Origin of the sequence: Flavobacterium sp. ZT3R18, assembly GCF_007097385.1 — a bacterium.
In the GTDB taxonomy this organism is placed as follows: Bacteria; Bacteroidota; Bacteroidia; order Flavobacteriales; family Flavobacteriaceae; genus Flavobacterium.
The window spans coordinates 42965-100635 of the sequence record NZ_VJZS01000010.1 but is presented as its reverse complement, the minus strand read 5'-3'; the positions used below and the strand labels follow the sequence as shown (position 1 = coordinate 100635).

General features: G+C 33.2%; 51 protein-coding genes, 2 tRNA genes and 2 pseudogenes (1 of these 55 cut by a window edge). 12 read left to right on the top strand and 43 right to left on the bottom strand.

Annotation, left to right across the window (positions count from 1 at the left end):
• Both FNW52_RS12165 and aroC read right to left on the bottom strand, forming a co-directional pair.
• On the bottom strand, window positions 1–1031 hold the 5' portion of the coding sequence (locus tag FNW52_RS12165; RefSeq protein ID WP_143377743.1) for a dicarboxylate/amino acid:cation symporter. Its footprint begins 250 nt before the window's first position; the window shows 1031 of its 1281 coding nt (coding positions 1–1031); its start codon is at window positions 1029–1031; the stop codon falls past the left edge of the window.
• Between the two features lie 63 nt (window positions 1032–1094).
• The gene (aroC, locus tag FNW52_RS12160) at window positions 1095–2156 is read right to left on the bottom strand and encodes a chorismate synthase (RefSeq protein WP_143377742.1); all 1062 of its coding nucleotides are present in this window, start codon (window positions 2154–2156) and stop codon (window positions 1095–1097) included.
• A gap of 305 nt (window positions 2157–2461) precedes the next feature.
• Between aroC and FNW52_RS12155 the strand changes: the two genes are divergently transcribed.
• A complete protein-coding gene (locus tag FNW52_RS12155; protein ID WP_143377741.1) occupies window positions 2462–2962 on the top strand; it encodes a hypothetical protein in 501 nt (166 codons plus the stop codon).
• Window positions 2963–3042: 80 nt separating this feature from the next.
• Here FNW52_RS12155 and bshA read toward each other — a convergent pair whose 3' ends face one another.
• The 24 genes and pseudogenes from bshA to FNW52_RS12040 all read right to left on the bottom strand — a co-directional run bounded on the left by bshA (window position 3043) and on the right by FNW52_RS12040 (window position 28782).
• Window positions 3043–4185: an N-acetyl-alpha-D-glucosaminyl L-malate synthase BshA gene (gene bshA, locus FNW52_RS12150; RefSeq protein ID WP_143377740.1), complete on the bottom strand. Its 1143-nt coding sequence runs from the start codon at window positions 4183–4185 to the stop codon at window positions 3043–3045.
• Between the two features lie 79 nt (window positions 4186–4264).
• On the bottom strand, window positions 4265–5470 hold the full coding sequence (locus tag FNW52_RS12145) for an efflux RND transporter periplasmic adaptor subunit (RefSeq protein ID WP_143377739.1): 1206 nt from the start codon (window positions 5468–5470) through the stop codon (window positions 4265–4267).
• Between the two features lie 2 nt (window positions 5471–5472).
• Window positions 5473–6720: an efflux RND transporter periplasmic adaptor subunit gene (locus tag FNW52_RS12140; RefSeq protein ID WP_143377738.1), complete on the bottom strand. Its 1248-nt coding sequence runs from the start codon at window positions 6718–6720 to the stop codon at window positions 5473–5475.
• A 2-nt stretch (window positions 6721–6722) separates the two neighbouring features.
• A complete protein-coding gene (locus tag FNW52_RS12135) occupies window positions 6723–7973 on the bottom strand; it encodes a TolC family protein (RefSeq protein ID WP_143377737.1) in 1251 nt (416 codons plus the stop codon).
• Complete coding sequence (locus tag FNW52_RS12130; protein WP_143377736.1) at window positions 7960–9897, bottom strand: efflux RND transporter permease subunit; 1938 nt, start codon at window positions 9895–9897, stop codon at window positions 7960–7962. Before FNW52_RS12130 ends, FNW52_RS12135 begins: the two co-directional genes overlap by 14 nt.
• Window position 9898: 1 nt before the next feature.
• Window positions 9899–11188 carry an efflux RND transporter permease subunit gene (locus tag FNW52_RS12125; RefSeq protein ID WP_143377735.1) on the bottom strand — a complete coding sequence of 430 codons (1290 nt, stop codon included), beginning with the start codon at window positions 11186–11188 and terminating at the stop codon, window positions 9899–9901.
• Window positions 11189–11202: 14 nt separating this feature from the next.
• Window positions 11203–11403, bottom strand: coding sequence for a GDCCVxC domain-containing (seleno)protein (locus FNW52_RS21135; RefSeq protein WP_255515590.1), 201 nt, complete (start codon window positions 11401–11403; stop codon window positions 11203–11205).
• A 69-nt stretch (window positions 11404–11472) separates the two neighbouring features.
• A pseudogene (locus FNW52_RS21130) lies at window positions 11473–11802 on the bottom strand (MerC domain-containing protein); the annotation flags it as partial.
• Between the two features lie 39 nt (window positions 11803–11841).
• A complete protein-coding gene (locus FNW52_RS12115) occupies window positions 11842–12300 on the bottom strand; it encodes a heme-binding domain-containing protein (protein WP_143377733.1) in 459 nt (152 codons plus the stop codon).
• A gap of 1 nt (window position 12301) precedes the next feature.
• Window positions 12302–12868: a DUF3347 domain-containing protein gene (locus tag FNW52_RS12110; RefSeq protein WP_143377732.1), complete on the bottom strand. Its 567-nt coding sequence runs from the start codon at window positions 12866–12868 to the stop codon at window positions 12302–12304.
• A gap of 190 nt (window positions 12869–13058) precedes the next feature.
• Complete coding sequence (locus FNW52_RS12105; RefSeq protein WP_143377731.1) at window positions 13059–13643, bottom strand: heavy metal-binding domain-containing protein; 585 nt, start codon at window positions 13641–13643, stop codon at window positions 13059–13061.
• 371 nt (window positions 13644–14014) lie between these two features.
• Window positions 14015–14383: a hypothetical protein gene (locus FNW52_RS12100; RefSeq protein ID WP_143377730.1), complete on the bottom strand. Its 369-nt coding sequence runs from the start codon at window positions 14381–14383 to the stop codon at window positions 14015–14017.
• A gap of 128 nt (window positions 14384–14511) precedes the next feature.
• A pseudogene (locus tag FNW52_RS21305) lies at window positions 14512–14631 on the bottom strand (cadmium transporter); the annotation flags it as partial.
• Window positions 14632–14934, bottom strand: a complete 303-nt coding sequence (locus FNW52_RS12090; RefSeq protein ID WP_143377729.1) for a hypothetical protein — start codon at window positions 14932–14934, stop codon at window positions 14632–14634.
• Between the two features lie 14 nt (window positions 14935–14948).
• Window positions 14949–16940, bottom strand: coding sequence for a heavy metal translocating P-type ATPase (locus FNW52_RS12085; protein WP_143377728.1), 1992 nt, complete (start codon window positions 16938–16940; stop codon window positions 14949–14951).
• 63 nt (window positions 16941–17003) lie between these two features.
• Window positions 17004–18158, bottom strand: a complete 1155-nt coding sequence (locus tag FNW52_RS12080; RefSeq protein ID WP_143377727.1) for an efflux RND transporter periplasmic adaptor subunit — start codon at window positions 18156–18158, stop codon at window positions 17004–17006.
• A 9-nt stretch (window positions 18159–18167) separates the two neighbouring features.
• Complete coding sequence (locus tag FNW52_RS12075) at window positions 18168–22469, bottom strand: CusA/CzcA family heavy metal efflux RND transporter (RefSeq protein ID WP_143377726.1); 4302 nt, start codon at window positions 22467–22469, stop codon at window positions 18168–18170.
• A gap of 107 nt (window positions 22470–22576) precedes the next feature.
• Window positions 22577–22891: a DUF6660 family protein gene (locus FNW52_RS21300; RefSeq protein WP_370511570.1), complete on the bottom strand. Its 315-nt coding sequence runs from the start codon at window positions 22889–22891 to the stop codon at window positions 22577–22579.
• 86 nt (window positions 22892–22977) lie between these two features.
• Window positions 22978–23514, bottom strand: a complete 537-nt coding sequence (locus FNW52_RS12065; RefSeq protein WP_185965968.1) for a phosphatase PAP2 family protein — start codon at window positions 23512–23514, stop codon at window positions 22978–22980.
• 97 nt (window positions 23515–23611) lie between these two features.
• Window positions 23612–24094, bottom strand: coding sequence for an ABC transporter ATPase (locus tag FNW52_RS12060; protein ID WP_143377724.1), 483 nt, complete (start codon window positions 24092–24094; stop codon window positions 23612–23614).
• Between the two features lie 110 nt (window positions 24095–24204).
• Window positions 24205–24996 (bottom strand): (Fe-S)-binding protein, encoded by a 792-nt coding sequence (locus FNW52_RS12055; RefSeq protein WP_143377723.1) that lies wholly within the window; start codon window positions 24994–24996, stop codon window positions 24205–24207.
• Between the two features lie 87 nt (window positions 24997–25083).
• Window positions 25084–26418 carry a (Fe-S)-binding protein gene (locus tag FNW52_RS12050; RefSeq protein WP_143377722.1) on the bottom strand — a complete coding sequence of 445 codons (1335 nt, stop codon included), beginning with the start codon at window positions 26416–26418 and terminating at the stop codon, window positions 25084–25086.
• Between the two features lie 11 nt (window positions 26419–26429).
• Window positions 26430–27380 carry an MlaD family protein gene (locus FNW52_RS12045; RefSeq protein WP_143377721.1) on the bottom strand — a complete coding sequence of 317 codons (951 nt, stop codon included), beginning with the start codon at window positions 27378–27380 and terminating at the stop codon, window positions 26430–26432.
• 259 nt (window positions 27381–27639) lie between these two features.
• Window positions 27640–28782, bottom strand: coding sequence for an N-acetylmuramoyl-L-alanine amidase (locus tag FNW52_RS12040; RefSeq protein ID WP_143377720.1), 1143 nt, complete (start codon window positions 28780–28782; stop codon window positions 27640–27642).
• A gap of 133 nt (window positions 28783–28915) precedes the next feature.
• On the opposite strand from FNW52_RS12040, the gene FNW52_RS12035 reads away from it, so the two are divergent.
• Entirely contained in the window at window positions 28916–31579 is a 2664-nt protein-coding gene (locus FNW52_RS12035) for a putative LPS assembly protein LptD (protein WP_370511569.1), read from the top strand.
• 381 nt (window positions 31580–31960) lie between these two features.
• Complete coding sequence (locus FNW52_RS12030; protein ID WP_143377718.1) at window positions 31961–32341, top strand: RidA family protein; 381 nt, start codon at window positions 31961–31963, stop codon at window positions 32339–32341.
• Between the two features lie 73 nt (window positions 32342–32414).
• On the opposite strand, the gene FNW52_RS12025 is transcribed toward FNW52_RS12030, so the two are convergent.
• The 4 genes from FNW52_RS12025 to FNW52_RS12010 all read right to left on the bottom strand — a co-directional run bounded on the left by FNW52_RS12025 (window position 32415) and on the right by FNW52_RS12010 (window position 40563).
• Window positions 32415–33266 carry an N-acetylglucosamine kinase gene (locus FNW52_RS12025; RefSeq protein ID WP_143377717.1) on the bottom strand — a complete coding sequence of 284 codons (852 nt, stop codon included), beginning with the start codon at window positions 33264–33266 and terminating at the stop codon, window positions 32415–32417.
• Between the two features lie 258 nt (window positions 33267–33524).
• Complete coding sequence (gene gap, locus FNW52_RS12020; protein WP_143377716.1) at window positions 33525–34529, bottom strand: type I glyceraldehyde-3-phosphate dehydrogenase; 1005 nt, start codon at window positions 34527–34529, stop codon at window positions 33525–33527.
• Window positions 34530–34717: 188 nt separating this feature from the next.
• On the bottom strand, window positions 34718–35704 hold the full coding sequence (pfkA, locus tag FNW52_RS12015) for a 6-phosphofructokinase (RefSeq protein WP_143377715.1): 987 nt from the start codon (window positions 35702–35704) through the stop codon (window positions 34718–34720).
• Between the two features lie 467 nt (window positions 35705–36171).
• Window positions 36172–40563 (bottom strand): translocation/assembly module TamB domain-containing protein, encoded by a 4392-nt coding sequence (locus FNW52_RS12010; protein ID WP_255515586.1) that lies wholly within the window; start codon window positions 40561–40563, stop codon window positions 36172–36174.
• 254 nt (window positions 40564–40817) lie between these two features.
• Here FNW52_RS12010 and tsaD point away from each other — a divergent pair, with 254 nt between their 5' ends.
• The 9 genes from tsaD (at window position 40818) to FNW52_RS11965 (ending at window position 50018) form a co-directional block, all read left to right on the top strand.
• Window positions 40818–41840, top strand: coding sequence for a tRNA (adenosine(37)-N6)-threonylcarbamoyltransferase complex transferase subunit TsaD (gene tsaD, locus FNW52_RS12005; protein WP_143377713.1), 1023 nt, complete (start codon window positions 40818–40820; stop codon window positions 41838–41840).
• Between the two features lie 3 nt (window positions 41841–41843).
• Entirely contained in the window at window positions 41844–42551 is a 708-nt protein-coding gene (locus FNW52_RS12000) for a 16S rRNA (uracil(1498)-N(3))-methyltransferase (protein WP_143377712.1), read from the top strand.
• A gap of 78 nt (window positions 42552–42629) precedes the next feature.
• Entirely contained in the window at window positions 42630–43268 is a 639-nt protein-coding gene (locus FNW52_RS11995; RefSeq protein ID WP_143377711.1) for a DUF4159 domain-containing protein, read from the top strand.
• Between the two features lie 320 nt (window positions 43269–43588).
• Complete coding sequence (locus FNW52_RS11990; protein ID WP_143377710.1) at window positions 43589–44539, top strand: zinc metalloprotease; 951 nt, start codon at window positions 43589–43591, stop codon at window positions 44537–44539.
• Window positions 44540–44991: 452 nt separating this feature from the next.
• A complete protein-coding gene (locus FNW52_RS11985) occupies window positions 44992–45942 on the top strand; it encodes a zinc metalloprotease (RefSeq protein ID WP_143377709.1) in 951 nt (316 codons plus the stop codon).
• 203 nt (window positions 45943–46145) lie between these two features.
• Complete coding sequence (locus FNW52_RS11980) at window positions 46146–47099, top strand: zinc metalloprotease (RefSeq protein WP_143377708.1); 954 nt, start codon at window positions 46146–46148, stop codon at window positions 47097–47099.
• A gap of 75 nt (window positions 47100–47174) precedes the next feature.
• A complete protein-coding gene (locus tag FNW52_RS11975) occupies window positions 47175–48266 on the top strand; it encodes an AI-2E family transporter (protein ID WP_143377707.1) in 1092 nt (363 codons plus the stop codon).
• A 1-nt stretch (window position 48267) separates the two neighbouring features.
• Window positions 48268–49449 (top strand): class I SAM-dependent methyltransferase, encoded by a 1182-nt coding sequence (locus FNW52_RS11970; protein ID WP_143377706.1) that lies wholly within the window; start codon window positions 48268–48270, stop codon window positions 49447–49449.
• Between the two features lie 2 nt (window positions 49450–49451).
• Window positions 49452–50018, top strand: coding sequence for a hypothetical protein (locus FNW52_RS11965; RefSeq protein ID WP_143377705.1), 567 nt, complete (start codon window positions 49452–49454; stop codon window positions 50016–50018).
• A 67-nt stretch (window positions 50019–50085) separates the two neighbouring features.
• Here the strand turns inward: FNW52_RS11965 and FNW52_RS11960 are convergent, their stop codons facing one another.
• The 13 genes from FNW52_RS11960 to FNW52_RS11900 all read right to left on the bottom strand — a co-directional run bounded on the left by FNW52_RS11960 (window position 50086) and on the right by FNW52_RS11900 (window position 57669).
• Window positions 50086–50265 carry a hypothetical protein gene (locus tag FNW52_RS11960; protein ID WP_143377704.1) on the bottom strand — a complete coding sequence of 60 codons (180 nt, stop codon included), beginning with the start codon at window positions 50263–50265 and terminating at the stop codon, window positions 50086–50088.
• Between the two features lie 462 nt (window positions 50266–50727).
• Window positions 50728–51381 (bottom strand): M15 family metallopeptidase, encoded by a 654-nt coding sequence (locus FNW52_RS11955; protein ID WP_143377703.1) that lies wholly within the window; start codon window positions 51379–51381, stop codon window positions 50728–50730.
• 380 nt (window positions 51382–51761) lie between these two features.
• Window positions 51762–52421, bottom strand: coding sequence for a formylmethanofuran dehydrogenase subunit E family protein (locus tag FNW52_RS11950; protein WP_143377702.1), 660 nt, complete (start codon window positions 52419–52421; stop codon window positions 51762–51764).
• Entirely contained in the window at window positions 52418–53128 is a 711-nt protein-coding gene (locus tag FNW52_RS11945; protein WP_143377701.1) for an aromatic aminobenezylarsenical efflux permease ArsG family transporter, read from the bottom strand. Before FNW52_RS11945 ends, FNW52_RS11950 begins: the two co-directional genes overlap by 4 nt.
• Window positions 53129–53130: 2 nt before the next feature.
• Window positions 53131–53535 carry a nitrophenyl compound nitroreductase subunit ArsF family protein gene (locus FNW52_RS11940; RefSeq protein WP_221933395.1) on the bottom strand — a complete coding sequence of 135 codons (405 nt, stop codon included), beginning with the start codon at window positions 53533–53535 and terminating at the stop codon, window positions 53131–53133.
• A gap of 62 nt (window positions 53536–53597) precedes the next feature.
• Window positions 53598–54068 carry a rhodanese-like domain-containing protein gene (locus FNW52_RS11935; protein ID WP_143377700.1) on the bottom strand — a complete coding sequence of 157 codons (471 nt, stop codon included), beginning with the start codon at window positions 54066–54068 and terminating at the stop codon, window positions 53598–53600.
• Between the two features lie 15 nt (window positions 54069–54083).
• Window positions 54084–54548 (bottom strand): DinB family protein, encoded by a 465-nt coding sequence (locus tag FNW52_RS11930; RefSeq protein WP_255515585.1) that lies wholly within the window; start codon window positions 54546–54548, stop codon window positions 54084–54086.
• On the bottom strand, window positions 54545–55519 hold the full coding sequence (locus FNW52_RS11925; protein WP_143377699.1) for a permease: 975 nt from the start codon (window positions 55517–55519) through the stop codon (window positions 54545–54547). Before FNW52_RS11925 ends, FNW52_RS11930 begins: the two co-directional genes overlap by 4 nt.
• 61 nt (window positions 55520–55580) lie before the next feature.
• Window positions 55581–55982, bottom strand: coding sequence for a rhodanese-like domain-containing protein (locus FNW52_RS11920; protein WP_143377698.1), 402 nt, complete (start codon window positions 55980–55982; stop codon window positions 55581–55583).
• A gap of 7 nt (window positions 55983–55989) precedes the next feature.
• Window positions 55990–56226 (bottom strand): thioredoxin family protein, encoded by a 237-nt coding sequence (locus FNW52_RS11915; protein WP_143377697.1) that lies wholly within the window; start codon window positions 56224–56226, stop codon window positions 55990–55992.
• 105 nt (window positions 56227–56331) lie between these two features.
• Window positions 56332–56634, bottom strand: a complete 303-nt coding sequence (locus FNW52_RS11910) for a helix-turn-helix transcriptional regulator (protein WP_143377696.1) — start codon at window positions 56632–56634, stop codon at window positions 56332–56334.
• A gap of 754 nt (window positions 56635–57388) precedes the next feature.
• A tRNA-Arg gene (locus FNW52_RS11905) sits at window positions 57389–57462 on the bottom strand.
• Window positions 57463–57595: 133 nt separating this feature from the next.
• Window positions 57596–57669 (bottom strand) — tRNA-Arg (locus FNW52_RS11900).
• Window positions 57670–57671: the final 2 nt, after the last annotated feature.

Below are 57671 nucleotides of genomic sequence, written 5' to 3'. Positions count from 1 at the left end.
GTAGGATAATCTAAATGTATTCCATAAGCTTGAGCGATAAAAATACCTGCAAAAGTCATATACATCATACTTCCGTCAAGATTGAAAGAATACCCTAATGGCAACATAAAAGAAACAATCTTATCTTTTACTCCAAAACGTTCTAGTTCTTCGGTAAGTTTTGGGAAAACGGCCTCAGAACTGGTTGTTCCAAAAGCAATAATCAACGGGCTTACGATATGTTGCAATAACACTTTTATTCTTTTTCCTAGAAAAAGGTATCCAACAAGAATTAAAACCACCCAAAGCGTACTAATCCCAACTAAAAAGGAACCAAAGAATTTAAAATACGTTATTGCCAGTTCTTGGAAATCTCTTACTGCAAAAACTCCTGCAATGGCTCCAAACACACCTATTGGGGCAAATTTCATTACAAAATTCACCATTTTTAAAACAATATGGGATGTTTTATCTAAAAAACTAATTACCGGTTTTACATGATCTCCTATTGAAGCTGCTGCTAAACCGAAGAATATAGAAAAGATAACAATTTGCAAAATTTCATTAGTGGCCATCGCTTCAAAAATACTTTTGGGTACAATGTGCTCTATAAAATTTTCAAAAGATAAACTTTGTGTTTTCGCTGTTACATCCGAAGCAGTAGCCAAATCTACATTTGACAAATTTAACCCAACTCCCGGTTCTAATAAATTTACATAAAACATTCCGATCAATAGTGAAATGAAAGAAGCAGTAAAAAACCAACCTAAAGCTTTTCCACCAATTCTACCAACCGCTTTTATATCTCCTAATTTTGCAATTCCAACTACCAAAGTGGTAAATACTAAGGGCGAAATAATCATTTGAACTAATCGAATGAAAATAGTCGCCAGCATTTTTATTTTGGAACTAAATTCTAAAGCTCCTTCTGCAGAAACAGTATTGTGAATAGTTACACCTAATACTGCTCCCAAGAGCATGGCAATTAAAATCTGACCTGTAAGGCCTTTAAAAAAGGATGGTTTTGTGGTTGTGGTCGTAGTTGCAGTCATTAAATTAATTTAAAGATTAAGTCTCAATATTTAGCTCGTCAAAATATTGTGTATGGGGTTCAACTATAGATACGTTTTGTTCAAAAGATAAAAATCTGCCAAAACAATAGCAGCCATTGCCTCAACAATGGGAACTGCACGAGGTACAACGCATGGATCATGGCGACCTTTTCCTGTCATTTCAGTAATATTTCCTTTATTGTCTAATGATTCTTGCTTTTGCATGATAGTTGCAACTGGTTTAAAAGCTACTCGAAAGTAGATATCCATTCCGTTGCTTATTCCGCCTTGTATCCCACCGGAAAGATTGGTTTTAGTAGTTCCGTCAGGATTGTATAAATCATTGTGCTCGCTACCTTTCATTTTTACACCTTCAAAACCGCTTCCAAATTCAAAACCTTTTACGGCGTTGATCGATAGCATCGCTTTTCCTAATTCGGCATGTAGTTTATCAAACACAGGTTCTCCTAAACCAATTGGTACGTTTTGAATCACACAGCTAACTGTACCCCCTACCGTATCCCCTTGTTTACGGATTTCGCGAATGTACTCTTCCATAATCACTGCTGATTCCTCGTCTGGACAACGAACAGGATTGTTCTCTGTTTTTGAAAAATCTAGTTCTTGGTATGGTTTTTCTAAAAATATTGGGCCAACCGAAGAAACGTAGGCGTTTATTTTAATTTCCGGTAACATTTGTTTCGCTATCGCGCCTGCCACAACTCTACTGGCGGTTTCACGTGCCGAGCTTCGTCCTCCTCCGCGGTAATCGCGCACACCATATTTTTTTTCATAGACATAATCGGCATGACTCGGTCTATAATTATCTTTTATATGGGAATAATCGTCTGATTTTTGATTGGTGTTTGGAATGATAAAACCTATTGGTGTTCCTGTGGTTTTACCTTCAAAGATTCCAGATAAAAATTGAACATCATCTGGTTCTTTTCTTTGGGTTACTATTGCAGATTGACCCGGCTTTCTTCTAGACATTTCGAATTGAATTGCATCCAAATCCAGTTGAATTCCAGAGGGACAACCATCAATAATTCCGCCTAACGCTTCTCCATGTGATTCTCCAAAAGTGGTTATTCTATATAGTGTTCCGTAGCTATTTCCTGCCATTGCTTTTAATTTTAGGCAAATGTAAGTTTTAAGAAGTAAACAAAAAATAATAAATTAGTAATATTTCACATTAATTATACACAATTTCGTTATAAAACCTAAGCTTTTTGAATTAACTGAATGATAAACTCTTAAAATACAATTGATGTTTTTTAGTAAAAATCCATAATTACTTATTAATACTAGAAAGTAAGCATTGATTCATCATTTCTTAAACAGAATATAAACAACTGACTTACAGATTATAAATAATATTTTCGTATTTTTATAGACCTGATTTTTTTATACCCAAATAAACAAGCCAAATGAAAAAAAACCATTACTGTTTATATCTACTATTAGTAATCACGATATCTAGCCAATCTCAAGAAAGTATTTCAAAAAATGCTATGGGATTACGATTTGGTAATGATTATGGTTTAGAGGTTGAGATAACCTATCAAAAAATGTTATCATCAAAAAATCGTCTCGAAATTGATGGCGGTTGGAGTAGCGATAACAATACCGAAGCTTTTAGATTAATTGGAATTTATCAATGGTACTGGAAACTTGACAAAGATTTATTTTGGTATACGGGTGGCGGTGGCGGATTAGGTTCTTGGAAAACAGATGACAATTATAATAATGGATATGGCGATGACAACGGAATTTTCATGACCTTCAATGGAGACATCGGAATTGAATATCATTTTGAAGACGTTCCCCTTCAACTCTCGATTGATGGAAGACCCGGATTTGTTTTTAATAATTACGAAAAAAAAGATTTCAGTTTTAATGCAGGTCTAGGAGTACGATACAAATTCTAAAAAATAATCCATCTCGATATTTACAATTGAGATGGATTAATTTAGATGTTGATTATTTCATTTTTCCTCGAAAATAATTCTCATACAAATGTTTTATATTTATTAATGGCTTTAAGATACAACGCTTCATATATTGGCAGAATGTTTTTTATATCAAAACTTTCGGCTACGTGTAAAGCATTCTTTTTAAATTCGGCAAGAACACTATCCTCTTTTAATATTTTCAATGCATTTTTTGCCATTTCATTAATCTCTCCCACATCACTCAAATAACCAGACACTCCATCAAGATTTACTTCAGGTAATCCACCCGAATTACTTGATATCACGGGAACTCCGCATGCCATTGCTTCAAGTGCTGCCAATCCAAAACTTTCGGTTTCTGATGGTAATAAAAATAAATCCGTAAGACATAAGATTCGGTCTATTTCATTACTGTTTCCAAAAAATATCACTTTGTCCTGAATGCCAAATTTTCGACACATCTTTTCAGCTTTTTCTTTTTCGGGTCCATCCCCTACCATCATTAATTTGGCAGGAATTTCTTTTTGAATTTTGTAAAATATTTTAATGATATCTGGAATTCGCTTTACTTTTCTAAAATTACTGATGTGGGTAATTATCCTTTCGTTATCATTGGCCATGACAGAACGTCGACAAGGAATCGTTGGATCGTTCTTGCTTTTATCCAATTCGATAAAATTGGGTATTACCTGAATTTCATTTTTTATACTGAATAATTTCAACGTATCGTCTTTCAGACTTTGAGAAACCGAAGTCACATAATCTGATTTATTAATACTAAATGTCACTGCTGGTTTATAAAAAGGATGATTCCCAACTAGTGTGATATCGGTTCCGTGAAGTGTTGTTACCATCGGAATATCAATCCCTTCATCTTTCAGCATTTGCTTGGCCATATAACCAGCATAAGCGTGAGGAATCGCATAATGCACATGCAATACTTCAATCTTATGTAATTTGACCATATCCACCAACTTACTGGACAAAGCCAATTCATAGGGCTGAAAATGAAAAAGCGGATATTCTGGAACAATTACTTCGTGATAATGCACATTTGGATTTAATAATGCCAATCGTACAGGCTGACTGTAGGTTATAAAATGTATTTCGTGACCTCGTCTTGCCAATTCTAAACCTAATTCTGTAGCAACTACGCCACTTCCCCCAAATGTTGGATAACAAACTATCGCTATTTTCATGTATGAATTTTAAGTGAAACGAAATTAAGGAGATCGATGTGGATTATTATAAAAAAAAAGTTAAAATTTAACTATTCAATTACATTTTCATCCCCTCCATTGGGTCACTTCCTTTTCGGAATTTATACTCACTATTTATGGCATACGCTCCAGTAATAACCACTTTTTTTGAGCTATCTATTTCGGATTTGATTTCAATCATCCCATTTATTTCCATTCCAGTTTCGACCATTAGGTTTTCAAAGACTCCTGTTCTTTTTTCAATCCATATATAAGAAGCATTTTCTTCTCTAATAACTGCATCAGTGGGTATGAATACCCCTTTGACATTGGATTGTTTTAATTTCGCTACAGCTTGCATTCCAGGCTTAAGTTGCAAATTTAGATTTGGGACATCGAAACGAATCAAAAGTAGTCTGGTATCTGGATTGATTTCAGGATTGATAAAAGCTACTTTTGCGTTACTCATTTTATTGGGGAAATCCGGAAAAAAAATTGTTGCATTTTGTCCTATGTTTATATTTTTTACAGAAGTAACATTAACTTGTGTTTCTAGCCAAAGATTACTTAAATCTGCTAATTTGATTACGCCTGCTCCTTCCATGACATAACTACCCTCGGTTACCATTACATCAGTAATATATCCATTTGCTGTGCTATAAAAAGTGGTGTATGCTGAAATCTCTGTATTTGCTTTAATGTTTTCAATTTGGGTATTTGATAAACCATAAAACTGCAATTTTTGTTTGGCTGCAATGAGTATATTTCGAGCGTTTTTTCCAAAATCGCCAGGCATTGTAAGCTGTTTATAAGCAGAGAGATAATCTTGCTTAGCAATTGCAATATCTTCACTATACAAGGAATATAACGGTCTGTTTTTTGCAACATATTCGCCAATAGTTTTGAAATATAGTTTTTCAATTCGCCCCATCGCTCTTGATGAAGCAGTATTAATGGTCTCTTGATTAATGGTTAAAACCCCAGTATAACTTTGCTCTAAACTACTTTGAGTTGCTGTGATCGTTTGTGTAGTGATGTTTCCCAGTTGTATTTGCTGTTTACTTAAACTTATTTCGTTGGTTTGAGTGTCATCACTTTTTATAGGGGTTAAGTCCATGTGACAAATTGGACATTTACCAGGTTTATCTACCTTTACTTGGGGATCCATTGCACAAGTATAAAAAGTAGTTTTTTTACTTTTATGTTCGCTATGGTCTTCCTTGTTTTTTGAATTGCAAGCTATAAATAGTACTAGAAGAATACCTATAATAGTTATCTTTTTCATGATTACTCGGTTTTAATGAAGCTTTCGCTATCAATTAGATATTGTGCATTTTTAGCAATAGTGTCCTTAATGGAAATCCCGCCGATAATTTGAACAAAACCATCCATTTCAATCCCGGTTTTTATTTCTATTGCTTTAAATCCATTATTCATTTTTATAAAAGCTATCTTTTTTGATCCAATACTTACCAAGGCTTGTTTTTCTAGCCAAATTGCTTTTATTGGATTTGTTTTCACAATGCCTTGCAATCGCAAGCCAATTGGTAACTTTAGTTTATCATTGTTCAAATACACTCGAATTTTATTGGATTTATCCGTGGCATTAAGTTGTGTTTCTATAAAACTTATTTGTGCATCAAAAGTTTCATTTTCGTCTAATTCGGTCGAAATTTTAATAGATTGATTTCTTTTTATTTCACTACCAAAGCCTTGGATAACATTAAATAGACCCCAAACTTTATCGGTATTCAACAATTTGAAGATGATTTCTCCCTTTTTTATATAATTGCCTTCTTTTACGTTCAGTATTTCGGTGTTATTACTAATACTTTGCATAGAAGGATTACTACTATTATTCATATTTTCGGTTCCAACAATAATTCCTGAAGCGGGACTATAAATAGTTATTTGAGGATTTACTTTTTTGGATGACGACAACGAGTTTATTTGACTGTTAGCCATTCCATAAAGCAATAATTTTTGTTTTGATGCTTTGATAATCGACAGATTTTCGGCATCATTAGAGATTAAATAAATAAAGTTTTGTTGTTCTGTCAATAATTCAGGACTATATAAATCAAATAGTTTTTGTCCTTCGTTTACCTTTTGATACTTATAATTTACATACATTCGCTCAATTCTTCCGCTTATTCGAGCTGCAATATTTACAGATGAATTTGGGTCGTATGCCACAATGCCGGGCAAATTCATTTCACTATTTAAAGTAGTGTCTTTTGCAGTTGTAGTTTGATAATTCCCTACTACAAAATTGTCGGTAGGTTTCAAAAGATTATCAATAGAATGATTATTTACAGTATGACTTTCGGTTGTTTTTTTTACTAATGCCATTCCGCAAATAGGACAATTTCCTGGTTTGTCTCTTATGATTTGAGAGTGCATAGAACAAGTATAAACCTCGTTTTGACGTTCCATTTCCGAATGATTGTCTGATTTTACAGCAAAGAAATAGACTGCAAGTCCGATAAAAACAACAACCAAAAACAGTATCCCATATTTTAAATATCTATTCATAATTATTCGGTTTCAAGTTGTTTTTCGATTTCTACTTGTGTTGTTAAAATCGATTTTAATTTATCTAAACCATCGATTTGAGTCATATTCATAGCTTCCCAAGCTTCTAATGCCACGAATAAATCTCCTGTGTTGTTTTGCCAAGCTAAAATTGCGGTATCATAGTTTCGTTTTAAAGCTGGAATAATATTGTCTTGAGTAATCTGATATTGTTTTTTCAGATTCAGAAATTCAGCATTCATTCCTTTTATAACGCCGTTAGCTTCATTAGCAATCATTTGCTTTTGCCATTCCAAACTTTCGTTTTTAATGCGATAGCTTTCCATATTTGCTTTATTCATTTTGGTTGACCAAAACATAGGAATCGTAATCATTCCCATTAATGAAAATTGCTGTGGCTGATTCCCAAAAGCAAACATATGGTCGTATTTCACACCAAATTCGGGTCTAAATGCCGCTCTTTCGACCTCAACTTTCAATGTATTGATGGCTTTGGTTTTATCGATGGCTTTGATATCACTACGGTTGTTGATATAAGAAGATAAATCCGTTTCAAAGAGATTAAAATCTTTTATTTCATAATTGGAATCTATTTCTAAATCTTCTTTTTTATCACGTGCCATTAAAGTATTGAGCATGTATTTACGCTGAGATACATCATTTTCTAACATAACAATCATACTTTGTAGTGTAGCATATTGAGATTTGGCTTTATAATACGATGGTAATTTATCCATATTGTACTGATAGCGTATTTCCATACTTTTAATCATATAATCTAAAAGTAAGAGATTATCTTGGGCTATTTTTATTTTTTTATTAATGATAATCCATTCATAATAATAGGTTTTGGCTAACGAATTTAATTGATTCAGTGTGAAGTTTTTATTTTCATTTTCGACCGATGACATGGCTTTCATCAAATTTTCATTTGCATTTAGCTTAGAAGCATTGGGTATCATTTGAGTAACACCCAACATATAATTCCCCATTCCTGACCCCATTTCATCGGCTTTCCACAATTTACTGTTGTAAGGAGTCATAAAAAAACCTGTTTCTACTTGTGGTGCCATCCAACTTCTCGCTCCTTTGGCTATGGCATCCATACTTTGAATATCGGCATCATACATTTTTAATTGTGGATTATTTGTTTTGATTGTATTCAAAACGACATCCAACGAAAGTGTTTGAGCAACTATAGTAGTACTTAAAATCAAACAACTTGCAACGAAATAATATTTAATGTTTTGCATCGATAAGATCTATTTTACCTTTTGTTCTCAATTCACGAAGTTTTGACATTTCGAAAACAACCGGTGTTACTAATAATACATAAATAGTCGAAGTGATTGTACCTCCAATGAGAGGAACCGTTATAGGAAGCATCACATCGGCACCTGCGCCTGTTGCCCAAAGAATAGGAATCAATCCAAATAGTGAAACGGAAACCGTCATCAGTTTTGGACGTAATCTCTTGGCGGAACCATCAATAATATATTCTCTTAAAATTTCTTCTGTGATTGCTTCCTTACTGTTACCGTGTTTTGCGACCATTTTATTCATCGCTTCATTCAAATAAATGGTAATTAACATTGCTGTTTCGACGGCTAAACCAAATAAGGCAATAAAACCCACAGCTACAGCAACCGACAAATTAATTCCATAAAAATATACCATAAAAACACCTCCAATTAATGCGAACGGAACTGTTATCATCGTAATCAATGCTTCTTTCATAGAACCATAGGTAAAGTATAGAATAAGGAAAATAATCACAACAACAATTGGCAATATCAAACTCAATGTTTTGTTGGCTCTGATTTGGTTTTCCCATTGACCGCTCCATTCTACATAATACCCTTTAGGCATTTTGGACATCATCGCATTTAGTTTTTTCTGTGCTTCTTTGACTGTACTTCCCAAATCACGATCCCGAACATTAAACAATACGCTCCCCCGAAGCATTGCATTTTCACTGTTTATCATAGGCGGTCCATCACTTATTTTTACATCGGCAACAGTTTCTAATGGAATTGGTCCAAATTCCATCGTTTGAACTTGTAGTTTTTTCAAGGCCTCAATACTATTACGATATTCTTGTGCATATCTCGCGTTTACCGAAAAACGTTGTCTCCCCTCAATGGTTGTGGTAAGTTTCATTCCTCCAATAGAAGCTTCAACTACGTTGTTTATATCATCGATGCTTAGTCCGTATCTGCCAATCACTTCTCGTTTGGCTTCTATGTCAATATATTTTCCACCCGTAATAGGTTCGGCATACAAATCTTTTACTCCTGAAGTTCCTTCTAATGCTTTTTTTATTTTTTGTGATAAAACATTAATAGTATCTAAACTTGCTCCATAGATTTTTATCCCAACATCGGTTCTGATACCCGTAGAAAGCATATTGATCCGATTGATAATAGGTTGAGTAAATCCATTTGTTACCCCCGGTATTTGCAGTTTATTGTTTATTTCATTTATAATATCAGCTTTCGATTTACCTTCTCTCCATTCTTGGTGGGGCTTTAGTAAAACAATTGTTTCAATCATACTCACTGGGCTGTTATCTGTTGCCGTGTTAGCTCTTCCTGCTTTTCCTAAAACGTGAGCCACTTCCGGAATTGATTTTATCAATTTATCCTGAACCTGTAAAATTCTTTTCACTTCAGAATTCGAAACATCGGGCAATGTTACAGGCATGAACAAAATGGATCCTTCGTCTAACGGAGGCATAAATTCTGACCCTAAACGAGTAAACATCAACACTCCAATTAACAGCGCCATAATATTGACTGCCAATACTGTTTTACGCCATTTTAAACATAGGGTTAAAATGGGAGTATAAATGCTTTCTAATTTTCTGTTTATTGGGTTTTTGTTTTCTGTACGAAGTTTGCCTTTGAGCAAAAAGCTAATCAGTACAGGGGTAAGTGTAATGGCAAAAAAAGCATCCACAATTAGTATAAACGATTTTGTCCAAGCTAATGGGCTGAACAATTTACCTTCCATACCCGTAAGTAAGAATACTGGTAAAAATGACGCAATTACTATTATTGTTGAATAAAACACCCCCGGTCCAACTAATTTTGAAGAGGCTTCAATTAGTTTTAACTTCTCATCAGAAGATAAAGGGTCATTTTCTTTTTTGAATATATTTTTAAGTTTATCTTTCATTTTAAGTAGGGTGTTGGTTATTATCCATTTCTTCCTGTTTCTCCGAAATTGTCCTATAAGCATTCTCTACCATTACAATTCCGTCATCAACCAGAACTCCAATTGCCAAAGCAATTCCCGTAAGAGACATAATGTTTGAAGATATTCCAAAAGCTTGCAGAAAGATAAATGCAACTGCAACAGATAGTGGTATTTGTATTAGGATAATTAAAGCACTTCGCCAATGGAAAAGAAAAAACAACACCACTATTGAAACGGCGATCATTTCTTCGATTAGCGTTCCTTTTACTGATGCTATTGCTTTTTCTATCAAGTCACTTCTGTCATAAGATGTTTTGAAAGTCACACCCTCGGGTAATCCTTTCTCGACTTCTTTCATTTTTTCTTTTACCGCTGTGATTACTTTATCAGCATTTTCGCCATAACGCATCACTACAATTCCGCCTACCACTTCGCCAGTACCGTTTTCATCAAAAATCCCTAAACGTAAATCTCCTCCCATTTGTATCGAACCAATGTCTTTTACCCGTACTGGAATAGAATTGTAATTTTTAATGGGAATCCCTTCAACGTCTTTTATGTTTTTTATGTAGCCTAATCCTCTTATGATGTATGACATATCACTCATTTCGAATTTTCTCCCGCCAACATCATTATTATTTGCTTTGACAGCGTTCATCACTTCCATCATGCTGACCTTGTAATACTGCATTTTCAAAGGGTCTAAGACTAATTGATATTGTTTTTCAAAACCTCCAAATGAAGCTACTTCAGCAACTCCGGGAACAGTTTGCAAGGCAAATTTCACGTACCAATCTTGCAAGGCTCTTTGCTCTCCCAAGTCCATACCATTCGCATTTAAATGATACCAAAAAACGTGACCCACACCTGTACCATCTGGTCCTAATGTTGGAACTACATTTTGTGGCAATAATCGTTGTGCATAATTTAGTCTTTCTAAAACCCGAGTTCTTGCCCAATATATATCGACATCATCCTCAAAAACAATATACACGAAGCTCATCCCAAACATTGATGCACCTCGAATGTTTTTCACTTTAGGAATGCCTTGAAGATTAGAAACCAAAGGATAGGTTACCTGTGCTTCGATAACTTGTGGACTTCTTCCCATCCACTCTGTAAATACAATTACTTGATTTTCGGATAAATCTGGAATGGCGTCAATAGGATTCTGTTGCACGCTATAGATTCCCCAAGCAAATAGGCAAGCTGAAATAAGCAAGACAATTGCTCGATTTCGTAGTGAGAATGATATTAATTTTTCTACCATAATATTTTAATTTTTTAACAACATTTATCTCCTACTTGTATAGGAGGACATTTTACAGTTCCATAGCTACAAAAAACACAACAATCTCCTTGTTTGGGTCTTAAAACTGTTTTGCACTTTTCACATTCATAAAAAAATTGGCAGGCATCCGTTGGCATCATTTCATCCTTTTTGTGTCCGCAGTTTGGACAAGTTAAAGTTGATTTTAGCTCCACTGATTTACCGTTATATATGGTGCAGGTTTCACAATTACCTTCCAACTTGTTAAAGTAATAATTAACTCCTGTCGCAATTAGTAACCCAAACATACCGATGTAAATAGGGTAAAAATCACTGCTGAAATAATATCCATATAAAATGACTATTCCACTTGGAATAGCTAGCAATAAGGGAAAAAGGCTGTGATGCTTACTATAAGAAATAATCAAGCCTGTAATTGAGATTAAAATCATTATCTGAAATATCCACATTGTCCAGCCACCAAACAATTCGAAACTACCCAATCCGAAAGCTGAAGCTGCAAATGCAAAAAGGGGAAAACAGCAAGGGGAGAATAACGCCGTGAAGAAAAGTCCAAGTGTGCCTAATTTATCTATATTATTGTTTAATTTCATTTTTATCTTTTAATAATTATAAGAATAATTTGTGTTAGGTTATTCGTTATTTTTAATTGTATTTATCCAAGTGATTACTTCCTGTTTTTGACTACTAGAAAGTATTGCGCTTTTATGAATCAAAGTGTAAGAATCCAAAGGCATTTCATTTGACTTAATTTGTTTACTTATAGCATCTAATTTGCTATACTGTTTGCGTTTTGAATAATTTCCCCATTCATTAAAATTTAAATCTTTATTTCCTTTCTTTATGTGACTTTCCATTAACATTCGCGCTGGTTGAATGTAGGAATACCAAGGATAATTGGTATTGTTGCTATGACAGTCATAACAAGAGGTACGCAAAATGGTTTCTACATTTTTGGGTACATCATACACTTTTGTGAAATTTGCGGTTACATCCTGCTCATAACCTAAATTACGAGCAGGTTGATATAACTGCATCAGCAAAAAAAGAATCAAACCTATGATGAATGTTTTCTTGATGATTTTTTTCATTCTACAATTCTTTTTTCATAGAACCACACGTAAGCATTTTTTTTCCGTAATATGGATTTTTGATGTCTTTTACTTCGCTTATCCAAATAGCGCCTTTGCCTTCATCAGCCATTGGACAAAAATCCTGATACAGTTTTTGTTCCGCTCCAAAAGTTTTTATCAAATCGTTGATATCTTTACTCAATAAAACAAAATGTTCTCTTTGGTGCGCTATATTACCCGCATTATCTCCAATATGCTCCGCGTGCTCTTTAGCATCGTCAGCAATATCCATATAGCTTTTCATCTGTTTACCAGTCAATTTTTTCATGTCAATTTTTGCCATTGTCTCCACTAATGCTTTCCCTGCATCAGCAGCACCGTTTGAATCATCTTTGGTCAAAGCATTTTTTAAAGACAAATAATTAGCTACAATTTCTTTAATTGAAAAAGAGTTTGGATTAACTGTTACAGTTGTAGTTTCAGGTTTATTTGTTACTGAATTTGTTGTTTCATCTTGCTTACTTTTTTGGTTACAAGAAACCAATACGAATGACATTACTACAACTGAAAGAATTATATTTTTCATTTTTATTACATTTTAAATTATTGAACATTGTACTGCTATTGGCAGTATTTTTTTTAAAAAAAATCTATTTTTATTAAACCTATTCCTTTTTCTATTTAACATTAAAATTACAAACAAGCACATTGCTAATAACAGTTTACAATGTGCTAATAATTGAAATAGAAAGATATTGAAATTTCATAAGTTGCGGTTAGCGTTTATGACCCTCTTCTTTATTCATTTCCATCCCACATTTGGGACATTTCCCTGGTTTGTCAGAAATGGCACCATCCATTGTGCAAACATATTTTGTAACAACAACACTACTTGCTTGACTACCTTTTACAGCGTGATTGTATTTTCGTTCCGTGGTTTTTACCATTTTCATTCCGCATTTGCTACATCCACCTTCTATTAGACTCACTTCATCAGGATGCATAGGACAGGTGTAAGTAGTTTTTTGAACTTCTTGTGGTACCATACCCATACCACATTTAGGACAATTTCCTGGTTTATCAGAAATGGCACCATCCATTGTGCATACATATTTTGTAACAAGCTCACTACTTGCTTGACTACCTTTTACAGCGTGATTGTATTTTCGTTCCGTGGTTTTTACCATTTTCATCCCACATTTACTACAACCTCCCTCTATCAGGCTAACTTCTTCTGCATGCATCGGGCAACTGTAAGTTGTTTTTTGAGCTTCTTTTTTTATAGATTCAGTATCTGTTTGAGCTATTACTGTTGTACTAAATGCAAAAAATGCAGTTAATACGATAATTACTGTTTTCATTTTTTTAGTATTTTAATTGTTTCTACTAGGTGTTTTATTGTTTTCAACTGTTTTTGCGTAACTCAATATTCATGAGCCATGCTAGGGTTTTAATTTGTGTTTTTTTTGCTTAACCAATTGGTATATTACATCGGACAGTATTGATAATAAACTGCTACCGATAGTTTTGGAGCTTTTATCAATTCACAACTGTTTAAGACAATGATTAAAAAAATATCTTTGATCCAAACCGTAATATTAAACTATCTAAACAATAACAAAATGATAGCATAACAAGCTATATTTTTGAAATTAGATTGGTCAGAAAAGAAATGATTTTAAAGCAAAAAATACTTGTTATTTGACGCAATTATGGCTGTCAAAATTTGAAACTAACCTATTTTTGGTATAAGCCATAAGGAATTGAAACCAGAAGAAATGGAGGTTTCAAAATTGTGAAATTTTTGTTTTACTGAAGAGAAATTAAAAAGATTAATATTGATGTTCCATTCAGTAATCGAAATAGATGTATTGCAAGAAGAAGCACAACCGCATTTCGAATGATCGCATTTACCACCACAACCTTCGTGGTTTTTGTTTTTTGAATGACTGTCCTTTTTACAACAATCGTCATTACACGTTTTAGAAGAAATCTCTTTTCTGGAAGAATGTTTTGTTGAGTTTTTTTCACAAGCAAAAACACCATCTGGCATCAGCAAGAAGCCAAATAGTAGGATTACTAAAATGTGAAATTTATTCATTTTTACTTTTTCTTATTTCAATCCAAAATTAATCAATTTATATTGATTGATTGCTAACAACGTGTTAAAAACCTAATACAAATAAATCAAAAAGGATGTTTATTTGTTACAAACATCCTCTTTTTAATCTACTCTAAAAACTTCATTCTCTGAATCCGTACTGCATTTAAAATAGCCAACAAAGCTACCCCAACATCTGCAAAAACTGCTTCCCACATTGTGGCTAAACCTCCTGCTCCAAGAATTAGCTATTCTTTCCATTTCCATCCTCTTAATTTGTAATATTTTTTTCTTGGCGTAGCTAAGAACGGATCAATTCCATTTTTTTTGCAAATTCTGAAATGTACAATTGAGCCTATTGCAATCATTATTACTGGAAACAGAATTGCATAATGGTTTATTAAATAGTATAAACCAATGGTAACAGCATCAATAGTCAGCCATTTGAATACTTTTTTTAGGACAGATGTTTCTATTTCAAATTTTGCAAAAAACGAACTACCAATTGTCTGTATAATCAATAGTATTATTAATTCTAATTCTATTCCCATAAACTTTATTTTATCTAAAACTTCATCCTCTGAATTCTAACTGCGTTTAAAATCGCCAACAAGGCTACACCAACATCGGCAAAAACGGCTTCCCACATTGTGGCTAATCCTCCTGCACCAAGGGTTAACACAATTGCTTTTACTGCAAATGCCAAACCAATGTTTTGATAAACAATTTGTTTTGTTTTCTTACCAATGTTTATGGCTGTATATATTTTGTAGGGTTGGTCGTTTTGAATAACGATATCCGCCGTTTCAATAGTAGCATCACTTCCCAAACCGCCCATTGCAATTCCAGCATCGGCAAGTGCAATCACTGGGGCGTCATTTACACCATCTCCAACGAACGCTACCTTTTGATTTTGCAATTTTAAGGCTTCTACTTGTTCTGCTTTATTTTCAGGCAATAAATCTCCGTAAGCCAAATCGATATTTAACTCTTTTGCAACAGCATCAACAACGGCTTGTTTATCTCCCGAAAGTATAACCGTTTTGACATTTATTTTATGCAAGCTTTGAATGGCTGTTTTGGCATCTTCTTTGATCTCATCAGCAATTAAAAAATAACCTGAATACACTTTATTTATAGCAACAACTATAATTGTAAAGGGTGTATTGTCAATTTCAGGATCATAACTGATACCGAATTGCTGCATCAGTTTTACATTTCCCGCCAATATTTCATTCCCTTCCACTTTTCCTTTAAGCCCGTGCCCTGCAATTTCTTCTACATCAGTAATTTTTAGATTTTTATCCGATCCTTTTGCATATTCTACAATCGCAGTTCCGACAGGATGCGTAGATTTCGATTCTAATGCTGCTGTGTATTGAATTAAATCTTCTTCTGAAACTCCTAGTGCTACTACTTTTTGCACTTTGAAAACCCCTTTGGTCAGCGTCCCTGTTTTGTCCATAACGACCACTTGAATAGACGCCATTATATCGAGAAAATTGGAACCTTTGACCAGAATTCCGTTTTTACTCGCAGCACCAATCCCGCCAAAATATCCTAACGGAATAGAAATCACTAAAGCACAAGGACAGGAAATCACCAAGAAAACCAGTGCTCGGTACAACCAATCTTTAAACACATAATTATCTAAAAAGACAAATGGCAATAGACAAATAGCAATAGCCAAAAAGACAACAAAAGGCGTGTAGATTTTAGCAAACTTTCGAATAAACAATTCGGTTGGTGCTTTTTTAGCTGTTGCCTCTTGCACCATTTCTAAGATTTTCGAGAGTTTACTATCCGTATAAGCAGTCGTAACTTCGACCACTGCAACAGTATTCAGGTTAATCATTCCAGCCAAAACGCTCTCATTTTTTTTCTTAGTATCTGGTTTACTTTCACCTGTTAAAGCCGCAGTATTAAAAGTAGCACTTTCAGAAATCAATTTTCCGTCTAAAGCCAGTTTCTCACCCGGTTTTAATTGAATGATCGCCCCAATGTTAATTTCAGAAGCCTTTTTGGAAATAGTAGTTTCTCCCTCCAAAACTGTAGCCGAATCAGGTCTTTGATCCAACAATAATTTGATGTTTGACTTGGCTCTTTTGACCGCTAGACTTTGAACAATTTCGCCAATGCCATAAAATAACATAACAGCTACCCCTTCTGGGAATTGCCCAATCGCAAACGCTCCAATAGTTGCAATACCCATCAATAGAAATTCTGAAAAGACATCGCCTTTCCGAATGCTTTCGAATGCTTCTTTTACCACCGGAAATCCAACTGGAAAATAGGCAGCAATATACCAACCTATCCGGATCCAACCACTAAACCACGTTTGAGGAAAATAATTATCAAAAACAATGGCAATCAACAATAGACAAAAAGAAATTACAGCAGGAAAAAACATTTGAAAATAACTTCCCTCCCCGTGCGAATGATCATGCTCGTGATCGTGACTATCTGAATCCGAATGTACGTGTTCATTGTGACTGGAACAACAGCTATCAGGTTCATCCCGTTTTATATTTTTAATTTCTTTAAATGTATTATTCATTTCTTTAATTTATATCAAAATTACAACATAACAACCAGTACTACAGTCTTTAGAATTACTATTTTATTCTTCTCCGCTTCCTTTTGTTAGATCCGATAATAAATAATAGGCTCCTTTGATTACTACTTTTGTATTACCTTTAACTTCATCAATTACTTTAACTTCGGTAAATCCCAAATCGGTGGTGCCAATATTTACTTTTATTTGTTTAAACGTATTTTTTCCTTTAGAAATAAAGATAAAATGATCGTTACCATTGTTGACGATAGCTTCCGTTGGCAGTGCCGTTGTGTTGTTATTATCAATTTTAACTCTCGCCTCTACATACATTCCCGGTAAGAGAGTCTCTGTAGTTTCATTTATTTTAGCGTGTACCAATACCGCTTGTTCGTTGGGTTCAAATGCTTTATTGATGGCATAAATTTTGGCTGGGTGTGTATGAGAAACATCATTTGCATCACTAAATACTATTTCTTGTCCGATTTTTATTTTGTGAATGTCTTTCTCAAAAACTTTTAAATCCAAATGCAAAAAACGATTGTCGATTATTTCAAACAATACGGCATTCGCATCGGCAAATTTTCCCATGCTCAAATTAATGTGTTGAATATAACCGCTTATTGGTGCTGAAATAGCAATACTCGAAGCAATATTTTTTGATGTTAGCTTACTTGCGTTGATACCTAATTGTGCCAATTTAGATCGTAAGGTTTCTTTTTTGGCCTGCGCAATTTGCAATTCTCTTTGTGCTTGCTGATAGGTTTTCCCAGCATTGATATTATCGTCTCTCAATTCTTTTTGGCGTTGGTATTCTTTTTCCAAATAATTAAGATTGGCATTATTTTCTAAATAATCCTGTTGCAATTGTATCACTTCCGTATTAACAATGGTTGCCAATGGTTGCCCGTCATTTACAAACTCGCCTTCTTGAACCAAAATGTTTTTCACAACGCCACCTGTCAATATGCTCACTTGTGCTTGATGTTGTGGAGGTAACGATAATTTTCCATTTATTTTTAATGTTGTCGTTAGGTTTTTCTTTTCAAAATCACCTAACTGCAAGTCAATCGCTTTGATTTGTGCATCTGTAAAAGTCACAACAGTTTTTTCTGCTACTACCTCCTTCGAATCATTGACAATTGTTTCTTCATTAGCACTTTTTTTGCAAGAGATTAGACCTAAAAACAAAAAGAGTATGATTATTATATTATTTTTCATCGCTGTATTTTATTTGTTTAATAAATATTGAATGTTGATTATCGTTTGATTGTAATTGTTCATTGCGGTCAAATAATCATTTTTGATTTTATTGGCATCTTTCAGGTTTTGGGTATATTCGATATAACCGATATCTCCCGATTTGTATAACCGTTGGGCAGAGATGACAATCGTTTCTGCCATTGGAATTCCCTCCGTTTTATAATAATTGAGTTGTCCCGAATACTGTTTTTGCAGTTGGTATTGTTGCAAATAGATCGTTGCTAATTCCTGTTGTGATTTCTCTAGTTCTTTTTTAGCGATTTCGGTTTCTAATTTTGCCACTTGTGTTTTTGCTTCAATTCCATTTCTGAATAATGGAATATTAATACCTACGCTTCCAAAATAAAACGGATTTTCTTTGTCCAAACTTTGTGCATTTACCCCAACATTGAATGATGGATTTGCTTTTGCCTTTTCTGATTTTATGGCTAATTCTTTCGCAATAATTTGCTGTTGCAAAAACTGTAAAACCGGATGTTTTTTAACTAATGTACTGTCTCTTAAATTAATTTCTGCCAAAGCTTCATACTTTACCGGTGCTTGGTAAACCGTATTATTTCCTGTCCATTTTTGCAATTCAACCAAATAAAAAGACACTTGGGTATTTACCTCTGCCAATTTCATTTTTAAATCTTTGTGCTGCAATGTGGCATTTATTTTTTCCAGTTTATTGCTTTCGCCTAGTTGAAATTTCTTGTCGGCATACTTTTCATAATCTGAAAAAATGTTATCTATCTCTAGTAACAAATTATACTGTTGCACATTGTAAATCCAAAAGAAATAGGCACTTGAAACATTTTTAATCAATTCATTTTTGGTTACAGCTTCAAATGATTTGGCAACAGTAACATTTTGATTCAAAAGATTTCTATCCGCTTTATTCGATAATTTGAAGCTTTGAGCCACTCCCACATTGTAATCAAACACTTTACTGTTCATCTGACCCAAATTGCTATTGATATTAAATGGGTCTAAAACTGTAGCTGTTTTTGTTAATGCTTGTTGTTGCTCTGTTTGCAAACTAGCCTGTTGCATTGTTGGATAATTTTTTAATGCAGATTGCAACGCATCATTTAATTGCAAAGGACTATTTTGGGCATTAGCATTAAAAGAATAAAAACTAAAAAGCAAAACAACAATGGATGCAATTTTCGGATTTATCTTTATTTTTTTTGAAGACATTACCAAATAATACAAAACGGGTAAAACAAATAAAGTCAGCAATGTTGAAGTTAACAACCCGCCAATAACCACCGTTGCCAATGGTTTTTGAACTTCGGCACCTGCACTTGTACTTAATGCCATTGGCAGAAAACCTAATGAAGCCACTGTAGCTGTTGCTAAAATTGGTCTCAATCGGGCGCTGCTTCCTTTGTAGATGCGTTGCAATAAATTGTCTTCGCCTTCTTCTTTTAGTTGATTGTAATAGCTAATCAGCACTATTCCGTTAAGAACAGCAACCCCAAAAAGAGCAATAAAACCAACTCCTGCCGAAATACTAAAATTCATTCCACGTATCCATAAAGCGAAAATTCCGCCAATAGAGGCCAAAGGAATTGCGGAGAAAATTATAGTGGCTTCTTTGAGAGAGCGGAACGACAAAAAGAGCAAAAAGAAAATAAGCAAAAGCGCAACAGGAACGGCCAATTGCAATCTTCCTTTTGCCTCCTGTAGATTCTGAAATTGTCCTCCATATTTTATAAAATAACCTTCTGGCAATTTTAGTTTGGCATCTAATTTCTTCTGAATTTCCAAAACCACACTTTCTACATCTCGACCGCGTACATTGGCTTCGATAACAATTCTTCGCTGTGCTTCCTCCCTACTTATTTGTGATGGCGCAGTTTTAAAAGTGATTTCAGCGACTTCGTTCAATGGAATTTGATTCCCTTTTGGAGTTGGTATTAACAATGATTTTAAAGCATCTATGTCGGTATTCTCATTTTTAGGAATACGAACGACCAAATCAAATTTACGCTCGCCTTCATACACTACCCCCGTTGTTCCCCCTGCATAAGCGGTATTCAAAATCCGGTTCACTTCGGCAACATTCAAACCATATTGAGCAATTTTATTTCGGTTATAATTTACTACCAATTGGGGCATTCCCGTAACTTGCTCTACTTTAATATCAGTCAAACCCTCTATTCCACTAATAATCGGAACCGATTTATTGGCTTCTGAAAAGAGTTTATCCAAGTCATCTCCAAATATTTTTATGGCAATATCCGATTTTACCCCTGCAATCAGTTCATTGAAACGCATTTGAATGGGTTGCTCAAACGATAAATTACAACCCGGAATTTGACTCAATTTTTCGTTCATTTTATCGGCTAAATCTTCTTTATTATTAGCTGTTGTCCATTCTTTTTTGTCTTTCATTACCATAATGATATCGGCGCTTTCGATTGGCATTGGGTCGGTTGGAATTTCACTGGTACCTATTTTACTAACTACTTCTTTTACTTCTGGAAATGTAAGTGCTAATTTTTCTAATTGAGTCCCTACTTGAATGCTTTGTGGCAAACTACTTCCTTGTCTAATGGTGTAATTCATAGCAAAATCACCTTCATCTAATTCGGGAATAAATTCGCCTCCCAATGAATTGAAAATAAATAATGAGGCAATGAATAAAAAAACTGCAATCCCTATAACTTCAAATTTTCTTTTTAATGCAAGAACTAAAACAGGTTGATACCAATTGTTCAGTTTTTTGATGAACCTGTCTGTAAAATTGGGTTTATTGCTAATCTTTTTACTTAAAAAAATGCTACTCGCCCAAGGCACATACGTAAGCGAAAGCAGTAACGCTCCTACAATTGCAAAACTTACCGTTTGAGCCATCGGCATAAACATTTTGCCTTCAACACCGCTCAAAACAAAGAGAGGAATATATACAATCAAAATAATAATTTGCCCAAAAATGGCACTACTCATAATTTTAGATGAGCTTTTAATGACTTCATGATCCATTTTATTTTGAGAGAGGGTATCATTCTTATAATGCTTTGAAAAAATATGCAAAGTGGCTTCAACAACAATTACGGCACCGTCAACTATTAAACCAAAATCTAAAGCACCCATACTCATCAAATTGGCGCTCAACCCAAATAGATTCATTATAATTATGGCAAAAAGCATCGCTAACGGAATTACAGAAGCCACAATTAAGCCAGCTCTCAAACTTCCTAAAAACAATACTAAAACTAATATTACAATTAAAGCCCCTTCCAATAAATTAGTAGAAACTGTACTAACCGTTTTCTCAATAAGTTTAGTTCTATCTACAAAAACATCAATTTTCACGCCTTTTGGCAAAGATTTTTCGATAGATTTCATTCTTTCTTTTACGCGTTCAATAACTCTAACGGCGTTCTCTCCTTTTTGCATTAGAACAACTCCTCCTACTGTTTCTCCTCTTCCGTTTCTGGTCATTGCTCCGTAACGAGGTGCAAATCCAAATTTAACTTCGGCAATATCTTTTATTAAAATAGGAACACCCGAATTATTTTTTACTACAACATTATTAATGTCATCCATGTTTTGGATTAATCCTTCGCCACGAATAAAATAAATATTGGGGCCTTTGTCAATATAGCTTCCACCTGTGTTTTCGTTGTTGTTTTGCAGAGCATCAAAAACATCAATAAGCGTAAGATTATTAGCAGCCAACCGTTCCGGTTTTACTGACACTTCATATTGTTTTAGTTTACCTCCAAAACTACTCACGTCCACAACACCAACGGTACCTAATAATTGACGACGCACAATCCAATCTTGAATCGTTCGCAATTCTGTAAGATTGTATTTATTTTCATAGCCTTTTTGGGGAACCAATACATATTGAAAAATCTCGCCAAGTCCAGTAGTTGGTGGCAATAATTCGGGCATACCATATTGCTTCGGAATATTATCCGTTGCCATTTTTATTTTTTCATCAACCCGTTGGCGAGCAATATTTACGGGTACATTGTCTTTAAAAACAATTGTAATTACAGACAAACCAGAACGGCTTGTACTGCGCAACTCAACCATATCCGACAACGATTTAAACTCGGTTTCTAATGGATACGTGATAAATTGCTCTACTTCTTGGGTAGCTAAATTGGGTGCATTGGTTATTACTTGCACTTGGTTATTGGTCACATCTGGCAATGCATCTACACTTAATTGTGTGAATGAATAGATTCCGAACAGGACAAAAATGGATAATAAAACTCCTGTAATCAGTTTGTTGTTTACTGAAAAATTAATGATTTTATGTGTCATTTTTTAAATATAATGAATGAGAAATCAGACCTGAAAAAGTCTATTATTTTGTGGAGAAGCCACAACTCTCTATCCTAATTTCCAATACTAATTGGAATTAGGTTTCATTATACTATCTGAGGGGGTTGCCAAATACTTCCGTAGAAATTGGAAGTAAGAACTGATTTGTATTCTGGAATACGATTTTCAACTTGCTTTTTGATAATAATAAAGCTAAAAGTAGAAATACTATTAAAAGCAAAGACTTGAGAACTACAACAATTACAAACGCAAAAAGGAGAACAAGCATCATTATCTTGATTATGTTCTGAACTACTTTTTACAATAACATTTTGAGACGAACTACTACCTTCCTTATCTGCGCAAGGCAAACAAGAAAGAAATAAAAAAAGAATTGATAATATAGTGCTAGTCCATTTCACAAAAGCAAAAATACGTTTTAAAATTAAAACAAAGTAAATTTTAAAACCAAAATATAACTAAACCGGATATATCGAAAATCAAACAATTACTCCCAAAGCTTTTTTTGATGAGGTGCTCTTTTCTTATTAATCCATTTATTCAATTTATAACACAAAAAAGCAGAACCACTACCAACAATTGCGCCTGCCAAAACATCAGTAGGATAATGCACGCCAAGATACATACGGGAATATCCAACCGCACCAGCCCACAAAAACGATGGGGCAATAACATACCATTTCGGGTAAGCCATACTCAATGATGTAGCTGTAGCAAAAGCCAATGAAGTATGCCCTGAAGGAAATGAATAACTAGATTCTTCTACAACGTTATCTATTTCAGGATAGGTAACATAAGGTCTATCTCTTTTAGTAGCACTCTTTAACACCAAAGTAACAAATGCCGAAGCAGCAAAAGTTTCTCCTATAAATAATGCTTTTTTCTTTGTGAGACTGTCTTTTTCGATTAATCCAACAGCATAAATAATAATAGGAGTTCCTATACTAATAGGCATAACACTATTTGTAATACCAACCATTCCAGATTCGATGTTAGTATTTCTGTTGCCATTAATCTTCTTCAAAAGATCAATGTCAGAATTTTGGGCATTTGAAATCGAAAAACAAAAAAACAGTAAAAAAAAAGAAAGAACTTTAGACATAGTGAATTTATAAATTAGTTTAAAAAAAACGACTATGCCAGCTATCCATAGCAGGGACTTCCCAAGATTCATTGAACTCTTCGATATTGTTAACCAAATTATTAAAGACAATTGTATTCTCGGTAACCGCTTTGTCTTTAACCATTTTCTTAAAATCAATCAAGGTCTTGTGAGCTATATGCTCTCCCAGTTTAAACGTTACATTCATTTTATCCAATAAATCTACACTGTACTTCTTTTCTAAGCTTTGAATAAATTCAACTGAGGAATCTATAGAACAACCCGTTGCTGCTTGCACATCTTGATTTACGGCAAGAATAATAAATCGATTGTACTTCAATAAATAAGAAGATTCTAGGCTAGTTCCGTGTGCCGCCCATTCGTTAAGGAATGATTTCAAATCAGTTTCGATTTCGGAAAACTCGGCATCCGAAAATTTTCTATTCGATTGATAAATCCAAATTCTAGATTCTTCGGGTAAATTTTCAAAAGGGACAAACATGGGGATTTATGATTTTAGATTTTAGTCCCGATAGCTATCGGGAGCAGATTTTAGATTTAAAAACCTGTAGTTTGCGCCTCACTTCTTTGGAGAGGGGCTGGGGTGAGGTTTTATAAATCTTGAGCGTTGGCAATTAACTCAGCGATGTCCATTACTTTAACATCACCTTCTCTTTCCTTGTTTTTAACACCGTCTGTCATCATGGTATTGCAAAAAGGACAACCTGCTGCAATGATGTCTGGTTTGGTTTCAAGAGCATCTTCTGTTCTTTCGACATTAATTTCTTTGTTTCCAGGTTCAGCATCTTTAAACATTTGTGCACCACCCGCTCCACAACATAAACCATTCGCTTTGGAACGTTTCATTTCAATTAATTCGGCATCCAATTTCTGAATTAATTCTCTTGGCGCTTCATAAACATTATTGGCTCTACCCAAATAACAAGGGTCGTGAAAAGTAATTCGTTTTCCTTTAAATTGTCCTCCCTCGATAGTTAATCGACCTGAATCTAATAATGATTTAAGAAATTCCGTGTGATGTACAACTTCATAATGACCACCCAATTCTGGATATTCATTTTTCAAAGTATTAAAACAATGCGGACAAGCAGTAACAATTTTCTTTGCTTCATAGGCATTAAGCACCTCGATATTCATCATGGCCTGCATTTGAAACAAGAATTCATTTCCTGCTCTTTTTGCGGGATCTCCAGTACAACTTTCTTCTGTACCAAGAACTGCAAAAGATACATTGGCACGATTTAATATTCGCACAAACGCTTTAGTGATTTTCTTTGCTCTATCGTCAAAACTTCCTGCACAACCTACCCAAAATAGAACTTCTGGTTGTTTTCCTTGGGCTAGCATTTCGGCCATTGTTGGCACTATTAAACTTTCTGACATAACTTTTTATGTTTTTTTGCAAAAGGCTCTAAAGTATCTATTTGCAAGTATTTTTATATTTTTATTTAAAAGAAAATCTTAACAAGACTAATTTTCATTTTTCCAGTTCAATCGATCTTGTTGACTGTATTGCCAAGGAGCACCATTGTTCTCAATATTGGTCATCATCGCATTTATAGGCATTGGCGCAGCACTTTGTTCCATAACAAGATAACGTCTCATATCCATAATGATAGAAAGCGGACTGATATTTACAGGACATTCCTCAACACAAGCGTTGCATGAAGTACAAGCCCACAATTCTTCTGGAGTTATATAATCATTTAATAATGATTTGTTATCCGGTACAAAGATACCTTTATTGGCATCTATGTTTTTTCCAACTTCCTCAATTCTATCTCTCGTGTCCATCATAATTTTACGAGGAGACAATTTTTTACCGGTTAGATTTGCTGGACAAGAAGATGTACAACGACCACATTCGGTACACGTATAGGCGTTCAATAACTGAACCCAATTTAAATCCTGAATATCGCTGGCTCCAAATTTACTAGGAACATCATTTTCTGAAACTGGCGCTGCCGCAAATGGGTCGGCGTTTGGATCCATCATCAATTTTACTTCGGCAGTTACAGAAGCTAAATTATCAAACTGTCCTTGTGGCTTTAAATTAGCGAAGTAAGTATTTGGGAAAGCCAATAAAATATGAAGGTGTTTTGAGAAATACAAATAGTTCATAAATACCAAAATACCAACAATGTGCACCCACCAGAATCCTTCATTTAGCAACATAACCAACTCATTAGACATTCCGTTAAAAACAGGTGCTATGAACTGACTAATAGGGAAAGATCCCGCTTTTATAAAATGAGAAAATCCACCAGGAACGTTTTGCAAATGCAAATCGGAGGCATTCATCAATAAAAACAAAGTCATCAAAGTAATCTCAAAATACAAGATATAATTAGCATCGCTTTTTGGCCAGCCTTTTAAATCAGAATGTATAAATCGTCTCAGCTTAACGACATTTCTTCTTATCAAAAATACTGTAACAGCAAATAAGACTAAAAAAGCCAATATTTCAAAAGAAGCAATTAAAACATCATAAACTACTCCTATAGAGGCAAAAATTCTATGGGTTCCGAATAAACCATCAATGATGATCTCTAATAATTCGATATTGATGATTATAAATCCAACATATACGATAATATGAAGCGCGCCCGCAACAGGTCTTTTTACCATTTTTGACTGTCCAAGCGCAATCATAGCCATATTTTTCCATCTTGCCTTTGCATTATCTTTACGATCTACAGCGACACCTAGATTTATATTTCTAATTATTTTCTTGACACTTGAATAAAAATATCCAAATCCGATGATCAATACTATGGCAAATAACACATTACTAAGATAACCCATATACTAGTTTTTTATTTTTTTATAGAATCGTTTGGTGTAACATAAGGTTTATTTTTCTTTCCGAAAACAGAAACATTTACATATCGTGTTGGATTTAATCGAACATCTTGTAAAAGCAAGTCCAATTCTTTTGAAGTTTTTTCTAAATTTTTATAAAGTGCTTCATCTTTAAGTAATTTTCCCATTGTTCCTTTTCCAGAATCTAAATCTCTCATAAGGCCATCCACTTTAGCTAAAGCGGCATTCAAATTCCTAACTGTTTTTCCTAAATCGGCTTTATTTAAGGAATCCGATATTTTAGAAAAGTCACTAGATACTTTATTAAAATTGGATACAACCCCTTTTAATTGTCCTTTATTTTCGTCCAAAATACTATTGGCGCTCAATGAAACTTTATGAAATTGCGCCATCGTTTCGCTCAACTCCGCCAAAGTCTTTTTTAAATCTTCTTGTCCTTTAGCGTCCAAAACAGTATTAAGCCCAGCAATTAATTGATCCGCACTGGTCAATACTTTTTCGACCTTAGCCGCAACAGGTGATAATTTTCCACCTAATGAATCCATTAAACTGGCTTGCGTATTACCTACTAAATAATCCCCGTTTTCTGCAATAGTTTTATCCTTAAAATTAGGGTGAACTGCTATTTGTTTACCTCCTATAAGACTCCCGTCATATAGCGTTGCTGTACTTGTTTTAGAAATAGGAAAATCAGTACTTAATTGCAATTCAACTAACAAAGTTCCTGTATCACTAATTGTTATAGTTTTAACCTTGCCAACAATAAGACCGTTTATCGTTACTGGAGCTGAAGGGGCTAATCCCTCTACATTTGAATACTCAACAAAAAATGTTTTATAATTATTAAATAGGTCTTTACCTTTTAGAAAACTGTACCCCCAAATGAACAATAAAATTGACGTAAGTACTAAAATGGCCGTTTTTATTTCTCTTGTAATTTTCAAAATTTATGTCTTTTTTTTTGCAAATCTAATATAAAATATTCGAAATTGTAATTATTATTATAACTATTCAGGTCGCAGTTTTCAGTCGCAGTCGCAGTTTTCAGTCGCAGTCATAGTTTTTTGTCTCAGTTTTCCGTCTAAAAAGGATATTGATTTTAAAAACACTTTCAAAACAGACTCTCTTTTTTACAAATATTGTTAAGAAAATGAATTGCAATGTTTAGTGACAACTCTGAAAACTGAGACTTAAAACTGAAAACTATTTAATCGCTTCTTGTATGCTTATTTTTTTTCCATTTTTATAGGCAATTAAAAACGCAGAATCATATCCTTTTGATTTAGCTTCTTTCAATTGATTTTTTGCTTCCATATAATCTGTTGTTTCTCCAAAAAAATATTTATAAATCTGATCTTCGTATAGCATTGAAACATTTTTTAATCCTTTAAAGTTTTTAGATTCTAAAGCGATCTTCTTTTTACTGGCCGATAACTGAACTTTATAAATAGATCCTAAAGTGTCTTTTATTATTATTGGAGTATTAATTTGAGAAGAGTCATTCACTTTAATTTTATTTTCAATGACATTTTGAGAAGGTTTTTCTTCTAAAAATTCAGCTCCTCCATCTCCAAAATATTCATTTTTATAACTTACAATAGCATCTGCAATAGATTTAGCAATATCATTTTGACCATTTTCGGATTCTAGAAAAACCACATCAATTGGACTAGAAACAAAACCTATCTCAATTAAAACTCCAGGCATTATAGAAGCATCTAAAACCCATAGTGGTTCTTGTTTTATTCCCCTTGATTTTATAGCTGAAGAGTTTGAGAAATTATTCTGTATTTTATTTGCAAGGTCGATGCTACTAGTTAAATTATTTTCTTGCACCATTTTCAACCCTATTAATGTTTCTGGGTTGTTTGGATCAAAACCTTTATAGGCTTTCTTGTAATTATCTTCTAAAAAAATCACGGAGTTTTCTGCTTTTGAAACTTCAAAATTCATATTTGCTCTTGACATACCCATTACATAGGTCTCACTCCCATTTGGTGTTGAACTCTTATTTGCATTACAATGAATGGAGACAAATAAATTTGCATTAGCACGATTGGCAATTTTTGCTCTTTCTCTAAGTTCTATGAATTCATCTGTTTTTCGGGTATATATCAAATCAACACTTGGATTTTGTTCTAATAATTTACCCACTTTTAAGGTGACTGCCAAGGTTAAGTCTTTCTCTTTATTGCCATTATACTTTGCCCCATCATCTTTACCGCCATGACCCGCATCCAAAACAACAATGAATTTGGAAGACGATTGTGCAAAACCTGCAAATGAAAAACTAAAAATTGCGAAAAATAAAGTTATAGTGACTTTAAATTTATTTTTTGAAAACATAATTCTAAAAGTTAATTTAATTATAAGACTTCCGTTATAAATTTATCATTTGATTATTTTTGACAAAAATTTATATGTAATTTTGACCCGCGAATACACAAGCCTTCATTTTACAAAAATAGCATTTAAACCTTTGTATACAAACTTATTTAATATCGTTTTACTATCATTTTTCCTGTCTTTAGGATCTAGTAATTTATATTCACAAGATATAAAAAAGGAAAAGCCCTCCATAACCACTAACAGACAAGGAGTTAAAACTCCTAACACTAAGAAAAGTGTCGATAAACCCGTGGTTGAAGTTAAAACTGACACGGTACGATTAGATACTGTTAAAGTCAAAAAAGGGTTTCTTGACAGCAAAGTCAAGTACAAAGCTGAAAACTATGTCAAAATAGATCAGAAGAAAAAACACATTACCTTATACGACAAAGCCGAATTATACTATCAAGATGTAGAATTGAAGTCGGGTATTATCGTTATGGATTACGAAAAAAACGAAGTTTATGCCGGTAGAATAAAAGATTCTTTAGGCAATTACACCCAATTTCCAAATTTTAAACAAGGTTCCAATGTTATAGAACCAGATTCTATACGTTTTAATTTTAAAACTAAGAAAGCATTAATCTGGAACTCAAGATCCAATCAAGGAGAATTTAATGTAAAAGCGGCTATCACCAAAAAAGAAAACGACTCTGTATATTTCCTAAAAGGTGCCAGATTTACAACCGCAAAAGACATTGATAATCCAGAATACTATTTTCAAACCAATAAAATTAAATTTACCCCAGGTAAAAAAATTGTAACCGGATTTACTAATATGGTAATTGCTGGTGTTCCTACGCCATTATTTCTTCCGTTTGCTTATTTCCCACTTTCAAAAGAAACAAGCACATCGGGGATTATCCTTCCTTCCTATAACGATTCTAATACCAAAGGTTTTTCACTCCAAAATGGGGGGTATTATTTTGCCTTGAGTGATTATTACAATTTGACATTAACCGGCGATTATTACACCAATGGAAGTTATGGTATAGCAGCACAATCATCCTACGCCAATAGATACCATTTTCAAGGAAACTTTAATGTTCGTTTTGAAAACAACATTACTAGCCAAAGAGGGTATCCAGATTATTCAAAGACCAAAATATACAACATTCAGTGGTCTCACTCACAAGATTCAAAAGCAAATCCTAATTCTACATTTTCAGCATCTGTGAATCTTGGTAGTAGTGCTTATTTTAAGAAAACCATAAACCAAATCAATGTTGGTTCCTCTTTAAACAACACTTTGAGTTCTTCTATATCGTATAGCACCGTTTTTAATTCAGTTCCTCAATCAAGAATATCCTTAACTGCAACGCATTCCCAAAATACGCAAACTAAAGAAATCAATATGACACTTCCTACCTTACAGTTTAGTGTAGATCGTATGTATCCTTTTGCATTAAATGATGGTGCGAAAAAAGGGTTTATCAAGAACATCAACTTGCAGTATAATTTAAACGGAAAAAACAGCTTTAAAACAACCGATTCTTTATTTTTCAAACCCGAAATGTTTAGAGATGCAGATATTGGATTTCAACATACTATCCCATTAAGTACCAACTTTAAGGTCTTTAAACATTTTAGCGTTTCTACCTCTTTAAATTATGAGGAAGTTTGGTATTTTAAGACTATTAACAAACGATATGATGAACAGGTAAATACTGTTGTAACAACAACCATAAAAGGCTTTGATACCTATAGAACCTACTCCTCTTCTACAAGCTTAGGAACAACTATATATGGTACATTTAATTTTGGCGACGATAAAAAAATACAATCCATACGACACGTAATGCGTCCGTCTATTTCGCATAGTTACACTCCCAGTTTTGAGAAATACTATGATACGTACGCCACCGATGCAAGCGGAACGATGCGAAAAGATTACACTCGATTTGAAGGAGGAATTTACGGTTCCCCTGGCATGAATAAATCTAATTTTTTGGGTATAAATCTTAGCAACACATTTGAAGCAAAAGTTACAGACAAGGACAGCACGAAAACAGAAGCCAAAAAAATCATGCTGCTAAACAATTTAAATTTGTCAACTAGCTATAACGTTAATGCCACTGAACTTGCGTGGTCTCCTGTGAGAGTTAGCGGTGGAACCCAATTTTTCGACAATAAATTGTCTGCCAATTTTGGTGCGACCTTAGATCCCTATGCTATTGACAATGCCGGAAAAAGAATTGATATTTTTAATATAAATAATGGTGGAAGCTTGTTTAGAATGACCAGTGCAAATCTAACCATGAATTATTCTATTGACAACAAAGGAACCAAAAAGGATAAAAACACTCAAAGTCTTAAAAACGGAGGACGAGGCGATGATTTATTTGGTTCGGACATTGATGTTGGGAGTGTTCGAAAAAGTCAATTTGAAAATGAAGATGAAGAAGATAAAATATCCGAATTCTTTAGATCAAAACTGCCTTGGGACATGACTTTTGCATACTCGCTTACTTATGGAAACAACAATAGAGAAAAGAAAATAATTGGAAATTCTATTATGATCTCTGCCAATGGAGACCTTACTCCCAAATGGAAAGCAGGAATTTCTACAGGGTATGATTTTGTACAAAAAGGAGTTACATTTACACAACTTCGATTTGAAAGGGATTTATTGAGCTGGAGAATGGATTTTAACTGGACTCCTTTTGGCGATAATGCCAGTTGGAACTTTTTTATCGGAATCAAATCTGGTATCCTTAGCGACATTAAATGGGAAAAAAGAAATCTTACTAATTAAGACTATATTCCAAGATTAACAGCATTTAATTTTAACCATATAAGAATATAAGGTCATTTAAGCTAGGATGTAAAAAACAATAGCTTATCTTTTCTTATATTCTTATATGGTAAATCTTTCGAGAGTGGTAATTTTTATTTTCTATAAAAGGAATATAAGTTGAAAATGCTGTTTTAGTAATGGACATGAAATAATGTCGTATTTCGATTTAATAAAGACCTCAATGCTTATTAAAATTTATCATTATAAAATACGACAACCTATTTTTCTTATTACTTATTATGGAATTTAGCAGAAAACATTAAAAATTTCCTCTTAACTGCGGGGATTTTTTTTCAATAATCGACAAATCATTTAGAGATAACCAATAACTTTGTATTTATGAAAAAAATAATTTACACCGAAAAGGCTCCAGCACCAATTGGACCTTATAACCAAGCCGTTTTAAAAGGAGATACATTGTACACTTCAGGACAAATTGCGTTGAATCCTGCAACAATGGAATTAGTAATTGAAAACATTGAAGTAGAAACCAAACAAGTGATGGAAAACATGAAAGCCGTTCTCGAAGCAGCTGGAATGACATTTGAAAACGTGGTAAAAACAACCATTTTCATTATGAATATGAATGATTTTGGGAGTATCAATGCCATTTACGGGTCTTATTTTGACGAAAAAACCGCTCCAGCACGTGAAACGGTTCAAGTGGCCTGTTTGCCAAAAAACGTAAATGTAGAAATATCTATGATTGCTATTTTTTAGTGATTAGTGTTTTTTAGTGTTCAGTTTTCAACAGTGTGGTAACTGAATACTAAAAAACTGAACACTGAAACTACTACACATTAGCGGCATGATACGCTATTAAACCATCTATAGGCCTTCTTAGAACATTACCCAGTTGTAATTCGTGTTTTTCGAAAATTTCGGCTAATTCATCTTTCAAGTAAAAAGCAATAGAACCTACAAAATGCACAGGAAGCTCTTTACAATTTTCAAATTGTTTGATATAATTTTTTATAAAAGACTTCATCCCTTTAAAAATTATTTTTTTACAAAACTCATTTTCTTTATTTTGGATTAAGAATTTTGCAAAAGTTGCCAAATAAGCATTTGGATTTGACTCCTTATATAATTTATTTTTAATAAAATCAGGATCAACGTTGTACTCTTTTTCAAAAAGTTCCGCTAATTCTTTTGGCATTTTATTAAAATAGTATTTTCTAATTAATTCTTTTCCAAAAACATTACCACTACAATCATCCATTACGATATACCCCAAAGATTGTACTTTTTGATGTAGCGCGTGTCCGTCAAAATAACTGCAATTTGAACCCGTTCCTAATATACTAACGATTGCTTTTTCACCTTTTGGAGTAGTTGCATAAACTGCTGCATAAGTATCCTCCTCAACCACAACTATGGCATTTGGAAAATAGACTTGAAAAAGCTGAGAAAGCATCAATTTCATTCTATCGGTACCACAACCCGCACCATAGAAAAATAAATGGGTAGTTGTTTTTTTATTCTGTAAAATATCAAATCGGTCATTTAATCGTTCTATTATTTCCTCTTCGTTGAGAATTTCTGGATTTAAACCTAATGTTTGTGTAGTAAACAAAACTTTTCCCTCTTCATCTATAGCAATCCAATCTGCTTTAGTAGAACCACTGTCAACTATTAATTTCATATGTGTTTTATTTTTTATGGTCGCATGGAATTGCTTCGCCTATTCGTACCGATAGCTATCGGTACTCGGGTCGCATATTACATTGATATTCCCTATCAATCAAGTCATGCTCACTTCATGTTTTTTTTTGGTTAATCTATTGTAAATCTTGTCGCTTTTCCCACATTAAACTCAACACTAAATTTGAATATTGTAAAATCGAACAAAAAATAAAATCCCATTAATGTTACCTAATGGGATTTTGTAAATTTAAAAAAATTATTTTAAACCTGCGATATGTACAGACAAATCAATTAATTTACTTGAATATCCGTATTCATTATCGTACCAAGATACAATTTTGAAGAAAGTTGAATTCAACCCAATACCCGCTAAGTTATCAACGATAGAAGTTCTTGGATCTGAAATAAAATCTTGAGAAACCACTAAATCTTCAGTGTATCCTAAAACACCTTTCATTGTAGTTTCAGAAGCTAATTTCATGGCAGCCATAATTTCAGCATAAGAAGTTTCTTTAGCCAATTTTACAGTTAAATCTACAACAGAAACGTCAGCAGTAGGAACACGCATAGACATACCAGTTAATTTTCCGTCTAATTCAGGAATAACTTTCCCAACCGCTTTTGCAGCTCCAGTACTTGATGGAATCATGTTGATTAATGCTGATCTACCACCACGGAAATCTTTTCTAGATGGACCATCATTTGTCATTTGAGTCGATGTTGTAGCGTGTACAGTAGTCATCAAACCTTCAACGATTCCGAAGTTATCATTTAATACTTTAGCAATTGGAGCCAAACAGTTTGTAGTACATGAAGCATTAGAAACTACTGTATCTGTAGCCAAAGCTTTTGTATGGTTTACTCCCATTACAAACATTGGTGCATCAGCAGAAGGCGCAGAGATAATAACTTTTTTTGCTCCTCCAGTAATGTGTGCATTTGCAGTTTCGATTGTGGTAAAGAAACCAGTACATTCAGCAACTACATCAACACCTACTTCATTCCATTTTAAATTTGCTGGCTCTCTTTCTGCTGTTATTCTGATATTTCTACCGTTAACAAATAATTTTCCATCTATTACTTCAACAGTTCCGTCAAAACGTCCGTGTACAGAATCATATTTCAATAAATAAGCTAAATGATCAACCTCTAATAAATCGTTTATTGCAACTACCTCTACATTATCTCTATTGAAAGACTCTCTAAAAACAATTCTTCCAATTCTTCCAAATCCGTTAATTCCTAATTTTACTTTTGACATTTTTGTTTAATTTTTTGTTATTGTTCAACTTAATTAAAGTCTAATTTCCTCACAATAAACTTCATCTTTTTTTAACTATTCTGTACTTCAATTTAGATGCCACGGTTTTTAATTTAAAAAAAAACTCACTTAAATCTTAAAAAATTAGTATCTTGCAATCTTAGCATCTACTGAATAGTTAGCATTTTTTATGTAGACATAATATCTGAAACCCTCAATAATTCTCTATCAATTTCAGTATGCCCTTTTATAGCTTGCTCCAATGGAGTAAGACCAATTTTATCACATAATATTCCAACCATATAATTTGATTTCCCTTCTAATAAGGATTCTACAGCTTTAACACCAAGACGACTCGCTAGAACTCGATCAAAACAAGATGGTGCACCACCACGCTGCATGTGTCCCAATACCGAAACACGAACATCATATTCTGGTAAATTTGACTCCACATAATCCTTAAGTTCAAATACTGATTTACCAATTTTATCTCCTTCGGCAATTACAACAATACTAGATGATTTTCCTGCTGCTTTACTTTTTCTTAGAGATTCTAATAATCGATCTAATCCTAAATCTTCCTCGGGAATAAGAATTTCTTCGGCTCCTGCACCTATTCCTGCATTCAAAGCAATGTGTCCTGCATCGCGTCCCATTACCTCAATAAGAAACAATCTGTTATGCGAACTGGCAGTATCACGAATTTTATCGATAACTTCTACAACAGTATTCAAGGCGGTATCATAACCTAGTGTATGACTGGTCCCAAATATATCATTATCAATAGTTCCAGGAATTCCAATTACAGGAAAGTTATATTCTGTATTAAATAACAATGCTCCAGTAAAAGATCCATCACCACCTATTACAACTAATGCATCGATTCCAGCTTTTAAAAGATTTTGATGTGCTTTTGCACGACCTTCTGCGGTTTTAAAATCAAGAGACCGAGCTGATTTTAATATAGTTCCACCTTTGTTTACAATATTATTTACACTTCGAGGTCCCATTTCTTTGAAATCCCCTTCTATCATTCCTTGATATCCTCTATAAATCCCGATACATCCAATAGAATGATAAGCACATGTACGAACAACTGATCTAATGGCGGCATTCATACCCGGAGAGTCTCCTCCAGATGTAAGAACACCTATCTTTTTTATTGTTTTTGACATTTTTTTAAGTATTAAATGGTAAAATTAGCAAACAAAATGAACTATGGCAGCTGTTCTTCTAACATTTTAATAAAGCTACTCTAATTCAAACGTTTTCGTTGATAAGTTTTTTTTTAAACAAAAAAACTTGAATTTTATTTGTGATTTTGAAGGAAAACCTACCATTTAATACCTCGGATTTTTAAAGGATTAAAATTTAATTTGCCTTCACACTGCATCTTTTACACACTTTTGGGAATATGTGTATTTTTTTAGCAAAATTTACTAGTATAAATTTTACTAAAATTAAAAAAACGCAATTAGTTAAGTTATTGTACAGAAGGTACTATCCCGATAGTTATTTGCAATACTATTGATTTAGTAAAAAAAATGATGTCTATCCTAACAGCTTGGTTGACAAAACCTGTTAGGATGAAGTTTTCCCAACCGTCATTTCAACTTGTTGGAAAATTACAATTAGAATAATTTTAATCCTCTTCCGGGAGCACCCCGTCTTGATTTATTTTAGGCTTATCCGCTTTAGGACTTTTGGGTTTAGAAAAATTAATAAAATCTGGATTTAAATTAGAATCTGGATTCTCTGCATCCGTTTTTCCTTTAGTGGGTTTTGTTAATTTATTACTTTTAAACATCTTATCGACCAACTCCCTGAAAGTATCAAAATCGACTTCATAAATAAGTCCACCTCCTTGGGTATATCCTATTTCTTGACCAACATAGTTAATATCGTTTTCTTTATTGAATACGTGTAAATTAAAAGAACCATCCTCATTAACTCTATACTTAATATCAATATCGCCAACAACCGCAGATTCATTCACGCCTCCAAAAGGCACACCTATCTTTCCGTTTATAGTTATTCTTTCATTAACTTTAGAAGAAACAACAGCCTCAAATCTTCCATCCGTTTCTTTTCCGGGTCTTTTATCTGCCGTAACAACATTAAAATTCATCTCGAAAGTTTCATCGTTCGATTGCACAATATTACCTAACATCCCTGAGGCCGTTTCGTACAAACTTGACGCACCTACTTGATTAGTTCCATCTTTACTTAAAAAACTCCCTGTAGACAATAAATACAAAGCCTGAGTTTGACGCACATCTTTATCGGCTAATTCAGTTTCTAATTCTGATCTTAAAACACTGGTAACCGTTGGGAAATCAATCATAAAATCAGGCTCTGGTCTCGTTAAATCACCACGAATACCAATTACAACTTCAACGGGAACTTTTTTATTGACACTCGAACTCTCTAATAATAATGCTGGATTTGCCGATATTTTATAAACTGCTTCTAGATTTAATTGCGCTTTCAATGGGTTTCCTTCCCAAATAATCGATCCGCCTTTTTTCACCTTGAATTTCTTGTCAATTATCCCACCGTATTTAAAATTATAAGTCCCATCAAATGGCAAGAAATCGCCCCACATATTAAATTTACCTAAAGTGTTAATTTTAAACAGTAACGTTCCATTTCCTCTTCCTTTCATTCCATGCCCAGAATTTCTATCCAATATAACTTCAACCTCGGCATTTGGAGTTATTTCGAAATCAAACTCTAATTCTAGTCCATTGTATTTCTTTGTATTTTCAACAATACCTTTTTGCAAATTGAATTTCTCCTTAGGCGTTACAAAATGGATAAAACTGTTTTCGCTTACACTTTCTGCATTATTGATCGGAATTTTTACGGCTGTACCTTTTTCAGATTTTGCATCTACCTTTATAAACAGTGCATCCGTAGGCCCTTTAATGGTAGCTTTACCATCAATGAATGCCGTTCCAAAATAAGCAGCATCTTCACTGTCCTTGGTATCCAAAGCCAGAAACCTTTTTGAATTTACTGTCAAATCCAATTTCCAATCCGAAAAATTATTATGCTCCACAACCCCATTCAATGTTCCTGTGGTTTTATATTTTGTATCGGTAAGGGTAGTATTTCTGAATAAGAATTTTTCGCCGGTTAAATCAATAATGGTTTTATCATTCAATGCATAATCAACGTTTAGATATGGAATAGACAATCCCCCTTCATTCACATAAAGTCTTCCATTGATTTCAGGTTTTTTTATCGTACCTCCAATAGTTGTATTTCCAGAAACATATCCTCTAATATTAGATATCACATCTCCCCCTAAAGAACTTAAAGTAGCCAAATTAAAACGATCAAATTTCAGATTTAAATCAAACACAGTCGCTTCATCTTCTATTTCAAAACTTCCATCTGCATTAAAAGACTCAAAATTCTCGCTTTCAATTGATGAATATAAAGTGAACTTTTTTAAATCCTCATCTCCACGTATATCAAAATTTAAAATTCCCAACTCATGGTCATTCACTTTCAAATTATCTACCACAATTGAAGCGGTAGGCTCATAAATCTGTTTATTTTGCTTATAATTGACTTCCCCATTTAAATTACCAAATACAGTAAAACTTTCTTGTGCGGATACCCAATCATTTATATTAACGTCTTTAAAATGCAGCTTTAAATCTTTATAATCTTTTCCTTTAATAACTCCGTTAAATGTAATCTCCTGTTTTTTATTGGATAAAATAAAATCATCTAAACGAAATTCTTTTAATTCTTTATCAAATACCACTCTATTATTAGACAAATTCAATTCATTCAGAAACCACAAACTATTTTTTATTTTAATTTCTGATTTACTAAAACCAATCACATTTTTATTCTCCTTATCCATGGTATGGTACAAATCCAGATTAAAATTATCCTCTCCTTTTGTCCCTCCCTTAAATTCTGTACGAAAGAACAAAGTATCTTTTGAAGTAACATTGATCAAACTAAAATCACGAATTTTATACATCTTTGTTTTAATGCTGTCTAACTCGATATAGGCATTGTACAGCGGATTTTTATTGTCAATTGAAATTCTGACATTATCAAAAGTGTTTTCAGCCGCTTTGATCACAGGGGAATTAAAATTGAATTTAAAATCATTATTATCCGAATTAATACTTCCTTTTACTATTGTATTGGAACTAATTGAAACTTGAGGAAAAAACACTTCAACTATTTTACTATTAACAGAAAAATTAAATTTTAAAAACTGCCCTTTATTTACTTTTACAGGTCGATAATTAGTATAAAGACTTCCTAATGAATTAGAAACTAAATTCTTTAAATCCGAAAATTTATATTTACCCACCACTTCCCCGTCAGTAATATCGGGCGAATTGAATTTTATAGTTCTAACCCTTCCCGCATCAAACTTAGAATTGATATTAAAATCATTAAACTGATACGTATCTTTAGAATTGGTGTAGGTCGCATTATTCACATAAACATTACCTTCAATATCTTCAATTGAATTCCCTTGTGTATTAACAATTATATTTCCTTTAAAAAGAGAAATGCTATCATTTACAAACTTCAATTTACGCAATTCAGCTCTTTCTATATTGATATTAAAATCATGTTTACTGTCTTTTTTACTAAAATCGAGCAAACCATCAAAATTCAATTTTAAATTTGGATCGTTAACAGTAACATTTCCTTTGTACAATGGCAATTTAAAATTACCATTTAAAACGATGTTACTATAGGTGTACTTATTATAATCAAATTTTGAAACAGATCCTTTTAACGCGGTGTTCAAATATTTTTCGGAGAATCCTTTTCCATCAACATCTATATTCAAACTTACTTTAGACAAATCTTTATTATCCAAAAGGGTTCCAATATTAAAATCATTCAAAACAACATAACCTACATAAGCTGCTTTATTACTTTGATCCATGTCTTTAATCTTAAAATTAGATTTAACATGCCCCAAAGCGGTAGTCATAGCAAGATTAGATTTTATAGATGTAGTCGTTATCTGAGCATTCCCTACTATTGAAATGTCGCCTAATTTTTTTAATATAACCGGTAGTTGCTTCCCTAAAACATTGGGCAGGATACTAACTAAATCATCATAACTAGAATTTAGTTTATCAAACTTACCATTCATATAAAATTTTTGATCTTTATTCCCTAAAAGGTTTTTGAAATTAATAAAACCCTCCAATTCAGTCCCTCGATTGTCTTTTAGCTTTAAATCCAGTAGTTTTAGATTATTTAGAGGTCCTTTTATACGAGCTTTGATTTTAAAATATTGATATTTTCCTAACTCATTATAAAAATAACGAACATCATTAGACGCCAAAAGACCGGACTTAATTTTGAAATCAAAGTCAACTTTATCCGTAAAATAGGCAAAATCATCAATAACATAATTTAACGCTGCATCTCCTTTTATGCTCGATTCTTTAGTTTTAATTTCGAATTTTTCGAGTTTCATTTGTGTTTGGGTAAAACTATAGATCCCCGTTAGATTCTCAACATACAAACCTCTATGATCCAAAAAGGACATTTTTTTGATGTTTGCATAAACCTCAGGCCCATAAATTTTTAAATTTGTTACCGACATATTGAGCCTTGTAAAATCAACATCTTTTGGATTCTCTCTATTTTCATCCGTTAAAATGAAGCGACCATCTGTTAAATCTACTTTTGTGGCTTTTAACAAAAAGTGCTTTTTAGAAGGAGGAGCACCGGTTTCGAAAGCATCAACAAAATAATCAAGATTCGTTTTTTTTTCTTTTTTGTAGGTTTTTAAATTAAAGAGCACACCGTCCATGGCCAAATCTCCAAATAGCAAATCCCCATCTAAAAGTCTTTTAGCTCCCAAAATAGAAGTATTTATCCTTTTAGTATAGATCAAAGTATCCTTATGATGATCTAATATTATAACTTCTTTAAGCTTAACACCTCCAAATAATGTGAGTTGTACTTCCTCAATACCAATATGAATTCTGAAATCTTCATTGATGCTTTTAACGAAGTATTGTGCCACTCTTGTCTGAACACTAGGCAAAGTAAGGGCTATAAAAAGTACTAGTAAAAGTAATATTAGTCCAAGTAGCGTACGGAATATTATTTTCTTAATTTTTTTGATAGGGGTCGTTTTTAATTTATTTTTCCAAAACAACATTTTGTCTATGGAAATGATAATACCTTAAATAAAAAATCTTTAATTTTGGCATCGCTGTAAAAATACTATTTTTATAGTAAATCATCAAATTTAGTCCAAAATTCGTCCTTAAATATATGCAAAATTCCGAGGTCTTTATTCTTGCCATCGAAAGTTCATGTGATGATACTGCTGCAGCCATTTTACATAACGATAAAGTATTATCTAATGTTGTGGCTAATCAGTTAATTCACAATCAATACGGAGGTGTCGTTCCCGAGCTTGCTTCTAGGGCACATCAACAAAACATAGTTCCTGTTATAGATGCAGCGCTTAAAAAAGCAAACATTCAAAAAGAACAACTTTCTGCAATTGCTTTTACACAAGGTCCGGGACTTATGGGATCCCTTTTGGTTGGAAGTTCATTTGCCAAATCATTGGCTCTGGCTCTACAAATACCGCTTATTGCAGTAAATCACATGCACGCCCACATTTTGGCACATTTTATAGAAGAAGAGGGATTTGACAAACCTACTTTCCCGTTTTTGGCTTTGACCATTAGTGGAGGTCATACCCAAATTGTGAAGGTAAATAGTTTTTTTGACATGACTATTATAGGAGAAACTACAGATGATGCGGTTGGTGAAGCTTTTGACAAGAGTGCAAAAATACTGGGACTTCCCTATCCTGGCGGTCCTTTAGTTGACAAATATGCGCAACTTGGAAATCCCAAAGCATTTCCGTTTACAAAACCAAAAGTACCGGGATTAGATTTTAGTTTCTCCGGATTAAAAACAGCTATTTTATATTTTATACAAAAGAAAAAAATAGAGAATCCTAATTTTGTCGAAGAGAACTTAAATGATATTTGTGCTTCTATACAATATACCATTATTGAAATTTTGATGGATAAACTAAAAATGGCCGTCAAGGAAACCGGCATCAAACAAATTGCCATTGGTGGTGGCGTTTCTGCCAATTCCGGAATTCGAAACACATTAAAAGAAACCGAAAATAAATACGGTTGGAAAACATTTATCCCTAAATTTGAATACACCACCGATAATGCTGCAATGATTGGAATTGTAGGTTATCAAAAGTTTTTATCTGAAAAATTTGAAACAGCTGCAGTTATTTCTAAAGCACGAATACAATTTTAAATTATGCAATTATTTTACAATCCAACTATTACAGAAACAACTGAAACTTTTTCTTTTGACAAAGAAGAAAGCAAACATATCATTAAAGTTTTACGCAAAAAAGACACTGACATTTTATTTGTGACCAATGGTTTAGGGTTTTTATTTAAAACAGAAATCACATTGGCATCCGACAGTAAATGTACTGTTCAAATTTTATCATTTGAAAAAATGGAGCTTCCTAAGTACAAATTGCATTTAGCCGTAGCTCCAACTAAAATGAATGATCGTTACGAATGGTTTCTTGAAAAAGCTACCGAAATTGGTATTCACGAAATCACGCCAATTATTTGTGATCGCTCTGAAAGAAAAGTCATCAATGCCGAAAGATTTGATAAGATTATTTTATCGGCAATGAAACAATGCAACCAATTGCATCTTCCTATATTAAATCCTGCTGTAACATTCAAAGAATTCGTAAAACATAAAAACGAAGGCTTGCAATTAATAGCACATTGTGAAGAAACCGATAAAAAAACACTGAAATCGGTTTTAAAGCCTAATGAAAGCTACACTATTCTAATAGGTCCAGAAGGTGATTTTTCTGAAAAAGAAATTGCATTGGCATTAGAAAACAATTACACCCCTGTTTCATTAGGCAATACAAGATTGCGTACAGAAACAGCAGCTATTGTAGCTTGTCATAGCGTGGTATTTATAAACGAAAATTAGATTGTTAGATTTCTTATATTGCCATTGATATTGCCATTGCTATTGATATTGCCTTTTGCTTAAATTATTACCTATTAAATGAAAAAAATATATTTCCTTTTAGTATTTATTTCTGTTGCTTCCTATTCTCAGGAAATAGCGCTTGTAAAATACAGCGGAGGTGGTGATTGGTATGCTAACCCAACCTCTTTGCCTAATTTAATAAAGTTTTGCAATGCCAATATCAATACCAAAATCAAATCCAAACCAAGAACTGTAGAACCTAGCAGTCCAGACTTACTCTCTTACCCATTTGTTCACATGACTGGTCATGGGAATGTAGTTTTTAGTGATGCCGATGTAATTAACTTAAGAAACTATTTACTAGCGGGAGGTTTTCTTCATATAGATGATAATTACGGTATGGATCAATACATTAGAAAAGAAATAAAAAAAATATTCCCTAACAATAATTTAGTCGAAATTCCGTCAAGCCATATAATATTTCAAAAACCATTTTCCTTTACTAGTGGATTACCCAAAATCCATGAACATGACGGCAAAAGACCTCAAGCCTTTGGAATATTTATAGACTCAAAATTAGTTTTATTGTACACTTATGAGTGTGATCTCGGAGATGGCTGGGAAGATCCTGAAGTAAATAATGATCCGCTAGAAGTTCGTGAGAAAGCATTAAAAATGGGTGCAAACATTATTAATTACATCTTTACAAATTGATTTTAAATAAATAAAAAACTAAAAATCAGCTCTTTATTTATATTTTGTTTGAAATTATTATATTTATAAAGTAATTTAACAAGATAAAGCTTATAATAAAAATATTTTTTATTATTTAATTTTGATAAATTAGTAAAATTAACAAGTTTAAAACTACGTATAATCCCCTAAATTAGTATAGACCAAGTCAATAAAATCAGTAAAATTAAAAATTGATAAAAAAAATAATGTTAAATTAATTTTAAAAATCTATCGCTTTGTTATAAAATTGTAAAATAATTAACCAAACAAACTTTTTATTTAACAAAACCATTAGTGTTATGAAAAAATTAATTTTATCCGCAGCAGCTTGCTTAATGCTGTTTTCTTGTCAAAACGAACAGAACGAATCAACAAACGAGCCAGCAACTGCCGCTACTCAAAGAAAATGTGCCTCACAAGACGTACTTGAAGCACAATTAAAAGCAGACCCTACATTAGCAATCAGAATGAATGAAATCGAAGCATTTACCCAAAAAGCAATGCTTACCAAACGTTTAGTTAATGGTAAAATAGAGATTCCTGTGGTTGTAAATGTTTTGTACAGAACCACTGCTGAAAACATTTCTGCAACACAAATTCAGTCACAGATTGATGTATTAAACAAAGATTTCAATGCTTTAAATTCAGATTACAACTCGGTTCCAGCTTTGTTTTCTGGAGTAAAAGCTAATGTTGGCATTACATTTGTTTTGGATCAAGTAGTTCGTAAATCAACTACAAAAACTTCATGGGGAACTAATGATGCCATGAAAAAAACAAGCTCAGGAGGTCTTGCTCCTATTTCTCCGACTACAAAACTTAATTTATGGGTTTGTACTATTGGTGGAGGCATATTAGGTTATGCTCAATTTCCTGGAGGATCTTCTGCTACAGATGGTGTTGCTATCGATTCAAAATATGTTGGATTATCTGGAACAGCAAACGCACCTTACAATCTTGGAAGAACAGCTACTCACGAAGTGGGTCACTGGATGAATCTAAGACACATTTGGGGTGATGCCAATTGTGGCAGTGACTTAGTATCTGACACTCCAACTCATAATACGTCTAATTTTGGTGTTCCTGCATATCCACATTATAGCACCTGTACTGGTACACCTGTAGAAATGACTATGAATTATATGGATTACACAGATGATAGAGGTATGTACATGTTTTCAACAGGTCAAAAAAGCAGAATGTCTGCCATATTTTTATCAGGTGGATCAAGAGCATCTTTTAGACTATAATTTTTTTTATTTTGCATATAAAACTCACCGATATTGGTGAGTTTTTTTTTGTTTAAATCGTAGTTCCTACTATGCTTGATTTTACTTTTTTTAATAAAAAAAAATATATTTTATTATGAAGTAAATTCTAAACTTAAATGTATAAATAGTAACCTTTAATAGCAATCAAAAATTCAAAATCATCTCTGTAAATGATTTTGTTGAAATAAATTAATGCTATTAATCTTAATATTTTAACTTTTAAAAAACTATTAACAGTAAATTTACAGTAAATTTATACGAATTTAACCACTTTGTTTTTCAAACAACTGTTCATCAGCCCAGTAAACACGCAGTGTTAAAAAATTGTAAATAAAAAATATTAAATAATATTGTGTAATTACTCTTTTTGTTATAAAATTGCGACATAATTAACTAACCAAACTTTTTTATAACAAAAAAACCAATTATTTATGAAAAAATTAATTTTATCTGCAGCAGCAGTGTTATTGTTTTTCTCTTGTCAAAACGATCAAACAGATCTAACAAACACAGATACCTCTGCGGTTACAAAAAGAAATTGTGCTTCACAAGATGTTCTTGAAGCTCAATTAAAAGCCGATCCTTCATTGGCTATCAGAATGAATCAAATTGAAGCTTTTACAGAAAAAGCAATGCTTACAAAACGTTTAGTAAACGGAAAAGTAGTAATTCCAGTAGTAGTAAATGTATTGTACAGAACGGCAGCAGAAAATATTTCGGATGCACAAATACAATCACAAATTGATGTATTAAACAAAGATTTTACTGCAACAAATTCTGATTTTTCTAATACACCAGCTTTATTTTCAGGAGTAGCTGCAAATGTTGGTATCACTTTTGAACTAAAACAAATCATTAGAAAATCAACTACTAAAACTTCATGGGGTACTACTGACACTATGAAAAATGCAAAAAGAGGAGGTATTGCCCCTACATCTCCTACAACTAACCTTAACCTATGGGTTTGTACTATTGGTGGTGGTATCTTAGGTTATGCTCAATTCCCAGGTGGTTCTTCTGCTACTGATGGAGTTGCAATCGATTCTAAATATTTTGGATTATCTGGATCAGCAAATGCACCTTACAATCTTGGAAGAACAGCTACTCACGAAGTGGGTCACTGGATGAACTTAAGACACATTTGGGGAGACGCTAGCTGTGGTAGTGACTTAGTATCAGATACGCCAACACACAATGATGCCAATTATGGTGTTCCAGCTTATCCTCACTATAGCACCTGTTCAGGTACACCTGTAGAAATGACTATGAATTACATGGATTACACAGATGACAATGCAATGTTTATGTTTTCTACAGGACAAAAAAGCAGAATGTCTGCCATATTTGTTTCAGGTGGTGCAAGAGCTTCTTTTGGAATATAATTCAAATATTTTATTGAATATTAAACTCGCTACTTGTTAGCGAGTTTTTTTTTAGTTTTTATGGATTGTCAAACTCAAAAAAAAAAACATCTCATATAGTGTAGATACACAATTATTCTATTTATTTATATTATGACAGCAATAAATTGTAAATTGCATGATAATTAGCTGCTAATCAATTTTTTAAACGTAAAACTATTATTATGAGAAAAATTATTTTATCCGCAGTCGCATTTATAATGCTTTTTTCATGTCAAAATGATGAGAATCCCTCAGAAACACCATCAGCAGAGGCAATTACTGTTCGTAGTTGTGCAACACAAGAAGTCCTTGAAGCACAATTAAAAGCCGATCCCACATTAGCGTTGAGAATGAATCAAATTGAAGCTTTTACCCAAAAAGCAATGCTAACTAACCGTTTAGTAAACGGTAAAATCGTTATTCCTGTAGTTGTAAACGTATTGTATAGAACTGCTGAGGAAAATATCACTGATACCCAAATACAATCTCAAATTGATGTGCTAAACAAAGATTTTACGGCAACAAACTCTGATTTTGTGAACATTCCATTTGAATTCAAAGGGGTAGCGGCTAATATTGACATCACTTTTGAATTAGCAGGTACCGTAAGGAAATCTACCACTAAAACATCATGGGGCACAAGAGACGCCATGAAAAACTCAAAAAGAGGAGGTATAGACCCAACCACCCCAACTAAAACATTAAATATTTGGGCTTGTAAAATTGGAGGCGGAATTTTAGGATATGCCCAATTTCCCGGTGGTTCATTGGCAACTGATGGGGTTGTAATAGATTCTAAATATTTTGGACTCTCTGCTACTAACAGTTATCCCTATAATCTAGGAAGAACAGCAACCCACGAAATCGGACACTGGATGAATTTACGCCATATTTGGGGTGATTCTTCTTGCGGAAATGATTTGGTCTCTGATACGCCTGTGGCTAAAACCGCTAATTACGGTGTTCCGGTATATCCTTACGTAAGCTCGTGTCTTCCTGCTGGTCATAGTGAAATGACAATGAACTACATGGACTATACTGATGATCGGGGAATGTATATGTTTACTACTGGTCAACAATCAAGAATGACAGCTTTATTTGTAACTGGTGGTGCAAGATCAAGTTTCGGTATATAATATCTGAAATTTTTAGCTTTTAAAACTCGCTACTTGTTAGCGAGTTTTTTTATCTTTATAACCTAATATAACGATATGATTACATCCAAAATTTTAGCTAATGGAATATTGAGGGCAATTGGCACTTTAATTTTAACTTCATTACTACTTTACTTTTTATACCAAATTCAAAACGTACTAATTTATGTTTTAGTTTCATTAATACTAACTTTAATTGGCATCCCTGTTTTAGAATTTTTCAAGAAAAGACTAAAATTCAAACATACAATAGCAACAATTGTAGTTTTAACACTTTACATTTCAATTATTTTTGGATTTATGCTGCTGTTTATCCCATTGATTATATCACAAGGACAAAATTTATCTCTATTAAATACCGTCGAAATAGAAAAAAACAGTTTAGAGCTTATCAAGCAAATAAATACTTTTTTAGAGCACCATCATATAGACTCCAAGGAAGTTTTTAATGTAAAAAACTTTAAGTCAGCCATTAATTTTGATATAATCCCTAATTTTTTAAATTCAGTAATAGGGACAATTAGTAACTTCGGTATGGGGCTAGGATCTGTACTTTTTATTACCTTCTTCTTCCTTAAAGACAAATCACTGTTCTTAAATGGCGCCAAACTTCTCATCCCCGACTCTCACGAAGAAAAAATTTTAAATTCATTAGACAAAATAAATCTATTACTTTCTCGATATTTTATAGGTTTGCTGCTTCAACTATTCATAGTTTTTATATTATACACTATTGTTTTATCAATTTTCGGAATACCCAATGTATTTGTAATTGCCTTTTTATGCGCCGTTTTAAACATTATCCCTTATATTGGCCCCTTGATCGCTTCGATTTTAGCAGCCATTTTAACTATGATAAGTAATTTGGGATCTGATTTTCAGTCTGAAATATTACCAACGACCATTTATGTACTAATAGGCTTTTGGATCGTTCAACTAATAGACAATAACCTTTCGCAGCCCATTATTTTTTCTAAAAGTGTAAGTTCCCATCCCTTAGAAATTTTTCTGGTAATCTTGATTGCAGGATTCTCTTTTGGGATTTTGGGAATGATTATAGCGATTCCTTTATACACCATTATAAAAGTAATTTGCAAAGAATTTTTCCCTGACAATGAATTCATTCAACTCATAACTAAAAATATATAAATTGAATTTAGACATTCTAAATCCTAAAATACAGGAATTTATTAATTTAAACATTGGAGTTGCGATCTCAAAATTGGCACTTCAAAAAAATCCGTTTCCTACCGTAGAATGGGTTTCTATTTTAAATCAAATCGCAGCCAAGACAAAAGCAAAAGAAAAGCTTCCAACTTGGTTTTCGACCTCAAATATTATTTATCCCAGTAAAATTTCAGTTGAACAAACATCCTCCGAAAAAACGGCAGCATACAAAGCTTCTATCGTTTCTGGCGAAAATTTGATTGATTTAACAGGAGGCTTTGGCATTGATGATTACTATTTTTCGAAGAAAGCAAAAAAGGTTGTGCATTGCGAAATCAACACGGAACTCTCCGAAATCGTAAAACACAATTTTAAACAGTTAAATACAGAGAACATCACTTGCCATGCCGGAGATAGTCTAGCAACTTTAAACACTTTAGATCTAAAATGGGATTGGATATACATTGATCCTTCTAGAAGAAATGATGCCAAAGGCAAAGTGTTTATGCTTAAAGACTGCCAGCCTAATGTCCCGGAACATCTAGACCTATACTTTACTAAATCAGACGCTGTATTAGTAAAAACAGCTCCAATACTAGATATTACGGCTGGATTATCTGAATTGCAACATGTAAAAGCAATCCATATTGTTGCAGTAGACAATGAAGTAAAAGAATTACTTTGGGAGCTAAATAAAGGCTATATTGGAAACGTCAAAATTAAAACCATTTCTATAGCAAAAGAGAGAACCGAAACTTTTGATTTTATTTTAAATGAGTATTCCGAAATCCCAACATACAGTTTGCCACAAAAATACTTGTACGAACCTAATAGTTCGATAATGAAATCGGGGGGATTTGATGAAGTCGGTTCTTTTTATAAATTAAATAAACTCCACAAACACTCTCATCTGTATACCTCCGACAATCTAATTTCGTTTCCAGGAAGAATTTTTAAAATTGAAAACTCCATTGTATACAGTAAAATTGAAATGAAACTGTTTTTAGAAAATCAAAAAGCAAACGTAACGACAAGGAATTTTCCTGAAACTGTTGAAAACATAAGAAAAAAATGGAAAATTAAAGAAGGAGGAAACCTATATTGTTTTTTTACAACAGATGAAAATAACAATAAAATTGTCTTAATTTGCAGCAAACAAAAATAAAAATGAAATACACACTGATCCTAATTCTTAGCTTTTTAAGCTTTACTCTATTTGCCCAAAAACCATGTGAATACACTGCAAATGTTAGCGACTCTATTGGGACCTATAAATCGACTACCGAATATTTAATAAGTGAAAAGATTTTCGCAGGGAATTCAAATTATATTTTCTACTCATTGGCCTTAACCGATGGTTTACCAACCCTTAATGTTCAATTCATACAAAAAAGCAAAGATTTTATGAAAGTAAATTGCTTTGACAAAGATTCAAGAATTTACCTTCAATTACAAAATGGCAAAATAGTTACCCTGGTGCATGTTGATCAAGATAATTGTGGCACGATGATTAGGGACGACAAAGGATATGATAATAGAGTTAAATCAGGAATTTTCATGTTTCAAAAAGACAATTATGAAGATTTAAAAATATCTCCAGTGTCTATCATGCGAATTAAATACTCTACAGATAATGTAGATTACGTTTTTAAGAAAGAATTTACGTCAGAACTGGATGGAAAAGTGTACCGTCCCGAAACTTATTTTATCGATAACATTCGTTGCATCCAATAAGTATAGAAGTTCATTACTATAAAAAGCATTTCCAAATGGATCCAATCTCCTTTTGAAAATGCTTTTTTTATGCCAAATAAACATCCTGATTATCGGTATTCCTTTCTGCATTAATCACGTAATTTTTCACATTCCGTACTACTAAAGGAACTAGTACACCAACAACAACCACTTCAACAAATGTAATTCCCGATTTATTTTCTGGTCCTATACATTTAAAAAAACTATCCTGTAATATTCTTTTCATCTAACGATTAATATATTTTTTTCAATTTTATAAATAAAATTCAAGACGCTATTTATTTTATCGATAAACATCTTTTAACATCACTTCATTCGTTTAAAAAAACAATTTTTTGTCACGTCTATTCCCTTTATAAAAAATCAAAAAATTGAATTTAAAAGTACTTTTCAATAATTACTTACACATTCAATATGGGGGTTAATTTATTCTAACTTTAAATCATTGCTATTAAATGATTTAAAGCGCGAAAGTAAATATATTATTCAATTAAATCACAATATTATCGACGAAATGCATATATTAACACTATTTTAAAGTACATACTTACATATATCGCAATATACATGCTACTAAGTACTTAGCTATTTTTACTTTTGATGCAAAAAAAATCAAAAAAAATTATAACTCATTCAAAATTAGAGAATAAAAAAAGTATTGAAAGAATAGCGCAATTCGTATTGAATATTAGTTACAATCCCATTTGACATTGGAGACTTTATCATTCAAAGCTGCTCTTAAATTATAATGCCACCACTCCGAATCAAAAGAATTAAAATTTTCTTTTTCCATATATTTTCTCAAAAACTTTCTGTTATTTTTAATTTCTTTCGAGAAATTTGGATAATTATGACTGGCTTCTATTCCAAAATAATCGAAAGCAGTTCCCATATCCAATTCTTTACCATTCAAATCTACAAGCGTAATATCTACAGCTCCGCCTCTATTGTGAATAGAACCTTTGCTCGGATTGGCAACATATTTTGGATTTGGCACAATAGCCCACATTTTTTTTTGAATATCGAGTGGTCTATAACAATCGAATAGTTTTATTTTAAAACCTTTCTTCAACAATCTTTCATTGGCAAGAATCAACGCTTTGACCGTTTTATAACGCAAATAGCATTCGGCACAATCATAAACTTTAGCTTTTAGAAAATTATCCTCAGTGGCATATTTCATATCATATACAAAATCTGAGCTATACTCTTTTAAACTCACAAAAGTAGTATCATCGACCACATTTAAGCGTTCTGAGGTACTCGCTACGGTTTGTGAATTACACTTTACTACATATAAAAGAAAAAGGAGAACCAATAAAGGTTTTGAGTTAGGAATCATGTCAAATAAATTTTCATAAAAATAGGAAAATTTAAAAGGGAAAGGAAAGTATTTACAACAAAAAACGACACTTTAAATAGTATCGTTTTTTGTGAACTCCTTGTCACAAAATTCGAACCTTTTGTTAGAATATTTGAAACTACTAGCCGACTGTTTTAAAATGTAAAGGTAGTGAAAGAAAGCATTCCAACGTATTTAAAAAACTACAAAACTATATAAAAAAAACTGATAATCAGTTGACTATAAAACATCAACCCAATTAATATCAAGAGCTACTATTCTCAAACCAATTATAAAACTTATAGTGCTGTCTTGTTTTAAGAAGACAAAGTATAGAATTGCAGGAAAGAAGACTGCTCTTATGGTATGTGTATAATGTTCTATTTTACTTTCCGATTGATTGTGAAGCTATTTTTATTGATTGTATCTGTTTTTGTAAAGTTGTTTTGTAGTTGAGATTTCCAAGTGAAGTCGAAAATTTCTTCAATAATAAAATCATCCGCAGGATTACTTTCTACCATTTTTTTAGAAAATGCTTCTTCCTGTTCTCGTAGTTCTTCAAGCTCACAAGCATTTAGTTTTTTGTTATTGGCCAGGTTTCCTAATCGGTCAATTTCGGTTGGTTTTATTCCCGGTTGTAATTTCACACCAAATGACTTTCCATCGCTTATTCGTTGTATAATATAACTGTAATTGATGCTATCGGAAACAAAGAAGGTATTGAATTGGTATCTTCCACCAGTGAGATAAATAGCCACATCAGTAAGGCAAGGGGAAGATTTACTGATGATTCGGGTATTGCTTCTATCAATCAAACCATCGGGATATAATTTATACAAAGCTTCTTTCGCTCCCAAAAAACCCACTACCAAACCATCACATAAATGACCGAGTAATTTTGCTACATCATTTAAAGTAATGGTTTGTTTGTTATTTAAACTTCCTTTAGAGAAATTGGTATCCAAGACCTCCATCGATAGATTTTGTGCCCTTGCAAATTGGATTGCCAACAGCAGTATTATTTTCAAGAAGTTCGTCATCCTATAATTTTAAGATAAATATTGATATAATACAATCCTGCAATTATGAATGTAAGTCCGGCAACGACGCGCATCACTTTCTCCACTTTTTGAATGGCTTTAAAATATTTGCCCAATTTTTCGATACTGAAAGCGATGATGAACGCAAAAACCAGCACCGGCAAACCGGTTCCTAATGAAAATACAACCGGTATAGCCAACCCAGCGGCTGAAGAAAGCGTCACTGGAATCAGCATTCCGAAAAACAAAGCACCGCTATAAGGACAAAATGCCAATGCAAACAGCGCCCCCAAAAGAAAGGAACCTAAAAGCCCTTTGTCCTTGAATTTTTCGGAAAGCTTATCCGTCATATTCCCATTAGAGAGAAAATTCAATTTGATTACATCGAGCATTATTAAACCAATAATAATCATTACCGGACCAATAAATTTTTCGCCATTTCCCTGAAATAATTTCGCCAGTTGGAATTTACTCAAGCCGAAATAAATTAATGCTCCAATGGCAGTATAGGAAAACATCCTGCCGAAAGTGTACAGTAATCCGCTTAGTATTACTTTGGATTTGCTATTGATTGTTTTGGCAATATATGCCGTTGCTGTTATGTTAGTTGCTAACGGGCACGGGCTAACGGCAGTCAATAATCCCAATGCAAAAGCGGCCAGAAGCGGTAGTTCGCTGTTTTGTGCCAGTTGAGTTAACCACTCCATATTTATTTGAAAGATTCGATTTTTATTTTCAATTCTTTGATAAATTTATCTTTATCGCCCGCATTCATAAAAGCCATATCGGACAAATCTTGTTTCTTTTTAGTTTTTGGATTGTAAAGAAATAAAGCTGTTCCCGCAGCTTCAAATTGTGCTGCTAATTTTTCATTTTTCTTGTCATCAACATTTACTAATGAGAAAGGAATTGAAGGATAACTTTTTAAAGTTTCTCTTGTAAGGACTTCAATTTTATTGCACGTCATACAACGATGTTCCGAATGAAATTGAATGATTTCAATAGTTGCTTTTGTGTTTGCAACTGTTGCTTTTTTTGTTTGTGCGTTTCCATTATAAGAAACCAATAGCAACATAAGCGTTGCAAAAACGGATGTTAAAATATTTCTTTTCATTGTCTTTTAATTTTTTATTGATCTTAGTTTATTTAAAACGTAATTCTGATTGTTAATTGGCTTTATTTACATTTACCGGCAGCCTTTTCATCGCATCCTTTTTTAGAAGAACAACACAATTTTTTGCTGACTGTTTTTGTTGCCGTTGTTTTAATTGGCAAATTGGATTCTTCCCAGGCATTCATTCCGCCTTCCATATTGGCCATATTTGTAAACCCTTTTTGTTTCAAAAGGTCAAATGCTTTTTTACTTCTATTTCCAGATTGACAAACTAAAATAACTTGTTTGTTTTTAGGAATAGTATTTATTTTACTTTCAATACTGTCTAACGGAATGTTGATTACATTTTTGACATCATAAGCTTGTTCTGTGATTTCTTCCGGATCTCTGACATCGACCAATACAACATCCCCTTTTAGAAGCTCGGTTATTTCCTTTACAGTAAATGTTTCTTTAGGGCTTTTAAAATTTGAGTTGCAAGACACCAGAAATAAACTTGCGATTGTTGTAATTGTAAAAATTAGTTTGTTCATTTTATTTATTTGATTTTAGTATGTTCCGTATTTATTGATAATAGCCATTTGTCCTGCATGATAAGCGGTATGTGGCACTATTCTGCCAAAGGCTTCTGCTTTGGTTTTTGTGCCAAATTCTTTGGTGGTAACTGCTGTTTCCCAATCTTGATCGGTTTGTTTTTCCACGATGGCTTTTAAAGCTTCAAAGGAATACACCACATATTCTTTCAACTCTTGAAGATTTGTCCATTCGCCTGTATCCCGTTTCTCTATAACCGTTTTAGCGACTACTTTTACATTGGTATCACCAAATACATTTTTGGCAAAAAGCAGTTCTACATCGCCAATATGACGAATTAGAAAACCGACTGAGTTTGGAGAAGTGCCTAATTTTTTCAGTAAATCCTGTTCAGTAATATTTGCGATTTGATTGGTAAACCTTGTTCTGGATTCTATCCAAAGTTCAAGGAAAAGTTGTGTTTTTGTTTTCATTTTCATAGGATTGCATTAAATAAATAACCTGATAAAATCATAAAGAAGCCAATAGTTCCAAAGTAAACAGCAATTAATTTCCAGTTCATCACTTTTTTCAAAAGCATTGCTTCCGGTAATGACAAACCAATAACCCCCATCATAAATGCGATTGCAGTTCCAAGAGGAACACCTTTGGCAACCAACACTTGTATGACTGGAATAACTCCTGCCGCATTGCTGTACATTGGTATACCTAAAATTACAGCAATTGGCACTGCAAAAGGATTTTCTTTGCTGATGTAAGCTTCAAAAAAGCCAGTTGGAATAAACCCGTGCATCAAGCCACCAATAGCAATACCGATGATGATATACGGTGCAACTCCTTTAACAATAGTGTAGGCTTCTTTTAAAATTCCTGGAAAACGTTGTGCTAGTGTTAGTTTTTCTTCTTCCAGTTCTTCTTCGGTTTGCGCATTGGCAATAATGTTTTGTACCCAAGGGGAAAGGTGTTTTTCCAACTTTAATTTACCCAGAGTAAAACCACCAATAATACCTAACACTATTCCTGTCACTACATAAATGGCTGTTATTTTAAATCCAAAAGTTCCTAAAAATATAGCAATTGCCACTTCGTTAACCAATGGAGCAGTTATAAGATAAGTAAATGTAATCCCAAGCGGAATTCCTCCTTTCACAAAGCCAATGAATAAAGGAACAGAAGAGCAAGAACAAAATGGCGTGATAACTCCAAAAGTGGAAGCAAACAGATATTCTAAACCGTAGAGTTTATTGCGGCTTAAAAAATTACGTACTTTATCCACCGGAAAATAGGAGTTTACAATTCCCATTACCGTCGTTATTACAAAAAGTAATAAAGCAATTTTCAAGGTATCAAATACGAAGAAATTTAAAGCGTCTCCTAATTTTGTATGTTGCTCAATTGCAAAAAGGGAATATATCAGCCAATCGGCAAAATATTGAAGCCAGTCAAACATAATGATCTATTTTAGATTAACAACATTTACTTCCATCAGATTTAGGAGTACTATCACAACACTATTGTCCAGATGAAGAAGCGGTTGTTCCGCAACATCCACTGTCTTGTGTATTTTCTAAAAATGATGCTGTATCGCCTTTGGTTGAAAACCCTTTCTGCGCCCAACGAATCATTCCGTGCTTCATATTTACTACTTTTTCATAGCCGTGATTTATTAAAAATCCTGCAGCTCTTAAACTTCTTCCGCCACTTTTACAAACCATCACGACTTCTTTGTCTTTAGAAATTTCTATGAACCGTTCTTCAAATTGTGTTAGTGGAATGTGTATTATATTAGGCACATCATAAGACAGTTCGGCTACTTCATCTGCCTCTCGAACATCTACTAACAATGCTCCGTTTGCTACCCATTGTTGCGTTGTTGTTGGGCAAATTTCTTTTACTAATGTTTGATTTTCCATTGCTTTATTATTTTAAGAATTCTTTAATTTCATCTATTTGAGCAATTCTACCTTTTACTTTTATAACTTCATCAACTAGTAATACAGGAGTAGTTAGCACATTGTATTTCATCATTTCTTCGATGTCTTCAATTTTGATTATTTCTACTTCTATACCTAATTGTTTCACTGCTTCTTCAACATTATGAAACGTTGTTTTACATTTTGGACAACCCGGTCCTAATACTTTAATTGTTTTACTCATGATATACTATTTTAATTTTGGAAATCGTGAACCTTGCGGTTGCATTTTTCTTTGTTTTTAGTTATTCGGTATTCGTAGAACTACGAATATTGTGATCAAATTTTTTTACTTTAGTAAGTCGTTCATTAATCTTTTTGCAATTATCCAATTCTCACGGTTGATGCAGTATTTTACGGTAGGAGGTGTAATAGTTCCTTGAATTAGACCGGCGTCTTTAAGTTCATTTAGGTGTTGTGATAGTGTTGATTTAGCAATAGGTAACTCCTCTGCCATATCTCCGTGAAAACAACATGATTGAGAATTAAGCAATTGTAAAATGGCTATTCTCACAGGATGCCCTAATGCTTTTGCATATCTAGCTAAATCTGTCTGCTGGTCTGTAAAATAATCTTTTTTAGTCTTTTCCATTTTGATTTCTTATTCTGTTCGTAAAATTACGAATAATAATGATTGAAAAATTATTTTAGCACAATTTTATTTTCACTAAACCACTCTGCACTGAAAGCGTGGAGGTTTGTTTTACGAGGGACTTTCAATGAACCAACTGATAATTGCTCGCGTTATCCAGAGTTTGGGAGTTGCAGGTTTATTTACAATGGCTTTTCTCAAAAAAGACAGCACCCATTTGTCGCTTTATACAAATTCAAAAAAGCTAGCCAGTTACAATTTAATTTGAGCAGTTAATTTTATACACATAAGATACATGGATATGTAAGATCTAAGAAAATATGCGATAGAATAATTTATCGAAACGCATGAATCCACCTCTTTTAATGGTTCTAATTTAAAATGTAAATTGTTTTTTTAAATTACTTTTTTTTTATAAAAACATGGCTTTATTTGCTCTTTTATAAAAAAAACGAGTTTGTTTTTAATTATAAAAAAACTACAAATCAGTCAATTAACAAATGTTCGAATCCCATTACCCATCATGCCAGTACATGTCGAACCAAATATAAGAAATGAAATAAATTAAAAGATAAGGTATTGATTGTCGATCGATTAAATGCAAACATATAAATTGTAGTGATTTAACTTAGAAATGTAATTCTAAATATTAAAAAATTCACTTCTTATTCATAAACCACGTAAATAGCTGTAATTCAACAATATAAAAATAAAAAACCGCCCAATTATATAAAAATATATTTGATCGGTTTTGTGAAGGCAGAAGGATTCGAACCTTCGACCGCCTGCTTAGAAGGCAGGTGCTCTATCCAGCTGAGCTATGCCTCCATTATTTTATTCTGTTTTATTCCTTAACCATCATCCGTCCCGATTAAAAATCGTAATGCTCTATCGATCTGAGACATGGCATTTTAGCATTTGTTATAAAAGAAAAACCCACTGAAATCAGTGGGTTTCCCTGTGAAGGCAGAAGGATTCGAACCTTCGACCGCCTGCTTAGAAGGCAGGTGCTCTATCCAGCTGAGCTATGCCTCCAT

Excerpts from the sequence above, each read along its gene's own strand:
- FNW52_RS12130 (WP_143377736.1), bottom strand. The coding sequence starts at position 9,897 with ATGAAAGATAAACTTAAAAATATATTCAAAAAAGAAAATGACCCTTTA.
- FNW52_RS11985 (WP_143377709.1), top strand. The coding sequence starts at position 44,992 with ATGAAAAAATTAATTTTATCTGCAGCAGCAGTGTTATTGTTTTTCTCT.
- FNW52_RS11945 (WP_143377701.1), bottom strand. The coding sequence starts at position 53,128 with ATGGAGTGGTTAACTCAACTGGCACAAAACAGCGAACTACCGCTTCTG.
- bshA (WP_143377740.1), bottom strand. The coding sequence starts at position 4,185 with ATGAAAATAGCGATAGTTTGTTATCCAACATTTGGGGGAAGTGGCGTA.
- FNW52_RS12115 (WP_143377733.1), bottom strand. The coding sequence starts at position 12,300 with ATGAAAAAAATCATCAAGAAAACATTCATCATAGGTTTGATTCTTTTT.
- FNW52_RS11940 (WP_221933395.1), bottom strand. The coding sequence starts at position 53,535 with ATGAAAAGAAATATTTTAACATCCGTTTTTGCAACGCTTATGTTGCTA.
- FNW52_RS11950 (WP_143377702.1), bottom strand. The coding sequence starts at position 52,421 with ATGACGAACTTCTTGAAAATAATACTGCTGTTGGCAATCCAATTTGCA.
- FNW52_RS12140 (WP_143377738.1), bottom strand. The coding sequence starts at position 6,720 with ATGAATAGATATTTAAAATATGGGATACTGTTTTTGGTTGTTGTTTTT.
- FNW52_RS12100 (WP_143377730.1), bottom strand. The coding sequence starts at position 14,383 with ATGAATAAATTTCACATTTTAGTAATCCTACTATTTGGCTTCTTGCTG.
- gap (WP_143377716.1), bottom strand. The coding sequence starts at position 34,529 with ATGTCAAAAGTAAAATTAGGAATTAACGGATTTGGAAGAATTGGAAGA.
- tsaD (WP_143377713.1), top strand. The coding sequence starts at position 40,818 with ATGCAAAATTCCGAGGTCTTTATTCTTGCCATCGAAAGTTCATGTGAT.
- FNW52_RS12090 (WP_143377729.1), bottom strand. The coding sequence starts at position 14,934 with ATGGGAATAGAATTAGAATTAATAATACTATTGATTATACAGACAATT.
- FNW52_RS12000 (WP_143377712.1), top strand. The coding sequence starts at position 41,844 with ATGCAATTATTTTACAATCCAACTATTACAGAAACAACTGAAACTTTT.
- FNW52_RS11935 (WP_143377700.1), bottom strand. The coding sequence starts at position 54,068 with ATGAACAAACTAATTTTTACAATTACAACAATCGCAAGTTTATTTCTG.
- aroC (WP_143377742.1), bottom strand. The coding sequence starts at position 2,156 with ATGGCAGGAAATAGCTACGGAACACTATATAGAATAACCACTTTTGGA.
- FNW52_RS12080 (WP_143377727.1), bottom strand. The coding sequence starts at position 18,158 with ATGAAAAATAATATAATAATCATACTCTTTTTGTTTTTAGGTCTAATC.
- pfkA (WP_143377715.1), bottom strand. The coding sequence starts at position 35,704 with ATGTCAAAAACAATAAAAAAGATAGGTGTTCTTACATCTGGAGGAGAC.
- FNW52_RS11955 (WP_143377703.1), bottom strand. The coding sequence starts at position 51,381 with ATGATTCCTAACTCAAAACCTTTATTGGTTCTCCTTTTTCTTTTATAT.
- FNW52_RS12105 (WP_143377731.1), bottom strand. The coding sequence starts at position 13,643 with ATGAAAACAGTAATTATCGTATTAACTGCATTTTTTGCATTTAGTACA.
- FNW52_RS12060 (WP_143377724.1), bottom strand. The coding sequence starts at position 24,094 with ATGTTTGTCCCTTTTGAAAATTTACCCGAAGAATCTAGAATTTGGATT.
- FNW52_RS11915 (WP_143377697.1), bottom strand. The coding sequence starts at position 56,226 with ATGAGTAAAACAATTAAAGTATTAGGACCGGGTTGTCCAAAATGTAAA.
- FNW52_RS12085 (WP_143377728.1), bottom strand. The coding sequence starts at position 16,940 with ATGAATAATACATTTAAAGAAATTAAAAATATAAAACGGGATGAACCT.
- FNW52_RS11975 (WP_143377707.1), top strand. The coding sequence starts at position 47,175 with ATGATTACATCCAAAATTTTAGCTAATGGAATATTGAGGGCAATTGGC.
- FNW52_RS11990 (WP_143377710.1), top strand. The coding sequence starts at position 43,589 with ATGAAAAAATTAATTTTATCCGCAGCAGCTTGCTTAATGCTGTTTTCT.
- FNW52_RS11965 (WP_143377705.1), top strand. The coding sequence starts at position 49,452 with ATGAAATACACACTGATCCTAATTCTTAGCTTTTTAAGCTTTACTCTA.
- FNW52_RS11930 (WP_255515585.1), bottom strand. The coding sequence starts at position 54,548 with ATGAAAATGAAAACAAAAACACAACTTTTCCTTGAACTTTGGATAGAA.
- FNW52_RS11920 (WP_143377698.1), bottom strand. The coding sequence starts at position 55,982 with ATGGAAAATCAAACATTAGTAAAAGAAATTTGCCCAACAACAACGCAA.
- FNW52_RS12075 (WP_143377726.1), bottom strand. The coding sequence starts at position 22,469 with ATGACACATAAAATCATTAATTTTTCAGTAAACAACAAACTGATTACA.
- FNW52_RS12110 (WP_143377732.1), bottom strand. The coding sequence starts at position 12,868 with ATGAAAAATATAATTCTTTCAGTTGTAGTAATGTCATTCGTATTGGTT.
- FNW52_RS12125 (WP_143377735.1), bottom strand. The coding sequence starts at position 11,188 with ATGGTAGAAAAATTAATATCATTCTCACTACGAAATCGAGCAATTGTC.
- FNW52_RS11980 (WP_143377708.1), top strand. The coding sequence starts at position 46,146 with ATGAGAAAAATTATTTTATCCGCAGTCGCATTTATAATGCTTTTTTCA.
- FNW52_RS12025 (WP_143377717.1), bottom strand. The coding sequence starts at position 33,266 with ATGAAATTAATAGTTGACAGTGGTTCTACTAAAGCAGATTGGATTGCT.
- FNW52_RS11925 (WP_143377699.1), bottom strand. The coding sequence starts at position 55,519 with ATGTTTGACTGGCTTCAATATTTTGCCGATTGGCTGATATATTCCCTT.
- FNW52_RS11960 (WP_143377704.1), bottom strand. The coding sequence starts at position 50,265 with ATGAAAAGAATATTACAGGATAGTTTTTTTAAATGTATAGGACCAGAA.
- FNW52_RS12050 (WP_143377722.1), bottom strand. The coding sequence starts at position 26,418 with ATGGGTTATCTTAGTAATGTGTTATTTGCCATAGTATTGATCATCGGA.
- FNW52_RS12055 (WP_143377723.1), bottom strand. The coding sequence starts at position 24,996 with ATGTCAGAAAGTTTAATAGTGCCAACAATGGCCGAAATGCTAGCCCAA.
- FNW52_RS11910 (WP_143377696.1), bottom strand. The coding sequence starts at position 56,634 with ATGGAAAAGACTAAAAAAGATTATTTTACAGACCAGCAGACAGATTTA.
- FNW52_RS12040 (WP_143377720.1), bottom strand. The coding sequence starts at position 28,782 with ATGTTTTCAAAAAATAAATTTAAAGTCACTATAACTTTATTTTTCGCA.
- FNW52_RS12155 (WP_143377741.1), top strand. The coding sequence starts at position 2,462 with ATGAAAAAAAACCATTACTGTTTATATCTACTATTAGTAATCACGATA.
- FNW52_RS12135 (WP_143377737.1), bottom strand. The coding sequence starts at position 7,973 with ATGCAAAACATTAAATATTATTTCGTTGCAAGTTGTTTGATTTTAAGT.
- FNW52_RS12145 (WP_143377739.1), bottom strand. The coding sequence starts at position 5,470 with ATGAAAAAGATAACTATTATAGGTATTCTTCTAGTACTATTTATAGCT.
- FNW52_RS11995 (WP_143377711.1), top strand. The coding sequence starts at position 42,630 with ATGAAAAAAATATATTTCCTTTTAGTATTTATTTCTGTTGCTTCCTAT.
- FNW52_RS12030 (WP_143377718.1), top strand. The coding sequence starts at position 31,961 with ATGAAAAAAATAATTTACACCGAAAAGGCTCCAGCACCAATTGGACCT.